Source organism: Burkholderia sp. Z1, assembly GCF_014893795.1.
Classification (GTDB): Bacteria; Pseudomonadota; Gammaproteobacteria; order Burkholderiales; family Burkholderiaceae; genus Burkholderia; species Burkholderia theae.
Window position 1 is genome coordinate 3,322,512 of sequence record NZ_JACFYL010000002.1, and the last position, 55,244, is coordinate 3,377,755.

56 protein-coding genes (1 of these 56 only partly in view) are annotated in these 55,244 nt (G+C 67.2%); 37 read left to right on the forward strand and 19 right to left on the reverse strand.

Going from position 1 to position 55,244, the window contains the following annotated elements; all coding sequences use genetic code 11:
- The first annotated feature begins 182 nt into the window (after positions 1–182).
- The 4 genes from H3H55_RS31725 to H3H55_RS31740 all read left to right on the forward strand — a co-directional run bounded on the left by H3H55_RS31725 (position 183) and on the right by H3H55_RS31740 (position 6,693).
- On the forward strand, positions 183–1,403 hold the full coding sequence (locus H3H55_RS31725) for a pyridoxal-phosphate-dependent aminotransferase family protein (RefSeq protein WP_129516226.1): 1,221 nt from the start codon (positions 183–185) through the stop codon (positions 1,401–1,403).
- A gap of 142 nt (positions 1,404–1,545) precedes the next feature.
- Positions 1,546–2,820, forward strand: a complete 1,275-nt coding sequence (locus tag H3H55_RS31730) for an MFS transporter (RefSeq protein ID WP_193101836.1) — start codon at positions 1,546–1,548, stop codon at positions 2,818–2,820.
- Positions 2,821–2,868: 48 nt separating this feature from the next.
- Positions 2,869–3,630 carry a 2-keto-4-pentenoate hydratase gene (locus H3H55_RS31735; protein ID WP_193101838.1) on the forward strand — a complete coding sequence of 254 codons (762 nt, stop codon included), beginning with the start codon at positions 2,869–2,871 and terminating at the stop codon, positions 3,628–3,630.
- A 33-nt stretch (positions 3,631–3,663) separates the two neighbouring features.
- Positions 3,664–6,693 (forward strand): FAD-binding and (Fe-S)-binding domain-containing protein, encoded by a 3,030-nt coding sequence (locus H3H55_RS31740; protein ID WP_193101840.1) that lies wholly within the window; start codon positions 3,664–3,666, stop codon positions 6,691–6,693.
- A gap of 30 nt (positions 6,694–6,723) precedes the next feature.
- On the opposite strand, the gene punR is transcribed toward H3H55_RS31740, so the two are convergent.
- Complete coding sequence (gene punR, locus H3H55_RS31745) at positions 6,724–7,626, reverse strand: DNA-binding transcriptional activator PunR (RefSeq protein ID WP_193101842.1); 903 nt, start codon at positions 7,624–7,626, stop codon at positions 6,724–6,726.
- A 122-nt stretch (positions 7,627–7,748) separates the two neighbouring features.
- On the opposite strand from punR, the gene H3H55_RS31750 reads away from it, so the two are divergent.
- Positions 7,749–8,189: a DMT family transporter gene (locus H3H55_RS31750; protein WP_193101844.1), complete on the forward strand. Its 441-nt coding sequence runs from the start codon at positions 7,749–7,751 to the stop codon at positions 8,187–8,189.
- A gap of 21 nt (positions 8,190–8,210) precedes the next feature.
- Here the strand turns inward: H3H55_RS31750 and H3H55_RS31755 are convergent, their stop codons facing one another.
- The 7 genes from H3H55_RS31755 to H3H55_RS31785 form a co-directional block, all read right to left on the reverse strand.
- Positions 8,211–9,116, reverse strand: a complete 906-nt coding sequence (locus H3H55_RS31755) for a LysR family transcriptional regulator (protein WP_193101846.1) — start codon at positions 9,114–9,116, stop codon at positions 8,211–8,213.
- A 100-nt stretch (positions 9,117–9,216) separates the two neighbouring features.
- The gene (locus H3H55_RS31760; RefSeq protein WP_193101848.1) at positions 9,217–10,461 is read right to left on the reverse strand and encodes an acyl-CoA dehydrogenase family protein; all 1,245 of its coding nucleotides are present in this window, start codon (positions 10,459–10,461) and stop codon (positions 9,217–9,219) included.
- A 34-nt stretch (positions 10,462–10,495) separates the two neighbouring features.
- Positions 10,496–11,254, reverse strand: a complete 759-nt coding sequence (locus H3H55_RS31765; protein ID WP_193101850.1) for an SDR family NAD(P)-dependent oxidoreductase — start codon at positions 11,252–11,254, stop codon at positions 10,496–10,498.
- A gap of 7 nt (positions 11,255–11,261) precedes the next feature.
- A complete protein-coding gene (locus H3H55_RS31770; RefSeq protein ID WP_034181113.1) occupies positions 11,262–12,026 on the reverse strand; it encodes an SDR family oxidoreductase in 765 nt (254 codons plus the stop codon).
- A gap of 65 nt (positions 12,027–12,091) precedes the next feature.
- The gene (locus H3H55_RS31775) at positions 12,092–13,123 is read right to left on the reverse strand and encodes a phosphotransferase (protein ID WP_193101852.1); all 1,032 of its coding nucleotides are present in this window, start codon (positions 13,121–13,123) and stop codon (positions 12,092–12,094) included.
- Positions 13,124–13,142: 19 nt separating this feature from the next.
- Positions 13,143–13,817, reverse strand: a complete 675-nt coding sequence (locus H3H55_RS31780) for a histidine phosphatase family protein (RefSeq protein ID WP_193101854.1) — start codon at positions 13,815–13,817, stop codon at positions 13,143–13,145.
- Between the two features lie 151 nt (positions 13,818–13,968).
- Positions 13,969–15,006 carry an NAD(P)H-quinone oxidoreductase gene (locus H3H55_RS31785; protein ID WP_193102271.1) on the reverse strand — a complete coding sequence of 346 codons (1,038 nt, stop codon included), beginning with the start codon at positions 15,004–15,006 and terminating at the stop codon, positions 13,969–13,971.
- Positions 15,007–15,200: 194 nt separating this feature from the next.
- Here H3H55_RS31785 and H3H55_RS31790 point away from each other — a divergent pair, with 194 nt between their 5' ends.
- From H3H55_RS31790 to H3H55_RS31800, 3 genes are all read left to right on the forward strand, one after another.
- Positions 15,201–16,073 (forward strand): LysR family transcriptional regulator, encoded by an 873-nt coding sequence (locus H3H55_RS31790; RefSeq protein ID WP_226800434.1) that lies wholly within the window; start codon positions 15,201–15,203, stop codon positions 16,071–16,073.
- Between the two features lie 204 nt (positions 16,074–16,277).
- On the forward strand, positions 16,278–17,015 hold the full coding sequence (locus tag H3H55_RS31795; RefSeq protein ID WP_193101858.1) for a response regulator: 738 nt from the start codon (positions 16,278–16,280) through the stop codon (positions 17,013–17,015).
- Entirely contained in the window at positions 17,012–18,097 is a 1,086-nt protein-coding gene (locus tag H3H55_RS31800; protein WP_193101860.1) for an ATP-binding protein, read from the forward strand. The genes H3H55_RS31795 and H3H55_RS31800 overlap by 4 nt, the downstream gene beginning before the upstream one ends.
- Before the next feature lie 18 nt (positions 18,098–18,115).
- Here the strand turns inward: H3H55_RS31800 and H3H55_RS31805 are convergent, their stop codons facing one another.
- Entirely contained in the window at positions 18,116–18,802 is a 687-nt protein-coding gene (locus tag H3H55_RS31805) for a hypothetical protein (protein ID WP_193101862.1), read from the reverse strand.
- A gap of 193 nt (positions 18,803–18,995) precedes the next feature.
- Between H3H55_RS31805 and H3H55_RS31810 the strand changes: the two genes are divergently transcribed.
- Positions 18,996–20,270, forward strand: a complete 1,275-nt coding sequence (locus tag H3H55_RS31810; RefSeq protein ID WP_193101864.1) for an MFS transporter — start codon at positions 18,996–18,998, stop codon at positions 20,268–20,270.
- Between the two features lie 66 nt (positions 20,271–20,336).
- Here the strand turns inward: H3H55_RS31810 and H3H55_RS31815 are convergent, their stop codons facing one another.
- The gene (locus tag H3H55_RS31815) at positions 20,337–21,284 is read right to left on the reverse strand and encodes a LysR family transcriptional regulator (RefSeq protein WP_193101865.1); all 948 of its coding nucleotides are present in this window, start codon (positions 21,282–21,284) and stop codon (positions 20,337–20,339) included.
- Positions 21,285–21,399: 115 nt separating this feature from the next.
- On the opposite strand from H3H55_RS31815, the gene H3H55_RS31820 reads away from it, so the two are divergent.
- The 14 genes from H3H55_RS31820 to H3H55_RS31885 all read left to right on the forward strand — a co-directional run bounded on the left by H3H55_RS31820 (position 21,400) and on the right by H3H55_RS31885 (position 37,285).
- Positions 21,400–22,455, forward strand: a complete 1,056-nt coding sequence (locus H3H55_RS31820) for a 4-hydroxythreonine-4-phosphate dehydrogenase PdxA (protein ID WP_193101867.1) — start codon at positions 21,400–21,402, stop codon at positions 22,453–22,455.
- Positions 22,456–22,514: 59 nt separating this feature from the next.
- Positions 22,515–23,687, forward strand: a complete 1,173-nt coding sequence (locus tag H3H55_RS31825; RefSeq protein ID WP_193101869.1) for an L-rhamnonate dehydratase — start codon at positions 22,515–22,517, stop codon at positions 23,685–23,687.
- A gap of 8 nt (positions 23,688–23,695) precedes the next feature.
- Positions 23,696–24,613 (forward strand): dihydrodipicolinate synthase family protein, encoded by a 918-nt coding sequence (locus tag H3H55_RS31830; protein WP_193101871.1) that lies wholly within the window; start codon positions 23,696–23,698, stop codon positions 24,611–24,613.
- 125 nt (positions 24,614–24,738) lie between these two features.
- On the forward strand, positions 24,739–26,031 hold the full coding sequence (locus H3H55_RS31835) for an MFS transporter (RefSeq protein WP_048242971.1): 1,293 nt from the start codon (positions 24,739–24,741) through the stop codon (positions 26,029–26,031).
- A gap of 25 nt (positions 26,032–26,056) precedes the next feature.
- Positions 26,057–27,004 (forward strand): YncE family protein, encoded by a 948-nt coding sequence (locus H3H55_RS31840; protein WP_193101873.1) that lies wholly within the window; start codon positions 26,057–26,059, stop codon positions 27,002–27,004.
- Position 27,005: 1 nt separating this feature from the next.
- Positions 27,006–27,980, forward strand: coding sequence for an amidohydrolase family protein (locus H3H55_RS31845; protein WP_193101875.1), 975 nt, complete (start codon positions 27,006–27,008; stop codon positions 27,978–27,980).
- A gap of 211 nt (positions 27,981–28,191) precedes the next feature.
- A complete protein-coding gene (locus H3H55_RS31850; protein ID WP_226800646.1) occupies positions 28,192–29,457 on the forward strand; it encodes an ABC transporter substrate-binding protein in 1,266 nt (421 codons plus the stop codon).
- Entirely contained in the window at positions 29,441–30,391 is a 951-nt protein-coding gene (locus H3H55_RS31855; protein WP_226800435.1) for a carbohydrate ABC transporter permease, read from the forward strand. Before H3H55_RS31850 ends, H3H55_RS31855 begins: the two co-directional genes overlap by 17 nt.
- Positions 30,379–31,209, forward strand: a complete 831-nt coding sequence (locus H3H55_RS31860) for a carbohydrate ABC transporter permease (RefSeq protein ID WP_193101879.1) — start codon at positions 30,379–30,381, stop codon at positions 31,207–31,209. The genes H3H55_RS31855 and H3H55_RS31860 overlap by 13 nt, the downstream gene beginning before the upstream one ends.
- Before the next feature lie 10 nt (positions 31,210–31,219).
- Entirely contained in the window at positions 31,220–32,254 is a 1,035-nt protein-coding gene (locus H3H55_RS31865) for an NAD(P)-dependent alcohol dehydrogenase (protein ID WP_193101881.1), read from the forward strand.
- A 292-nt stretch (positions 32,255–32,546) separates the two neighbouring features.
- On the forward strand, positions 32,547–33,740 hold the full coding sequence (locus tag H3H55_RS31870; RefSeq protein WP_193101883.1) for an ABC transporter ATP-binding protein: 1,194 nt from the start codon (positions 32,547–32,549) through the stop codon (positions 33,738–33,740).
- Between the two features lie 29 nt (positions 33,741–33,769).
- Complete coding sequence (locus tag H3H55_RS31875) at positions 33,770–34,705, forward strand: AraC family transcriptional regulator (protein ID WP_193101885.1); 936 nt, start codon at positions 33,770–33,772, stop codon at positions 34,703–34,705.
- Positions 34,702–36,168 carry a xylulokinase gene (xylB, locus tag H3H55_RS31880; RefSeq protein ID WP_193101887.1) on the forward strand — a complete coding sequence of 489 codons (1,467 nt, stop codon included), beginning with the start codon at positions 34,702–34,704 and terminating at the stop codon, positions 36,166–36,168. The genes H3H55_RS31875 and xylB overlap by 4 nt, the downstream gene beginning before the upstream one ends.
- A gap of 94 nt (positions 36,169–36,262) precedes the next feature.
- Positions 36,263–37,285, forward strand: coding sequence for a MerR family transcriptional regulator (locus H3H55_RS31885; RefSeq protein WP_193101889.1), 1,023 nt, complete (start codon positions 36,263–36,265; stop codon positions 37,283–37,285).
- Positions 37,286–37,292: 7 nt separating this feature from the next.
- Here H3H55_RS31885 and H3H55_RS31890 read toward each other — a convergent pair whose 3' ends face one another.
- Together H3H55_RS31890 and H3H55_RS31895 are read right to left on the reverse strand one after the other, a co-directional pair.
- A complete protein-coding gene (locus H3H55_RS31890; protein WP_129516203.1) occupies positions 37,293–38,108 on the reverse strand; it encodes an alpha/beta hydrolase in 816 nt (271 codons plus the stop codon).
- Between the two features lie 13 nt (positions 38,109–38,121).
- Positions 38,122–39,414, reverse strand: a complete 1,293-nt coding sequence (locus H3H55_RS31895; RefSeq protein ID WP_193101891.1) for an MASE1 domain-containing protein — start codon at positions 39,412–39,414, stop codon at positions 38,122–38,124.
- Positions 39,415–39,662: 248 nt separating this feature from the next.
- On the opposite strand from H3H55_RS31895, the gene H3H55_RS31900 reads away from it, so the two are divergent.
- Together H3H55_RS31900 and H3H55_RS31905 are read left to right on the forward strand one after the other, a co-directional pair.
- On the forward strand, positions 39,663–40,619 hold the full coding sequence (locus tag H3H55_RS31900) for a hypothetical protein (protein WP_193101893.1): 957 nt from the start codon (positions 39,663–39,665) through the stop codon (positions 40,617–40,619).
- A 43-nt stretch (positions 40,620–40,662) separates the two neighbouring features.
- The gene (locus tag H3H55_RS31905) at positions 40,663–41,100 is read left to right on the forward strand and encodes a GNAT family N-acetyltransferase (protein WP_193101895.1); all 438 of its coding nucleotides are present in this window, start codon (positions 40,663–40,665) and stop codon (positions 41,098–41,100) included.
- A gap of 31 nt (positions 41,101–41,131) precedes the next feature.
- Here H3H55_RS31905 and H3H55_RS31910 read toward each other — a convergent pair whose 3' ends face one another.
- The 3 genes from H3H55_RS31910 to H3H55_RS31920 form a co-directional block, all read right to left on the reverse strand.
- Positions 41,132–41,962, reverse strand: coding sequence for a peptidyl-prolyl cis-trans isomerase (locus H3H55_RS31910; RefSeq protein WP_193101897.1), 831 nt, complete (start codon positions 41,960–41,962; stop codon positions 41,132–41,134).
- A 318-nt stretch (positions 41,963–42,280) separates the two neighbouring features.
- Positions 42,281–44,215 (reverse strand): SMP-30/gluconolactonase/LRE family protein, encoded by a 1,935-nt coding sequence (locus tag H3H55_RS31915; protein ID WP_193101899.1) that lies wholly within the window; start codon positions 44,213–44,215, stop codon positions 42,281–42,283.
- 478 nt (positions 44,216–44,693) lie between these two features.
- Positions 44,694–45,995 (reverse strand): dicarboxylate/amino acid:cation symporter, encoded by a 1,302-nt coding sequence (locus H3H55_RS31920; protein WP_193101901.1) that lies wholly within the window; start codon positions 45,993–45,995, stop codon positions 44,694–44,696.
- Positions 45,996–46,548: 553 nt separating this feature from the next.
- Between H3H55_RS31920 and H3H55_RS31925 the strand changes: the two genes are divergently transcribed.
- Genes H3H55_RS31925 through H3H55_RS31935 form a run of 3 tightly spaced genes read left to right on the forward strand, consistent with a single transcriptional unit; the run spans position 46,549 to position 49,018 of the window.
- Positions 46,549–47,694, forward strand: a complete 1,146-nt coding sequence (locus H3H55_RS31925; protein ID WP_193101903.1) for a glycosyltransferase — start codon at positions 46,549–46,551, stop codon at positions 47,692–47,694.
- Positions 47,694–48,260, forward strand: a complete 567-nt coding sequence (locus tag H3H55_RS31930) for a hypothetical protein (RefSeq protein WP_226800437.1) — start codon at positions 47,694–47,696, stop codon at positions 48,258–48,260. Before H3H55_RS31925 ends, H3H55_RS31930 begins: the two co-directional genes overlap by 1 nt.
- A 23-nt stretch (positions 48,261–48,283) precedes the next feature.
- A complete protein-coding gene (locus tag H3H55_RS31935) occupies positions 48,284–49,018 on the forward strand; it encodes a polysaccharide deacetylase family protein (protein WP_226800438.1) in 735 nt (244 codons plus the stop codon).
- Between the two features lie 88 nt (positions 49,019–49,106).
- On the opposite strand, the gene H3H55_RS31940 is transcribed toward H3H55_RS31935, so the two are convergent.
- The 4 genes from H3H55_RS31940 to H3H55_RS31955 form a co-directional block, all read right to left on the reverse strand.
- Positions 49,107–49,292, reverse strand: coding sequence for a DUF1289 domain-containing protein (locus H3H55_RS31940; RefSeq protein WP_193101906.1), 186 nt, complete (start codon positions 49,290–49,292; stop codon positions 49,107–49,109).
- 2 nt (positions 49,293–49,294) lie between these two features.
- Positions 49,295–50,569, reverse strand: a complete 1,275-nt coding sequence (dmeF, locus tag H3H55_RS31945) for a CDF family Co(II)/Ni(II) efflux transporter DmeF (protein ID WP_193101913.1) — start codon at positions 50,567–50,569, stop codon at positions 49,295–49,297.
- Positions 50,570–50,581: 12 nt separating this feature from the next.
- Positions 50,582–50,854, reverse strand: coding sequence for a metal/formaldehyde-sensitive transcriptional repressor (locus H3H55_RS31950; protein WP_072438025.1), 273 nt, complete (start codon positions 50,852–50,854; stop codon positions 50,582–50,584).
- Positions 50,855–51,067: 213 nt separating this feature from the next.
- Positions 51,068–51,283 (reverse strand): hypothetical protein, encoded by a 216-nt coding sequence (locus tag H3H55_RS31955; protein ID WP_129516193.1) that lies wholly within the window; start codon positions 51,281–51,283, stop codon positions 51,068–51,070.
- Between the two features lie 758 nt (positions 51,284–52,041).
- On the opposite strand from H3H55_RS31955, the gene H3H55_RS31960 reads away from it, so the two are divergent.
- The 9 genes from H3H55_RS31960 to H3H55_RS32000 form a co-directional block, all read left to right on the forward strand.
- Positions 52,042–52,326: a hypothetical protein gene (locus H3H55_RS31960; RefSeq protein ID WP_129516192.1), complete on the forward strand. Its 285-nt coding sequence runs from the start codon at positions 52,042–52,044 to the stop codon at positions 52,324–52,326.
- A gap of 341 nt (positions 52,327–52,667) precedes the next feature.
- Positions 52,668–52,871: a cold-shock protein gene (locus tag H3H55_RS31965; RefSeq protein ID WP_129516191.1), complete on the forward strand. Its 204-nt coding sequence runs from the start codon at positions 52,668–52,670 to the stop codon at positions 52,869–52,871.
- A gap of 254 nt (positions 52,872–53,125) precedes the next feature.
- Complete coding sequence (locus H3H55_RS31970) at positions 53,126–53,278, forward strand: hypothetical protein (protein WP_164992071.1); 153 nt, start codon at positions 53,126–53,128, stop codon at positions 53,276–53,278.
- A gap of 135 nt (positions 53,279–53,413) precedes the next feature.
- On the forward strand, positions 53,414–53,680 hold the full coding sequence (gene infA, locus H3H55_RS31975; RefSeq protein ID WP_129516190.1) for a translation initiation factor IF-1: 267 nt from the start codon (positions 53,414–53,416) through the stop codon (positions 53,678–53,680).
- A 335-nt stretch (positions 53,681–54,015) separates the two neighbouring features.
- Positions 54,016–54,300 carry a hypothetical protein gene (locus tag H3H55_RS31980; RefSeq protein ID WP_129517352.1) on the forward strand — a complete coding sequence of 95 codons (285 nt, stop codon included), beginning with the start codon at positions 54,016–54,018 and terminating at the stop codon, positions 54,298–54,300.
- 47 nt (positions 54,301–54,347) lie between these two features.
- Positions 54,348–54,557, forward strand: coding sequence for a hypothetical protein (locus tag H3H55_RS31985; RefSeq protein WP_129516189.1), 210 nt, complete (start codon positions 54,348–54,350; stop codon positions 54,555–54,557).
- 33 nt (positions 54,558–54,590) lie between these two features.
- Positions 54,591–54,803 carry a 30S ribosomal protein S21 gene (gene rpsU / locus H3H55_RS31990; RefSeq protein WP_129516188.1) on the forward strand — a complete coding sequence of 71 codons (213 nt, stop codon included), beginning with the start codon at positions 54,591–54,593 and terminating at the stop codon, positions 54,801–54,803.
- A gap of 9 nt (positions 54,804–54,812) precedes the next feature.
- Positions 54,813–55,019 carry a hypothetical protein gene (locus tag H3H55_RS31995; RefSeq protein ID WP_105391362.1) on the forward strand — a complete coding sequence of 69 codons (207 nt, stop codon included), beginning with the start codon at positions 54,813–54,815 and terminating at the stop codon, positions 55,017–55,019.
- A 47-nt stretch (positions 55,020–55,066) separates the two neighbouring features.
- On the forward strand, positions 55,067–55,244 hold the 5' portion of the coding sequence (locus H3H55_RS32000; RefSeq protein WP_129516187.1) for a hypothetical protein. It continues 164 nt past the right edge of the window; the window shows 178 of its 342 coding nt (coding positions 1–178); the start codon lies at positions 55,067–55,069; its stop codon lies beyond the right edge, outside the window.

A 55,244-nucleotide genomic window follows, 5' to 3' on the forward strand; every position in this document is an offset into this window, starting at 1 on the left:
CAAAGTCCTTCCCTCTTGCTTCACGCGATTCTACTGCAACTCGCCCGACCCGAATATCACCCCGCCAACGCCGGGTAAACACCGGCATTTTCGGCGAAATCAGCGCTTGGTTTCTCGGCGATCGCTCTGCTAAAGTATTTTGCATGCAAAATTCAAAATGCAACCAAGGAGACAGAACGACCATGCTGCACCTCGACTTTCATCCGTCCGGCCGCCACTTCCTGCAGATTCCGGGGCCGAGCCCGGTGCCCGACCGCATCCTGCGGGCGATGAGCTATCCGACCATCGACCACCGTGGCCCCGAATTCGGCGCGCTCGGCCTCAAGGTGCTCGCCGACATCAAGAAGATCTTCAAGACCACGCAGCCGGTGATCATCTATCCGGCGTCGGGCACCGGCGCGTGGGAAGCCGCGCTGACCAACACGCTGAGCGCCGGCGACACCGTGCTGATGTTCGAGACGGGCCACTTCGCGACGCTGTGGAAGAAGATGGCCGAGGCGCTCGGCCTGAAGCCCGAATTCCTCGGCCTGCCCGGCATCGAAGGCTGGCGCCGTGGCGTGCAGCCCGACATGATCGAAGCGCGCCTGCGCGCCGACACCGCGCACGACATCAAGGCCGTGTGCGTGGTGCACAACGAGACGTCCACCGGCGTCACGTCCGATATCGCTGCGGTGCGCCGCGCGATCGACGCGGCCGGGCACCCGGCGCTGCTGATGGTCGACACGATCTCGGGGCTCGCGTCCGCCGACTACCGCCATGACGAATGGGGCGTCGACGTGACGGTATCGGGTTCGCAGAAAGGGCTGATGCTGCCGCCGGGCATCAGCTTCAACGCGGTGTCGCCGAAGGCGCTCGCGGCGAGCGAGCACGCGAAGCTGCCGCGCGCGTTCTGGGGCTGGCACGAGATCATCGAAGCGAACAAGACCGGTTACTGGCCGTACACGCCGAACACCAACCTGCTGTACGGGCTGGCCGAAGCGCTCGACATGATCCTCGGCGAAGGGCTCGACGCCGTGTTCGCGCGCCACCAGCGGCTCGCGGAAGCGACGCGCCGCGCGGTGCGCGCATGGGGCCTCGAGATCCAGTGCGCGGACCCGGCCGTCTACAGCCCCGTGCTGACCGGCGTGATGATGCCCGACGGCGTCGACGCGGACGCCGTGCGCAAGCTCATCTACGAACGCTTCGACATGTCGCTCGGGCAGGCGCTCGGCAAGCTGCGCGGCAAGATGTTCCGGATCGGCCATCTCGGGGACTGCAACGACCTCACGCTGATGGCCACGCTCGCCGGCTGCGAGATGGGGCTGAAGCTCGCCGGCGTGCCGGTCGCCGCGAGCGGGGTCGTCGCGGCGATGGACACCCTCGCGTCGAACACGCACACGCCCGCCCTGCGCGCGGCGGCCTGATCGCATGTCCCGGCGGCACGCCGCCGGCCTCTCGCCCGTACCCCCTGCGGCCTGCGCACGACGCGCGGCCGCGCTGCATCGGCACGAAGCCGGACCCAGAACCGGCGCGGCTGCAAGCCAGACAACATCCAGGAGACACAACATGAAGCTGTTCCGAGCGACCGGCATCGTGCTGGTGATGCTGTGCGTGATGTACTTCATCACGTACCTCGATCGTGTGAACGTGAGCACGGCCGCCGCCGGGTTCGGCAAGGAATTCGGGCTGAACAAGACGGAGATCGGTCTCGTGTTCTCCGCGTTCGCGTATCCGTACCTCGTATTCCAGATCATCGGCGGCTGGGTCAGCGACCGCTTCGGCGCGCGCCGCACGCTGCTCGCGTGCGGGCTGCTGTGGGCTATCGCGACGCTGCTCACCGGGATGGCCGGCGGCCTCGCGTCGCTGCTCGCCGCGCGCCTGCTGCTCGGGCTCGGCGAAGGCGCGACGTTCCCGGCGGCCACGTCGGCGATGTCGCGCTGGGTGCCGCGCGAGAAACGCGGCTTCGCGCAGGGCATCACGCACGCGTTCTCGCGGGTCGGCAACGCGGTCGCGCCGGCCGCCGTCGTCGCGGTGATGGCCGTGTACGGCTGGCGCGAATCGTTCTACATCTGCGGCGTGATCAGCATCGTATGGGTCGTGGTCTGGGCGCTCGTCTATACCGAACACCCGAAGGACCACCCGCGCATCACGCAGGCCGAACTCGACGCGCTGCCGCCCCCGAAGCAGAAACCCGCGACCGTGCCGTGGGGCCCGCTGTTCCGCCGGATGATGCCCGTCACGATCGTGTACTTCTGCTACGGCTGGACGCTGTGGCTGTTCCTGAGCTGGATTCCGCAGTACTTCCTGCACAGCTACGACCTCGACCTGAAAAAGTCCGCCGTGTTCGCGTCCGCGGTGTTCTTCGCGGGCGTGATCGGCGACACGCTCGGCGGCCTCGTCACCGACCGCATCTACGCACGCACCGGCAGCCTCAAGCGCGCGCGCAGCTGGATGGTGTCGATCTGCATGTTGTTCACGCTGCTGTCGCTGTTGCCGCTGCTGTTCACGCACCACCTGTACGTGTCGATGGCGTGCCTCGCGGCCGGCTTCTTCTTCGCCGAGATGACGATCGGCCCGATGTGGGCCGTGCCGATGGACATCGCGCCGGAATACTCGGGCACCGCGAGCGGGATGATGAATTCCGGCTCCGCGCTCGCGGCGATCCTGTCGCCCGTGATCTCCGGCTACGTGATCGACCGCTTCGGCAGCTGGGAGCTGCCGTTCATCGGCAGCATGGTGCTGATGGGCGTGGGCGTGCTGCTCGCGTTCCGCATGCAGCCGGAAAGCCGCTTCGCCGACACGCCCGCCGAACAGCGCGCCGCCAATCGCTCGCCGGCCTGATGCCCACGGGGCGCTGTCGCCGCCCCGCTTTTTTCTCGACTCGTCACCATGACCCAAGCTATCCATGACCTCGCCGCCCGGCTCGCCGCCGGCTGGCAACACGGCATCGCGTTCGCCGCGCTGCCGCCCGAACTCGTTCCCGCCAGCGCCGACGCGGCGTATGCGGTGCAGGCGCAAGTGCTCGCCGAACGCAGCGCCACGATCGGCGCGTGGAAGGTCGGCGCGAAACAGCCCGACGGGCCGATCCAGGGCGCACCGCTGCCCGACGACTGCCGGCACGCGAGCGGCGTCACGCTGCCGCGCGGCGCGTTCCGGCCGCTCGGCCTCGAACTGGAGATCGCGTTCCGCTTCGGCCGCGACTTCACGCCGCGTGCCGACGCGTATGCCGACGACGAAGTGTTCGACGGCATCGCGCAGATGGGTGCCGCGATCGAGATCGTCGCGAGCCGCTTCCGCGAATGGCCGGACGTCGCGCCCGCCGCGCAACTCGCCGACCTGCAGAACCACGGCGCGCTCGTGCTCGGCGAGATGACCGGTTATCGCGCCGATTTCCCGTTCCTTGCGCCCGCCCCCGCGTTCGCGTTCGACGGGCAGGACATCGCAAGCGCCACGCCCGGTACCAACCCCGCCGGCGACCCGCGCCGCCTGCTGCCGTGGCTCGTCAATCACGCATCGCGGCGCGGCATCGCGCTGCCGGCCGGCACCGTCGCCACGACCGGCTCGTACACGGGCATGTTTTTCCCGCAGGCCGCGGGCACGGCCATCGGCCGCATGCCGGGGTTGCCGCCCGTCAGCGTCACGCTCGCCTGATCCGTTCGTCTTCTCTCGCTACCGACCGCCGCCATGAAATCCGCCGTCTCGCCTTCGCTGGTCCGCCCCGTCCATCTCGTGCCGTCGCAAGGCGCCGCGCTGTCGCCGCTGTTCGAGCGGCTGCGCACGGAAATGCGCGGCGACGTCCATGCCGACCGCGCGAGCCGCGGCCGCTACGCGACCGATGCGTCGATCTACCAGATCATGCCGCTCGGCGTGGTCGTGCCGCGCGACCAGGACGACCTGCGGATCGCGCTCGACATCGCGCGCGACCGCAAGATCCCCGTGCTCGCGCGCGGCGCCGGCACGAGCCAGTGCGGGCAGACGGTCGGCGAGGCGCTCGTCGTCGACAACAGCAAATGGCTGAACCGGATCGTCGAATTCGACGCGCAAGCACGCACCGTCACCGTCGAGCCCGGCATCGTGCTCGATCACCTGAACGCATGGCTGAAGCCGCACGGGCTGTGGTTCCCGGTCGACGTGTCGACCGGCGCGCAATGCACGATCGGCGGGATGGCCGGCAACAACTCGTGCGGGTCGCGCTCGATCGAGTACGGCAACATGGTGCACAACGTGCTCGCGATCGACGCGATCCTCGCCGACGGCAGCGAATGCCGGTTCGGCTCGCTCGCGCAGCCGGTCACCGACCGCCGCACGCTCGACCTGCTGCACGGGGTCGAACGGATCGCGCAGCGCGAGCGCGACGAGATCGTCGAACGCGTGCCGAAGGTGCTGCGCCGCGTGGCCGGCTACAACCTCGACCTGTTCGACTGCCAGAACCCGCGCGCGTACACCGACGACGGCCACGCGAATCTCGCGCACCTGCTCGTCGGCTCGGAAGGCACGCTGGCCTACAGCTGGCAGATCACGCTGAAGCTCGCGCCGCTACCCGCGCACAAGGCGCTCGGCGTCGTGAACTTCCCGACCTTCTATCAGGCGATGGATACCGCGCAGCACATCGTGAAGCTGAAGCCGGTGGCCGTCGAGCTCGTCGATCGCACGATGATCGACCTGTCGAGGGAGAACCCGGCGTTCCGGCCCGTGATCGAACAGGCGCTGGTCGGACAGCCGCAGGCGATCCTGCTCGTCGAGTTCGCGGGCGAATCGCGCGATGCACAGCTGACGCAGCTCGACCGGCTCGCCGAACTGATGGCCGATCTCGGCCTGCCCGACAGCGTCGTGAAGATGACCGATGCCGGCGCGCAAAAGGCGCTGTGGGACGTGCGCAAGGCCGGGCTGAACATCATGATGAGCATGAAGGGCGACGGCAAGCCCGTGTCGTTCATCGAGGATTGCGCGGTGCCGCTCGAACATCTGGCCGAGTACACGCGCCGCCTGACCGACGTGTTCCACAAGCACGAAACCGAAGGCACGTGGTACGCACACGCAAGCGTCGGCACGCTGCACGTGCGGCCGATCCTCGACATGCGGCGCGACGGCGCGACGCGCATGCGCGAGATTGCCGACGAAGCCGCGGCGCTCGTGCGCGAATACAAGGGCGCGTATTCGGGCGAACACGGCGACGGCCTGTGCCGCGGCGAATGGGTTGCGTGGCAGTACGGCCCGCGCCTCAATGCGGCGTTCGCGGAAATCAAGACGCTGTTCGATCCCGACAACCGCTTCAACCCCGACAAGATCGTCAATCCGCCGCGCATGGATGCGCGCGAAAATTTCCGTTTCGCGCCCGGCTATGCGGCACTGCCGCTGCGGCCCGCACTCGACTGGTCGGCCTGGAACGTCACGCGCAACCCGCTGACCGGCGCAGAGACCGAACCCGGCACGGGCGCCGACGTCACGCACGGGCTCGCGTCGGCCGTCGAGATGTGCAACAACAACGGCCACTGCCGCAAGTTCGACGCGGGCACGATGTGCCCGAGCTACCGCGTGACGCGCGACGAGCAGCATGTGACGCGCGGCCGCGCGAACACGCTGCGGCTCGCGGTGACCGGCCAGCTCGGCGCGGACGGCCTCGCCGGCGACGACGTGAAGGCCGCGCTCGACCTGTGCGTGTCATGCAAGGGCTGCAAGCGCGATTGCCCCACGGGGGTCGACATGGCGCGTTTCAAGATCGAGGCGCGGCACGCGTGGAACCGCAAGCACGGCACGACGCTGCGCGAACGGCTCGTCGCGTATCTGCCGCGTTATGCGCCGTGGGCGGCCCGGATGCGCGGCGCGATCGCGTTCGCGAATGGCGTGCCGGTCGTCGCGTCGTTGGTGAAGCGCTGGATCGGCCTTGCACCGCTGCGTGCGCTGCCTGCGTTTGCGCGGCCGTTTCTGGGGGATGTGGATACCAGTGCCGGTACAACGTCGGCCGGCTCGACAACCCGCGACGTGCTGCTCTTCGTCGATACGTTCAGCAACTACCAGGAACCGGACAACGCGCGCGCCGCACAAGCCGTGCTCGAAGCGGCCGGTTATACCGTGCACTTCAACGTGCGCGCCGGTGAGCGGCCGCTGTGCTGCGGCCGCACGTTCCTCGCGGCCGGCCTCGTCGACGAGGCGAAGGCCGAGGCGAAGCGCACGCTCGACACGCTGCGGCCCTACCTCGAACGCGGTGTCGCGATCGTCGGGCTGGAGCCGTCCTGCCTGCTGTCGATGCGCGACGAGTTTCTTGCGTATGGCTATGGCGAAGAAGCGGCACGGCTCGCCCGTCACGCGTTCCTGTTCGAGGAATTCCTGGTCCGCGAACAGGCGGCCGGCCGGCTGTCGCTGCCGCTCGATGCGATCGACGCGGCCGAGGCACTGGTGCACGGCCACTGCCATCAGAAGGCCTTCGGCGCGTTCACGCCGGTGCAGACCGTGCTGCGCTGGATTCCGGGGTTGAAGGTGTCGCCGGTCGAATCGTCGTGCTGCGGGATGGCCGGCAGCTTCGGCTATGAAGCGGAACACTACGATGCGTCGCAGGCGATGGCCGAGCTGTCGCTGCTGCCGGCCGTGCGCGCGCGGGCCGAAGGCACGATCGTCGTCGCGGACGGCACGAGTTGCCGGCATCAGATTCACGACGGCGCGCAGACGCAGGCCGTGCACGTGGCGCGCGTGCTCGCGCAGGCATTGCGAAAGTGACGGCCGGTGCGGTCGAACGCATCGGGAAACTCAGGAAATCCACTCCGCGTGCAGTTGCTCGCTGTCGCCGAGATAGTCGAGCACCCAGCGCATCACCGGCGCCGTCTTCTGCGCATGCCACGCGACGCAGCACGGGCTCGGCGCCTTCGGATCGCGCAGCGCCTTCTCGACCAGCCGGCCCGTTTCGATGAACGGCCGAGCGAGATGCCGCGGCATGTAGCCGATGCCGAGCCCTTCGACGAAGCAGTTGATCGCGCGCTGCCAGTCCGGCACCACGAGCCGCCGCTGGCTCGGCAGCAGCCACGTATCGCGCCGCGGAATGTCGCGCGACGTGTCTTCGAGGCAGATCGCCGGGAACGCGGTGAGTTCGTCGGGCGATAGCGGTGCGGTGGCGCCAGCCAGCGGATGATCGGGGCTCGCGAGGAACGCCCATTCGATCGCGCCCATGTCGCGGAAGCGGAATTCGCCGCCGACGGGCACCGCCGTCGTCGCGCCGATCGCGATGTCCGCGCGCCCGGTGGCGAGCGCTTCCCACACGCCGTTGAACACCTCGATCCGCACGATCAGCTCGACGTTGTCGAAGCGGCGGTAGAAGTCGGCCATCAGCGCATCGATGCGGCGGCTCGACACGATGTTGTCGAGCGCGATCGACAGGCTCGGCTGCCAGCCATTCGCGACCCGCAGCGTGTCGCGGCGAATCTCGTCCATCCGCTTCAGGATGTCGCGCGCCTCGCTCACGAAATGCTCGCCGGCCTCGGTCGGCACGACGTGCCGGTGCAGGCGCCGGAACAGCACGACGCCCAGCTCGTCCTCGATGTTCCGGACCGCATAGCTGACGGCCGACGGCACGCGGTGCAGCGCGTTCGCGGCGGCCGTGAAGCTGCGCGTGCGCGCGATCAGCTCGATGAGTTGAAGCGACTCGATGGACAGCACTTCGCGTCTCCTTGCCGTGAATTCTTTTGATTGCGCGCGTGAAAATATACCGTTTCACGCCCTCTCGTCATACCTCGATACTGTTACCCGCAGTATTCGTGATTCGACACTTCAGAGGGGATATGGCAAACAACATCATCGGGCTGGCCGCGATCGCGGCGATCGGCGGCTGCGCGGTCGCGCTGCAGGGGCAGTTCATGGGTCTCATGTCGAAGAGCATCGGCACGACCGGCGGAATCTTCGTGAACTACATCAGCGGCGCGCTGCTCGCGACCGTGCTGCTGGCCGCGCAGCAGGGCGGCGAACTCAGGGCGTGGACGTCGGTGCCGTGGTATGCGCTGTCGGCCGGCGTGCTCGGCCTCGTGATCGCGGGGTCGATCGGCTATACGGCATCGCAGCTCGGCCTGACGACGGCGTTCACGATCATCGTCGCGACGCAGTTCGTCGTGTCGGCGATGCTCGATCATTTCGGCTGGCTCGGCGCGATGACACGGCCGCTCGACGTCACGCGCTTCGCCGGCATCGGTGCGATCGTCGCGGGGGTCTGGCTCACGTCGAAGTAACGCCCGGCCGCCGCGTAAGTGTCACTGCGGCTCGCCCATTCCGCCCATCAGCGTCATCAGCTGTTCGCGCAGCCATTGGCTGCCCTGGTCCTGATCGGCGCTGCGATGCCAGTAGCAGAAGTAGTCGAGGCCCGGCATCTCGAACGGCAGTTCGAGGATGCGCGCCGGATAGCGCTGCAGCAGCCGCAGCGGCGCCGTCAGCGCGAGATCGCCGCGCATCGCGATCAGCGGCGCGACCATGTAGTGCTGCACGCGCATCTGGATGTTGCGGCGCAGCCCGAGGCGCGTCAGTTCCGCGTCGACGTGCCCGCTGCCCTTGCGGCGGCTCGATACGTGGATATGCCCCATCGACAGGTAGTCGTCCATGGTCAGCGTATTGCCGTTGAACGGGTGATCGTCGCGGATCATGCACGCGTAACGATCGCGCACGAGCAGCGCCTGGTGCAGATGCGGATCGCCGATCAGCGGCGCGTCGATCGCGATGTCGACCGAGCCGTTCGCGAGCGCCGTGGCCACTTCGCGGCGGTCCATCGTATAGCTGCGCACGTGCATGCCGGGCGCATGCGTCTGCAGCAGTTCGCCGAGCGCGGGCAGCAGCAGCGCTTCGGTCAGGTCGCTCATGCTGAGCCGGAACACGCGCTCGGAAGAAGCCGGATCGAACACGTCGCCTTCGTGCGCGCTCGAATCGAGCAGCTGCAGCGCCTCGCGCACGCGGCCGACGATGTTCTCGGCCATCGGCGTCGGCATCATCCCGGCCGGCGTGCTGACGAACAGCGGATCGTTCAGCGTCTTGCGCAGCCGCGCCAGCGCATTGCTGACGGCCGGCTGCGTGAGGTTCAGCACCTCGGCCGCCCGCGTCAGGTTGCGCTTGTTGTAGATCGCCTCGAATACGACGAACAGGTTCAGATCAATCTTCGAAAGGCGCATCGCCGGATCTCCTTGCCGGCATCTTACGGCGCGCGCCGTTCGTTCGTCCATGCCGACGCCGCGGGCTGCACCCGATGCGTTGCGCATGCGTGCGCGCCGCTCAACCGCGCGGCGGCGGCGTCAGGTAGGCCGCCGTCGAACCCGGCACGCCGTCCTTGATCTCCATCCGCGCGATCGCCTGCAGGTGCACCTCGTCCGGGCCGTCGGCGAAGCGCAGCGCGCGCCCCCAGGTCCACAGATCCGCGAGCGGCGTATCGGGGCTCAACCCCGCCGCGCCGAACACCTGCATCGCGCGGTCGCAGACGTCCGTATAGACGCTCGGCACCAGCGCCTTGATCATCGAGATTTCCTTGCGCGCGGCCTTCGCGCCGACCTTGTCGATCATCCACGCGGCCTTCAGCACCAGCAGGCGCGCCTGGTCGATCTCGATGCGCGAGCGTGCGATCCATTCGCCGATCGTGCCGTGCCGGTTCAGCGGCTTGCCGAACGCCTCGCGCGACTGCGCGCGGTCGACCATCAGCTCCAGCGCAAGCTCGGCCGCACCGATCGAGCGCATGCAGTGATGGATGCGGCCCGGCCCGAGGCGGGCCTGCGCGAGCGCGAAACCGCTGCCTTCCTCGCCGAGCAGGTTGCGCGCCGGCACGCGCACGTTGTCGAACGTGATCTCGCAGTGCCCCTCCGGCGCGTGGTGATTGACCACCGTGATGTTGCGCACGATCGTCACGCCCGGCGTGTCGCGCGGCACGAGAATCATGCTTTGCTGCTGGTGCGACGCGGCCTCGGGATCGGTCTTGCCCATCACGATGAAGATCTTGCAGTTTGGATGCGCGGCGTTCGTGATGAACCACTTGCGGCCGTTGATCACGTACTCGTCGCCCACGCGCTCGATGCGCGTCGTGATGTTCGTCGCATCCGACGACGCCACGTCGGGCTCCGTCATCGCGAACGCCGAGCGGATCTCGCCGCGCAGCAGCGGCAGCAGCCACTGTTCGCGCTGCTCGGGCGTCGCGAACATGTGCAGCAGCTCCATGTTGCCGGTGTCCGGCGCGTTGCAGTTGAACACCTCCGACGCCCAGCTCACGCGCCCCATGATCTCGGCGAGCGGCGCGTATTCGAGGTTCGTCAGGCCCATGCCGGGCTCGTCGTCCTTCAGGTGCGGCAGGAACAGATTCCACAGCCCTTCCGCCTTCGCGCGTTCCTTCAGCTCTTCCATGAACGACACGGGATACTGGCCCGCATGCACTTCATCGTTCCACTGGCGGATGCGCGGCACGATGTGCGCATCCATGAACGCCCGCACGCGCTCGCGCAGTTCTTCCACTTTCGGGGTGTAGCCAAAGTCCATGATCGACTCCTCGGGATTTTCGTGTTCCGTTCGTTCAGAAGGCCGAGACACCGCCGTCGACGGCGACGGTCTGCCCGGTCAGATAAGTGTTTTCCTTCGCGCACAGCATCAGCATCGTCGCGACGATTTCGTCGGGCCGGCCGAGCCGCTTCATCGGCGAGCCCTGCGCGAGAAAGTCCTGGCGGTCGCTGATATCGCCGTCGGTGACCATCGGCGTCGTGCTGTAGAACGGGCACACCGCGTTCACGCGGATGCCGTGGCGCGCGTATTCGAGCGCGGCCGTCTTCGTGAGCCCGACCACCGCATGCTTCGACGCCGCGTACGCGGCCAGCTTCGGCGCGCCGCCGAGCCCGGCCATCGACGCGACATTCAGGATCACGCCTTCGTGCTGCGCGAGCATCTGGCGGATCTGGTGCTTCATCCCGAAGAACACGCCCTTCGCGTTCACCGCGAAGCTCAGGTCGAGATCGGCTTCGTCGGTGTCGATCAGCGCCTTCATCGGCGGTGCGATGCCCGCGTTGTTGATGCCGACGTCGAGCCGCCCGAAGCGCGCGGCGGCCGCGTGCACCAGCGATGCGACATCCGCTTCGACCCGCACGTCGCAGTGCTGCGCGATCACGTCGGCGCCGGCCGCGCGCAATGGCGCGGCCACGCGTTCGAGCGCTGCGTCGTTCAGGTCGCCGAGCGCGAGCCGCGCGCCCATCGCGGCCAGCTCGCTCGCGAGCAACGCGCCGAAGCCGCTTGCGGCGCCGGTGATCATCACGGCCTGTCCGGCGTAGCTGTCGAGTTTCATCGCACGCTCAGATCGTCAGGCCGCCGTCGACGACGATGCATTCGCCGTTCGTGTAGCTCGCCGCGTCCGACACCAGATACAGCACGGTGCCGGCCATTTCGCGCGGCTCCGCGTGGCGGCGCAGCGGGATCTTCGCCATCCAGTTCTCGTAGATGTCCTTGTCGGCGAACAGCGCGCCCGCGAACTTCGTCTTGGTCAGCCCCGGCAGCAGCGCATTCACGCGGATGCCCAGCGGCCCGCATTCCTTCGCGAACGCCTTCGTCATGTTGACGACGGCCGCCTTCGTGATCGAGTAGATGCCTTGCCGGTCGCCCGGCTGCAGCGCGTTCACCGACGCCGTGTTGACGATCGCGCCGCCGCCGTGCGCCTTCATCAGCTTGCCGGCCTCGACCGACATGAAGAAGTAGCCGCGGATGTTCACGTCGACGGTCTTCTCGTACGCGGCGAGATCCGTATCGAGGATGTGCCCGAAATACGGGTTCGCGGCCGCGTTGTTCACGAGGATGTCGAGCCGCCCGTGCTTGCCGCGGATATGCTCGAACGTCGCGGCGATATCTTCCAGCCGCCCGACGTGGCAGGCCAGCGCCTCGGCGCGGCCGCCCGCCGCGACGATCGCGTCGGCCACGGCCTGGCAGTCGTCGAGCTTGCGGCTCGACACGATCACGTGCGCGCCCTGCTCCGCGAGCAGTTTCGCGATTTCCTCGCCGATGCCGCGGCTCGCGCCCGTCACCAGCGCGATCTTGCCGGTCAGGTCGAACAGATTCGTTGCCATGTTGTCTCGCTCCTCCATTGATGGGTGTGTCGTTGTCGTGTCGACGCGTGACGATCGCGGCGTGTTCAGCGATGCGCGTCGATCACGCTCACGGCCAGTTCGGCCAGCCGCCCGGCCATCGCGCCGACGCGCAGCGCCTGCTCGCTCGACGCGTTGCCCTGCAGCGCGCGCGCCTTCACGCCCTGCGCGATCGACGCGAGCCGGAAGAAACTGAACGCGAGATAAAAGTGCCAGTCGCGGATCGGCTCGATCCCGCGCAGTTCGCAATAACGCGCGACGATCGCCGCTTCGTCCGGGATGCCGAGTTCGGCGCGATCCTGGCCCGCGAGCCCGCGCACCTGCCCGCCGGACGGCAGCCGCAGGCACATGCAGAAATACGCGAGATCGGCGAGCGGATTGCCGAGCGTCGACAGTTCCCAGTCGAGCACGGCCTGCACGCGATAACCGTCACGCGCGAACATCAGGTTGTCGATCCGGAAATCGCCGTGCACCAGCGCCGGCCGGCCCGTATCTTCGGGGCACGCTTTCGGCAGCCAGTCGATCAGCGTCTCCATCGCGTCGAGGCGCTCGGTTTCGGCCGCGCGATACTGCTTCGTCCACACGCCGATCTGGCGCTCGAAGTAGTTGCCGGGGCGGCCGTAGTCGGCCAGGCCCACCGCGTCGACATCGACGTCGTGCAGCGCGGCCATCGTCTGCAGCAGCGCGTCGTAGCACGCCGCACGATCGGCCTTCGGCAGTTCCGGCAGCGCGGGATCCCAGAAGATCCGGCCATCCTCGAAACTCATCACGTAGAACAGGCTGCCGATCACGTCGCGGTCCTCGCAGAGGTGATACGGCCGCGCGACCGGCACCGCGGTGCCCGACAGCGCGGTCAGCACGCGGAATTCGCGGTCGACTGCATGAGCGGATTTCAGCAGTTCGCCCGGCGGCTGGCGGCGCAGCACGTAGCGGCCGCTCTTCGCGTGCAGCAGGAAAGTCGGATTCGACTGGCCGCCGGCAAACTTCTCCAGGTCGACCGGGCCTTCGAAGCCCGGCACGTGCGCTTCCAGATAGTCGGTGAGGCGGGCTACGTCGAGTTGCTGGGAAGGGTTCGTCATCGTCGCGATCGTTCGTGGGTCAGCCGTAGGTTCGCAGCGCGTGTCGTTCGGGATCCTCCAGATGCGGGATGCCGTTGAACGACGCGAGGTGGAATGCATCGGCGTTGAAGAAAAACTGCGAAAGACTGCTGTTGCGGATCTGCAGGTTCAGCGCGATCGCGCTCGACGACGGCGCGGCGAGCACCTGCTGCACGGTGACCGCGATCGAGCCGCCGGAGCTCACCGCGAGCACACGCTGGCCGCCGCCGTGGCGGATCGCGGCGCGCGCGTCGGCGACGCGCTGCTGGAAGTGCGCCCAGGTCTCGGGCGCCGCGTCGCCGAGCTGGTCCTCGGACCACAGCTGCAGCACCTGCCGGAGCGCGCGGAAATGCTCCTTCATCGATCCGGCCGCGAGCCGCGCGATCTCCGGATAGTCGCCGGCCGCCGCCGCGAACAGCCCGTGGAAGTCGTATTCGTTCAGGCCCGGATGGCGGTCGACCGGCGCGCCTTCGCGGCCCATCCCGCGCAGGATCGCGTCGACCGTCTGCGCATGCCGGTTCAGCGTGCCGCAGATCACGCGGTCGAACGTCAGGCCCTGCTGCGCAAAGTATTCGCCGAGCCAGACGCCCTGCTGCTCGCCGGCCGCGGAGAGCCGGTCGTAGTCGTCCGTGCCGAACGACGCCTGCCCGTGCCGTACCAGAAAGAGTTCAGCCATCGCATGCCCGCCAGATCAGAAGGATTCAGCATAGCCAGCGGGTGTACATTTTTAAACTTTATTTCTTGAATCTTCGGGTATTCACCCTGTGAATTCCCTCCCCGGGCGCTTGCGCCCGGGGATATGGCAAGCGCTGGCCGTTACCGGCCGGTCACGCGGAATGCGTGGCGCTTCCGTCGACGGCCGCCTGCAGCGATCGTTCCGCCGCGGGCGTCACCAGTACGATCTTGCCGATGTGGCGGCCCGAATCCATCAGCTCGTGTGCGCTGCGCGCGTCGCGAAAATCGAACAGCCGGTAAACCTGCGGCTTGACGGCCCCTTGCCGGATCAACGGCCACACGGCCTCTTCGAGTTCGCGAATGAGCTGCGCCTTCTCCGCGTAGGTGCGCGAGCGCAGCGTCGAGCCGATGTGCGTGAGCCGCTTCGTCAGCATCGGAAACAGGTCGAGCTCCTTCGCGGGGCCTTTGATCACGCCGATCTGCACGATGCGGCCGTTGATCGCGGCCGCCGCGAAATTGCGCGCGACGTAGTCGCCGGCAATGATGTCGACGATCACGTCGACGCCCTTGCCGCCCGTGAAGCGCGCGACCTCCTCGACGAAATCCTCGCTGCGGTAGTCGATCGCGAGATCCGCGCCGAGCCGCATGCTCGCGTCGCGCTGCGCGTCCGAGCCGACGGTGGTGATGATCGTCGACGCGCCGAACGCCTTCGCCAGCATCGTCGCCGTCGTGCCGATCCCCGACGCGCCGCCGTGGATCAGCACGCTTTCGCCAGCTTTGAACCCACCGCGCTGGAACAGGTTCAGCCAGACCGTCATGAAGGTCTCCGGCAGCGCCGCCGCTTCGGCCATGCCGAGGCCGTCGGGAATCGCGAGCGTGTTGCTCTCGTTCGCCACCGCGTATTCCGCGTAGCCGCCGCCGGGAATCAGCGCGCATACACGATCGCCGACAACGAACCGCGTGACGTCGCGCCCGACCGCGACGACGTCGCCGGCGATCTCGAGGCCAGGAATATCGGACGCGCCGGGCGGCGGATCGTACAGCCCCTTGCGCTGGAAAACGTCGGGGCCGTTTACGCCGGCCGCGTGAATCCGGATCAGCACTTCGCCGGGGCCCGGCGACGGCACGGCGCGCGTGGCCGGTACGAGCACTTCGGGGCCGCCGGGACGCACGATCTCGATCGCGGTCATGTCGGCGGGGAGGGTTTGGGCATCGTCACTCACGATATGATCCTCAACGTTCGTCGATGCACTGTCGATTCGTGGGCCATCCCCGAATCGCCGCATCGCAATGTGTGTGAGGCCAGTCTATGGGCGATGCCGCTCGCGGGCACGCAGCGAATTGCCGATCGGGGAATGCAAAAATGCATCAGTCGGGACAAACGATGAATTGGGACGACGCGCGCGTATTCCTCGCGATTCATCGCGAACGCACGCTGCGCCGCGCGGCACAGACGCTCGGCGTCGATCAGGCAACGGTCGGGCGACGGCTCGCGACGCTCGAGCACATGCTCGGCGCGACGCTGTTCCTGCGCTCGTCGAAGGGCTATCTGCCCACGCCGGTCGGCGAACTGGCGCTGCGTGCCGCCGAGGCGATGGAGCAGCATGCGCACGAGCTGGTCCGGCTGACGCAGGGTGTCGACCGGCGGCTCGCCGGCGAGGTAAAGATCACGACGACCGATGCGCTCGCGATCGAGTTCGTGATGCCGTCGATCGCGCGGCTGCATGCGAAGCATCCCGACGTCTCCTTCGCGCTGAACACGTCGTCGCAAATCCTGAATCTCGCGAAGCGCGAAGCCGACATTGCGATCCGCACGGTGCGGCCCGACAACCCCGATCTGGTCGCGCGCCGCCTCGCGCACTGGGACATGGGCCTGTTCGCGTCGCACGACTATCTGCACCGGTACGGCGAGCCCGAGCGCGGCCGCGCATTCGCGGGCCACGACCTGGTCGTCTACCAGCCGTACATCGACGCCAGCCGCAAGCCGACCCTCGCCGGCGAGCCGATCGACGGCGGGCGCATCGTCGCGCGCATGAACTCGAACCTGATGGCGCGCGCCGCGGTGCGCTCGGGCCTCGGCATCGGCGAGATTCCCGTCTACATGGGCGAGCGCGACGGGCTCGTCCGCCTGTGGCCGGAGCGCGTGAGGCAGGCGCCTTACGAGGTCTGGCTCGTCACGCACCGCGACCTGCGCCACACCGCGCGCATCCGCGCGGCAATCGACGAGATCGTGGCGTCGTTTGCCGCGCCACGATGATGCGGGCCAAGCGCGAGCGCCTGCCAGCGCCGCCCGCCGCCGGTCATGCGTCGTCGCCGCGTCGCACCTGTGACGGATCGAGTGCCGACCCGTCACGTACCGCCTGCCCGCAGGTCCAGGCGGCCATCCGTCTGCGTTCGATGGCGCGGCCCGTGCGGTAGTATGGCGACTCGATGGAACCCCGATGGATCTGAACGCGTGGCCATGCCCGAACTTTCTTCCTCTTCCGGCGCCGGCCAGGGCGCCCAGGCGCTCGTCCTCATCGCCGAGGACGAACCCGAGATCGCCGAGATCCTGATCGCCTATTTCGCGCGCAGCGGCCTGCGCACCGTGCACGCCGCCGACGGCCGCCGCGCGCTGGAGCTGCACCTGTCGCTCAAGCCCGACCTCGTGCTGCTCGACGTGCAGATGCCGCACGTCGACGGCTGGAAGGTGCTCGCCGAGATCCGCCATCGCGGCGACACGCCCGTCATCATGCTGACCGCGCTCGACCAGGACATCGACAAGCTGACCGGGCTGCGCATCGGCGCCGACGACTACGTGGTCAAGCCGTTCAACCCCGCCGAAGTCGTTGCGCGCGCACAGGCCGTGCTGCGCCGCTCGATGGCAGGTTCCCGCCCGGAAGAACAGCGCGTGCTGCGCGCCGCGCCGTTCGAGATCGATCTCGAACGCCACGAGGCGACGGTCGAGGTCGGCAGCACCCGGCACACGCTCGCGCTGACGCTCACCGAATTCAAGCTGCTCGCGCAACTCGCGCGCGCGCCGCGCCGCGTGTTCAGTCGCGGCGAGCTGATGGCCACCTGTTTGCCGGAAGGCGATGCGCTGGAGCGCACGGTCGACAGCCACGTCAGCAAGCTGCGCAAGAAACTCGACGATCTCGGCGTCGCGGGCGTGCCGGTCAGCGTCCGCGGGGTCGGCTACAAGCTGTGGGGCGGCGAATGAAGCTCGACGGGCTGAGCCGCCAGATCGCGCTGACGATGGGCGCGATGGTGTTTGCCGTGACGCTGCTGATCGTCGTGACGGCCTACACGTTCTACTACTTCGCATTCAAGTACTGGCCCACGGAATTCAACCAGTCCGAGTGGCTGCCGACCGGGCCGGAATGGGTGTGGCTGATCTCGACCACGCTGGTCGGCCTCGCGCTCGCGGTGTTCGTCGCGATCCATCTGTCGCGCCGCATCCTCGTCCCGCTCAACTCGGTGACGGACAGCATCCGCCGCGTCGCGCGCGGCGATCTCGGCGCGCGCGCCGTCGCCGGCGACCGTTCGCTGCACGAGGCCGCGCTGCTCGCCGACAACTTCAACGCGCTCGCGAGCGAACTGCAGCGCGTGACCGACGAACAGACGTTCTGGAACGCGGCGATCGCGCACGAACTGCGCACGCCCGTCACGGTGCTGCGCGGGCGGCTGCAGGGGCTCGCCGAAGGCGTGTTCACGCCCAGCGAAGCGCTGTACCGCAGCCTGCTCGCGCAGGTCGAAGGCTTGACGCGACTGATCGAGGACCTGCGCGTGGTCAGCCTCGCCGATAGCGGCCACCTGAGCATCGAGATCCGCGACACCGATCTCGCCGCCGACGTGCGCGCCGTGGTCGACCTGTTCGCGCACGCGCTGCAGGCCGCCGGCCAGCATCCGGTGCTCGATCTCGACGCGCGGCCCATGCGCTGCGACCCGGTCCGTATCCGCCAGGCGTTGCTTGCGCTGCTGGAGAATGCGCGCCGCCATGCGGTGCCGGGTGCGATCCGGATCCAGACGCGCATCGAAGACGGGATGTGCCGGCTGCGCGTCGAGGACGATGGCCCCGGCATCCCGGCCGATTTCGCGCCGCATGTGTTCCAGGCGTTCAGGCGCGTCGACGAGTCGCAGCCCGGCGGCAGCGGCCTCGGGCTCGCCGTCGTCGCGGCGATCGCGCATGCGCACCACGGCGAAGCCGTCTGCGTGCCGACGGGCGCTGGCGGAACACGGTTCGAGGTGCAGTGGCCCGATCACCTCGTGCCGGCGCGAGAGGACGAGCGCTTCCCGGCCTGAACCGCCGCCTTCACGCCGTCACGCGTGCGGCTCGCGCCCGACCTGTTCGAGCGGCGGGCTGAACCCGAGTACCGTGTATTGCGTCACGGACACTGTCCCTTTCCCCGCCGCACCTCGCACGACGACCGCACGCACGGCACCGGCCCGGTCGAACTTCAGTTTCGTGCCGACGGTCGCGTTGCGCAGCGCCTCGAGTTCCTCGATCCGCGCGATCGCCAGCTTGCGGAACGCGCCGGACACGTACACCGGCAGGAACACCAGCGCGATGAACATCGACACCGCGTCCTTCGACACGCTGTCCAGCATCGGCTGGCCCGACATCACGAGCGACAGCGACGTCGCGGCGACGAAGATCGCCAGCACGGTTGCGCCCACGCCGAGCGACGAGAACCGCTCGGACGCCTTCTTCATGCGTGCCTTCACGAGCGCACGCGTGGTCGCGGACGTCACCAGCCATTCGCGCTGCGCGCCGTAATACCCGGCGATGCCGAGGAACAGCGTCGCGACCGCGCTGACGATGATGCCGCTGTACAGCGCATCGAACATCACGCAGACGAATTCGAGCCCGCACACGATGACCAACGGCACCAGCAGCAGACGGAACGAATAACCGTCGCGCCCGTGCCCCTGGATCCACCATTTCACCAGCGACAGCTGCCAGAAGCGGCTGTCCCGATGGAGCGAAAGTTCTTCGAAGTCCGTCAATTTCCCACCCGTGGAATCCCGTTGCGCCACCCGCGCCGCGTTGCCCGCGCCCGCCCGAAATGAAAATGAATACCTCAGGTTATCGATTGATCCCAAAGATTCATTAGACAGTGTCTCCGCCGCCGCGCGATGCTGGCCCCGCCACTGAACGCGGTGTCATTGCAACGCCGCACACGAGAACGGAGTGAGACACATGCCTAACGACCACCGTCAACGGCGCCGCACGTTATGGCTGCTGTGCGCGCTTTCGTTCATCCTCTACATCGATCGCGTCAACCTCGCGACCGCGGCCGGCGCGATCAAGGCCGAGCTCGGCCTGTCGAACACCGAGCTCGGCGTCGCATTCTCCGCGTTCGCGTATTCGTATGCAATCTGCCAGATCGGCGGCGGCTGGATCGCCGACCGGTTCGGCGCCCGCATCACGCTGATCGGCTGCGGGCTGATCTGGGTCGTCTCGACCTTCGCGACGGGGCTCGTGCACAGTCTCACGCTGCTGTTCGCCGCGCGCCTGCTGCTCGGCATCGGCGAAGGCGCGACGCTGCCCGCCCAGTCCCGCGCGATCACGCACTGGTTCCCGCGCGAGCGGCGCGGCGTCGTGCAGGGCTTCACGCATTCGTTCTCGCGGCTCGGCAACGCGGTCGCGCCACCGATCGTCGCCGCCTTGATGACGTGGCTGTCGTGGCGCGCCGCGTTCTTCGTGATCGGCGCGGTGACGCTGGTGTGGCTCGCCTGGTGGATCGTCGGCTTCCGCGAGCACCCGCTCGGCGACGACGACGGCCGCAGCACGCGCGCCGCGCGCCCCGCACCGCCGTCCGGCCCGACGCCGTGGGGACCGCTGTTCCGCCGGATGGCGCCGACGATCTTCGTCTACTTCTGCTACGGCTGGACCGCGTGGCTGTTCTTCACGTGGCTGCCGACGTTCTTCCTGAACGGCCAGGGCCTGAACCTGAAATCGACCGCGCTGTTCGCATCCGGCGTGTTCTTCGCGGGCGTGGTCGGCGACACGCTCGGCGGCTGGCTCTGCGACCGGATCTACCGGAAGACCGGCAATCTCGCGCTGTCGCGCCAGAGCGTGATCGTCACGAGCTTCGCCGGCGCACTCGTGTGCCTGCTGCCGCTCGCGTTCGTGCACTCGACGGCCGGCGTCGCGCTGTGCCTGTCGGGGTCGTTCCTGTGCCTGGAGCTGACGATCGGGCCGATCTGGGCCGTGCCGAGCGACATCGCGCCGACGCACGCCGGCATCGCGAGCGGGATGATGAACGCCGGTTCCGCGATCTCGGGGATCCTGTCGCCGATCCTGTTCGGTTATCTCGTCGACCGCACCGGCAGCTGGACGGTGCCGTTCATCGGCTCGGTCGCGATGCTGCTGATCGGCATCGTCGCCGCGCTGCGGATTCGCCCGGACCGCACGCTGTCGGAAGCGATGCCGGCGCTCGTCGAGGCCCCCGTCGCGCCGTCGGCGCGCTGACCCGGCTCGCCCCCGTGCCGGCATCACGCCGCGACGCGTGATCGGCCCGGCCGGCGCACCGCGCCGTCAGGCGCTGCCCTCCTCCTCGGCACCCTCGCGGTGAAACAGCGCGAGAAACTGCTGCGCGGGGATGCTCAGCGGCCGGTCGCGCCGCACGATGCTGCCGTACGACGGCAGCTTCTGTTCGAGCGCGTAATCGATGATCGAGACGAGCCCGTGCTCCGCGTTGCGCTGCGCGACCGTCAGCGGAATCACGCCGAGCATCGTCGAACGGTCGACGAGGTTCATCGTGGTCAGGATCGACCCCGTTTCGACCAGCCCGCGCGGCATCGGCTGGTGACGCGCATGAAACTCGCGCTCGACGACCTCGCGCGCCGGGCTGCCGGCCGGCTGCAGGATCCACGCGTAATCGAGCAGCGCGTCGAACCCGACCGGCCCGGCGTCCGCGAGCGGATGGTCGCGGCCCGCGATGATCGCGAGCGCCTCGTCGTCGACCACGCGGAAGTCGCAATCGGCCCCGACGTTGCGCCCGATCACCACTTCGAGCACGCCTTCGCGAAGCTGCGGCATCAGCCGGTCGCTCGTGTCCACCGCAATGTCGATCGCGAGCAGCGGATAACGCGCCTTCAGCTGCACCAGCGCCTCGGTGAGCCGCCCCGGCGACGCCGCCATGATGCTGCCGATCGCCAGCCGCCCCGCGCTGCCGAGCTGCAGTTCGCCGAGCTCGCGGTTCAGCGCCTCCATGCTGCCGCGGATCCCGCGGAAATAGCCGAGCACGCGCTCGCCGGCCGGATTCAGCACCAGCCCGCGTCCGATGCGATCGAACAGCCGCTGGCCGAGCGCGCTCTCCAGTTCGGCCAGCATTTTCGTCGCGGCCGGCTGCGTGAGGCCCATCTGCTCGGCCGCCGCGCGCAGCGTCAGGCATTCGTCGACGGCAAGCAACAGCGCGATCTGCCGCATGCGCAGCCGGTTCAGCAGCTGCGGGGTCGAGTCTCGTCGGTCGATCGAGCCCATCTTTGATTACTCCAGGTTATCGATTCATCAAGAGTTTTCAATTTACCGACTCATTCCGTCTACCTAGCATCAACCCCATACACGAACGGCCATGCGCCGCCACCGGAGACACAGCATGCACACCCCATCGACCGCCGCCCCCCTGCCCGTCGTCGCCCTGACGCTCGGCGACCCCGCCGGCATCGGCGCCGAACTGATCGCGAAACTGCTCGCGCGGCCCGACGCGACGGCTCACGCGAATCTCGTGCTGATCGGCGATCGCTGGCTGTGGGAAGCCGGCCAGCGCGTCGCCGGCGTGCAGGTCGACGTCGAACCCGTCGCGTCGCTCGCCGCGGCACGCGGCCGGCCGTCGACCGCGCGCGCCGCGTTCGTCGACGTCGAGACGGTCGATCCCGCGCAGGTCACGGTCGGCCAGGCCGGCGCGCCCGGCGGCCGCTCGACGCTCGTCGTGCTCGACCAGTGCCTCGACGCCGCGCTCGCCGGCGAGATCGACGCGATCTGCTTCGCGCCGCTGAACAAGTACGCGATGAAGCTCGGCGGGCTCCGCCACGACGACGAACTGCACCACTTCGCCGAAGCGCTCGGCGTGACCGACTATTTCTGCGAATTCAACACGCTCGGCGAACTGTGGACGGCACGCATCTCGTCGCATATTCCGCTGAAGGATGCGGCGGGCTGCCTGAGCATCGAGCGGATCGAACAGGCATCCGAACTGATCTACCGGTCGCTGCTCGCGAACGGCGTCGCCGCGCCGAAGGTCGCGATCGCCGCCTTCAACCCGCACGGCGGCGACGGCGGCAGCTGCGGCCGCGAGGAAGTCGACATCATCGAGCCCGCGGTGCGCCGGCTGCAGTCGCGCGACTGGCCGACCGACGCGCCGTTCCACGGGCCGTTCCCCGCCGACACGATCTTCCTGAAGGCACTGGCCGGCGACTACCAGGCGATCGTCACGATGTACCACGACCAGGGGCAGATCGCGATCAAGCTGCTCGGCTTCTCGCGCGGCGTGACCGTGCAGGGCGGGCTGCCCGTGCCGATCACGACGCCCGCGCACGGCACCGCGTACGACATCGCGGGCCGCGGCACCGCCGACGTCGGCGCCACCTGGCAGGCGCTGCAGATCGCGTGCCGGATGGGCGCCGCGCGCCGCACCCCCGCAGTTTCGGCGTGACGGCCCCATCGGCCGCCCGCCTTTCACACACGACAACATCGATTCTCGGAGACACCACCATGAAAATCCGGTCCGTGCGCGCTCGCGTATTCCAGTGGAAAGGAAAGACCGTCCCGCCGCAGGGCAACTTCTGCTCGAACGCGATGGATTTGCTGTATGCGCCGCAGGAAACGATGAGCACGTTCCGCTTCCATGCGTGGACGGTCGTCGAAGTCGAGACCGACGACGGCATCGTCGGCCTCGGCAACGTCGCGCTCGCGCCGCACGTCGCGAAGGTCATCATCGACCAGTACCTCGCGCCGCTCGTGATCGGCCAGGACCCGTGGGACTACGAATACCTGAACCAGCGGATGTATCGCGCCACCCACGCGTGGGGCCGCAAGGGCGTCGGCATGGCCGCGATCTCGGCGGTCGACATCGCGATCTGGGACATCCTCGGCAAGAGCGTCGGCAAGCCGGTGTTCAAGCTGCTCGGCGGCCGCACCAAGGAAAAGATCCCCTGCTACTACTCGAAGCTCTACCGCACCGACCTGAAGGCGATGCAGGACGAGGCGCAGCAGTATCTGAAGGAAGGCTTCCGCGCGTTCAAGATGCGCTTCGGCTACGGGCCCGCGCACGGGCAGCAGGGGGTGGTCGAGAACCTGAAGTCGGTCGCGGCGATCCGCGAGGTGATCGGCTACGACAACGACCTGATGCTCGAGTGCTACATGGGCTGGAACCTCGAGTACGCGAAGCGCATCCTGCCGAAGCTCGAGAAATACCAGCCGCGCTGGCTCGAGGAACCGGTGATCGCCGACGACATCGACGGTTACGCGGAGCTGAACCAGCTGACCCGCATTCCGATCTCCGGCGGCGAGCACGAGTTCTCGCTGTACGGCTTCAAGCAGCTGCTCGACCGCAAGGCCGTGTCGGTCGTGCAGTACGACACGAACCGCGTCGGCGGGATCACGATGGCGCACAAGATCAACGCGCTGTGCGAGGCGTACAGCGTGCCGGTGATTCCGCATGCAGGCCAGATGCACAACTATCACCTGACGATGAGCACGCTCGCGTCGCCCATGAGCGAATACTTCCCGATGTTCGACGTCGAGGTCGGCAACGAGCTGTTCTATTACATCTTCGACGGCGAGCCGGTGGCCGAAAACGGCTTCGTGCAACTGCGCGACGACGTGCCGGGCCTCGGTCTCACGCTGAAGACCGAATTTCTCGACCAGTTCGACATCGTCGAGTGAGGCCGGCCATGAACGCACGCTACCAGGGCGTCTTTCCGGTCGCGCCGACGATCTTCGACGCGCACGGCGCGCTCGATCTCGACGGCCAGCGCCGCTGCCTCGACTTCATGATCGACGCCGGTTCGCAGGGCCTCTGCATCCACGCGAACTACTCCGAGCAATTCGCGCTCGGCGACGACGAACGCGACCTGATCACGCGCACCACGCTCGAGCATGTCGCGGGCCGCGTGCCGGTGATCGTCACGACGTCGCACTTCAGCGCGCGGATCTGCGCGGAGCGCAACCGGCACGCCCAGGCGCTCGGCGCGGCGATGGTGATGGTGATGCCGCCGTACCACGGCGCGACGTTCCGCGTGCCCGAAGCGCAGGTTCGCGCGTTCTTCGCCGAAGCGGCCGACGGGCTCCACATTCCGCTGATGATCCAGGACGCGCCCGCGAGCGGCGTCGCGCTGTCCGCGTCGTTGCTCGCGACGCTCGCGCGCGAGATCGATGCCGTGTCGTACTTCAAAATCGAGACGGCCGGCGCCGCGTCGAAGCTGCGCGAGCTGATCGCGCTCGGCGGCGACGCGATCGAAGGGCCGTGGGACGGCGAGGAAGGCATCACGCTGCTCGCCGATCTCGATGCGGGCGCAACCGGCGCGATGACGGGCGGCGGTTATCCGGACGGGATTCGCCGGATCACCGATGCGTATTTCGCCGGGCGCCGCGATGAAGCGTGCGAGCAGTACGCGCGCTGGCTGCCGCTGATCAACTACGAGAACCGCCAGTCGGGCTTCCTGACCGCGAAGGCACTGATGCGCGAAGGCGGCGTGATCGCGTGCGACCAGCCGCGCGCGCCGTGGCCCGAGCTGCATCCGCAGGTGCGCGCGGGGCTGCTCGATACGGCGCGGCGGCTCGACCCGCTCGTGCTGCGCTGGGGACGCTAGAGATCGAAAGCACGCGCGACGCACACGCGTTGCGCATCGGCGGCCGGCACCTGCCGGCCCGCCACGGCGAGACAGCGGCCCATCCGAAGGCCGCCGCGGCCAACCACCCGAACGATGGAGACACCATGACCCTGTTGACCCCGGCCACCCCGGCCTACGAAGCCGGCGACGCCGTTCCGCGCCGCCGCTGGCTGCGCGTGATTCCGCCGCTGCTGCTCGCCTGCATCATTTCCTACATGGACCGCGTGAACATCGCGTTCGCGATGCCCGGCGGGATGAACGCCGAGCTCGGCATGGACGCGACGATGGCCGGCCTCGCCGGCGGCATCTTCTTCTTCGGCTACCTGTTCCTGCAGATTCCCGGCGGCCGGCGCGCGGCGCTCGGCAGCGGCAAGACATTCATCGCGTGGTCGCTCGTGAGCTGGGCCGTGCTGTCGGTGCTGACCGGGCTCGTCACGCATACGTGGCAGTTGCTGACGCTGCGCTTCCTGCTCGGGGTGGCCGAGGGCGGCATGCTGCCCGTCGTGCTCACGATGGTCAGCCGCTGGTTCCCCGACCGCGAGCGTGGCCGCGCGAATGCGATGGTCATCATGTTCGTGCCGCTCGCCGGCATGATCACCGCGCCGCTGTCCGGCTTCATCCTCGCCGCGTACGACTGGCGTCATCTGTTCTTCAGCGCGGGCGCGCTGTCGCTGCTGTGCCTGGTCGCGTGGCTGCTGTTCGCCGACGACGGCCCGGAGACCGCGCGATGGGTGTCGCCGCGCGAGAAGGCGTACATCCTCGACGCGCTGCGCGACGAGCAGGAACGCAAGCGCGCGGCCGGCACGCCGGCTGCCGCATCGTTCGGCGAGATGCTGCGCAACCCGACGATCTGGCTGCTCATCGCGATCAACTTCTGCTATCAGGTCGGCATCTACGGCTATACGATGTGGTTGCCGACACTGCTGAAAAACCTCACGCACAGCGGGATGGGCAAGGTCGGCCTGCTCGCGATGCTGCCGTATGTCGCGATGGTGATCGGGATGTTCGTCACGTCGTATTTGTCTGACCGAACCGGCAAGCGCCGCCTGTTCGTGCTGCTGCCGCTCGTCGGATTCGCCGCGTGCCTCGCGCTGTCGGTGCTCACGCACGCGTCGATGGCCGTGTCGTTCACGTTCCTGATCGGCTGCGGCTTCTTCCTGCAGGCGGCCGCCGGCGTGTTCTGGGCGATTCCGCCGAAGCTCTGCAGCGTCGAGACGGCCGGCAGCGCGCGCGGCCTGATCAATGCACTCGGCAATCTCGGCGGCTTCTGCGGCCCGTACGCGGTCGGCGTGCTGACCCAGCACGTGAGCGCGGCGGCCGGCGTGCTCAGCCTCGCGGTTACGCTCGCGGTGGCCGGCCTGCTCGCGCTGACGCTGCCGAAGCGCTGCGAGGACTGATACCCGATAACAACGGAGACACACCATGAACGACATCCTGCTGCTGGTGCAGAAATGCGCCCATACCTTCAGTTTCTACGACCTCGACACGAAAACCGCGCTCAAGCACGTCGTGCTGCCGAACTACCCGCACGAGTTCACCGTCGACGTGAACCACCGCTACGCGTACGTCGGCATCTTCGGGATCGAGACCGCATGGTCGCGCGGCCATGAAGGCGACCACCGGATCGCCGAGATCGACCTCGTCGCGCGCACGCACACGCGCATGCTCGACCTGTGGCCGTACTACCGGCCGCACGGCATGGCGAGCGACCGCGACGGCCGGTTGTACGCGATGAGCGAGGCGCACGACATGCTGCTCGTGTTCGACGAGCCGACCAAGCAACCCGTGCCGAACATGGCCGTGCCGTCCGGCGGCGTGAAGACGCACCTCGTGACGCTCACGCGCGACGCGAGTCGCGCATACGGCGTGCACCTGCTGTCGAACACGGTCACGCAGTTCCATCCGCGCGACGCGACGGTCGCGCCGCGCGCGGTGATGCCCGGCCCGCGCCCCGAAGGCAATGCGCTGTCGGCCGACGAACGCACGCTGTTCGTCGCGAATCGCGGCGACGACACGCTGGTCGAGATCGACACGGAAACGATGACCTGTGGCCGCCGCGTGAAGACGCGCAGCGATCCGAACCGCATCTACCGGACCAGCGCGCCGGACGGCCGCGACCTGCTGCTGCTGACCAATTCGGGCGAACGGTCGATCTCCGTGTTCGATGCACGCCAGCTCGAAGAGATCGAACGCATCGCGCTGCCCGCGAACCCGACCGCGCTGTCGTTCCATCCGTCGCGGCGCGTCGCCTACGTATCGTTCCAGGACGACTACGTGCGCGAACTCGATCTCGATACCTGGCGTTTCGTCGGTGCGCTGGCAACGTTGCGCGAACCCGATGCGTCGTTCGTGCTCGCGGGAGCACGCTGACATGCGCGACGGAGCGCCGCCCGACGAATCGTCGCCCGACGGCATGCCGGACGCACTCGTCGATGCGCATCACCACCTGTGGCGGCTCGATGCGGGCGCGCACTATCCGTGGCTGCAGACGCAATACGATCCGGCGCGCTTCATGTTCGGCGATTACGCGACGCTGTGCCGCGATTTCGGCGTCGACGAGTTCCGGCACGCGGCGCAACGCGCGCCGATCGTCGCCAGCGTGCACGTCGAGGCCGAACGCGCGCGCGACGAAGCGCTGGCGGAAACGCGCTGGCTGCACGAGGTCGCGGCGGCGCACGGGCTGCCGTCGGCGGTCGTCGCGTGGGTCGACCTGCTGGCCGGCAATGCGGACGAGCGGCTCGCCGAACAGGCCGCGTGGCCGCGCGTGCGCGGCGTGCGCTTCAAGCCGCGCACCGCATCGTCGCCGGATGCGCCCGTCGACGGGCCCGGCACGCTGCGCGATCCGCGCTGGCCGGCCGCGCTGCAACGCGTCGCCGCGCACGGCCTGTGCTGGGATCTGCGCGTGCCGTTCTGGCATCTCGGCGACGCCGCCGCGCTGCTCGCCGACGCACCCGATGTCGACGTCGTGCTCGAGCACGCCGGGCTGCCGTGGGATCGCTCGGACGCCGGGCTCGCGCGCTGGCGCCGCGGCATGGAAGCGCTCGCGGCATCGCCGCGCGTGGCCGTGAAGATTTCCGAACTCGGCTTGCGCGACGCCGTGTGGAACGACGCGGACAACGCGCGGATCATCCGCGACACGATCGCGATATTCGGCTGGGAACGCTGCCTGTTCGCGAGCAACTTCCCGGTGGCCGGCCTGCGCGTGTCCTATCCCGCGCTGCTGCGCACGTTCGCCCGCGCGATGGCGGACCTCGACGACGCGGCACGCCGCGCGATCTGGCATGACAACGCGATCCGCGTTTACCGGATTGCGCTCGACGCGCCGTCCCGGCCGGCTCGCGGATAACCCGCGTTTGCGCACCTTCCGCCCCGTTCGGCCGGGCAGCGCGCGCCGCCCGACCGACACATTTTGTGCATCGCACGACTCATCCTGAGCAAAAAGTATCGGTTCGCGTTTTCTTTTGATGTGGTGTCCGCATCGCCCCCGTCACACCATTGTTCCTGCCGTCATCGACGGCATTCGAACAAGCAGAATCAAGGAGACACGGGTGAACAAGATGCGAATCGTCGCAGCCGGCCTGCTGCTCGGCGCCTGTCTGCCGGGCGTCGCGGCCGCGCAGGTCTGCAAGGTGCCGACCCTTCGGGTGCTCGCGCAAAAGAGTCTCGGCCTGTCGGTGATGGAGAAATCGCTGGCAGACTACGAGAAGAAAAGCGGCACGAAGGTCGAGATCAGCTACTTCGGCGAAAACGACCGCCGCGCGAAATCGCGGCTCGATGCGTCGACCGGCGCCGGCTCGTACCAGATCTACTACGTCGACGAGGCGAACGTCGCCGAATTCGCGTCGGCCAACTGGATCGTGCCGCTGCTCAAGTACTACCCGAAGGAATACGACTACGACGACTTCCTGCCCGGCCGCCGCGCGGTCGCGAGCTACAACGGCGTCGCGTACTTCGCGCCGCTGATCGGCGGCGGCGACTTCCTGTTCTACCGCCGCGACCTCCTCGACGCCGCGCACATCCCGGTGCCGAAGACGCTCGACCAGCTCGTCGCCGCGATCAAGAAACTCAACGCGCCGCCGAAGCTGTACGGCTGGGTCGCGCGCGGCCAGCGCGGCTCGGGGATGAACGTGTGGCGCTGGTCGCCGTTCATGCTCGGGATGGGCGGTGCATGGACCGACAAGGGCGGCCAGCCGGCATTCAATTCGCCGGCCGCCGTGAAGGCGACGCAGCTCTACAGCGACCTGTTCAAGTACGCGCCGCCGGGCGCCGCGACCTACGACTGGAGCAACGCGCTCGAAGCCTTCCGCTCGGGCAAGGTCGCCTTCATGATCGAATCGACGCCGTTCGCGGACTGGATGGAGGATACGAGCAAGTCGAGCGTGGCCGGCAAGGTCGGCTACACGCGTCCGCCCGCGCCGCTGCCGTCGGCCGCGTACGGCCACGGCTTCGCGATCTCGGCGGTCGGCGCGAAGGACGACTGCACGCGGATGGCCGCCGGCCGCTTCATCGCGTGGGCGACCAGCAAGGACCAGGAACAGGCGCGGCTGCGCAACGGCGTGTTCAGCGACTACAACCGCGCCAGCACGATCGGCAGCCCGTACTTCAAGCAGCACGTCGCGCCGCAGATCCAGGCCGGGCTGAACGACACCAACCCGGTCACGCAGGTGACGATCTGGCGCACGCCGCAGTGGCCGGATATCGGCGACAACCTCGGCATCGCGCTCGAACAGGTGTTCACCGGCACGCAGACGGACGCGCGCGGCACGCTCGACGACGCGGCCCAGTACGCGAAGGATGCGCTCGAACATGGCGCTCGCAAATGACGGTGCCGGCGGCCGCGCGCTCGGCGTCCGCCCGGCCCTTCCCGCCCGGCGCGGCCGCGCGCGCCGCGACCGCACGAGCCTGCCGTGGGTGTTCCTCGCGCCGACGCTCGCGCTGCTCGCGGTCCTGAGCCTCGTCCCGACGGTCGCTGCGATCAATCTCGCGCTGCGCAACCGCGTGCTGCGCTACCCGGACAGCGAATACGTCGGCCTGCGCAACTTCGTGCGGCTCGCGTCGGACCGGCGCTTCCTGAACGCGATCGAGGTATCGGTGCTGTGGGAAATCGTCACGGTCGCCGGCGCGGTGATCGTCGGGATCGCGCTCGCCGTGTTCCTGTTCGAGCGCGTGCACGGCCGCTGGCGCCGCTTCGCGTCGCTGGTGCTGATCATGCCGGTGCTGCTGCCGCGCGTGTCGGCCGCGTTCATCTGGAAGTTCATGTACGCGCCGCTCACCGGCATCCTGAGCTGGCTGCTCGGCACGCTCGGCGTCGAGAACACCGCGTTCCTCGCCGATCCGCATCTCGCGCTGTACGCGGTCGCACTGGTCGACGTGTGGCAATGGGGGCTGTTCTTCGCGGTCGTGATCCTGAAGCTGCTGGAGACGCTGCCGCCCGAGCCGCTCGAAGCCGCGCGGCTCGACTACGCGACGACGTGGCAGGTGCACGCGTACATCGCGCTGCCGATGCTGAAGGCGCCGCTCGTGAGCCTGGTGTTCATCAAGATGGTCGAGTCGCTGCGCTCGTTCGACCTGATCTACGTGATGACCAAGGGCGGCCCCGGCATCGCGACCGAGACGCTCGACCTGTACGCGTACCAGCAGGGCATCGGCCTCGCCGGCAAGGTGTCGTACGCGTCGAGCATGGCCGTGCTGATGATGGTCGCGACCACGCTCGTCTTCACGCTCATCTGGAAGAGGGTCAACAAATGGGACGACTGATGGCCCGCCGCGGCACCGCCGCCACCGTTTCCACCGTCGCGATCGCCGGCGCGATCCTGCTCGTCGCCGCGTTCCCGCTGTTCTGGGCCGTGCTCAATTCGCTCAAGCACCTGCTCGACATCGTCACGCCGACGCCGCGCTTCTTCTTCACGCCGACGCCCGCGAACTACGAGCAGGTGCTGTCGAGCCCGGAAGTGATGATCGGGCTCGGCAACAGCATCGCGATCGTCGGCGCGGCCGTGGTGCTCGGCGCGCTGCTCGGCGTGCCGGCCGCGTATGCGATCGCGCGCTACCCGGTGCGCGGCAAGCGCGACATCCAGTTCTTCCTGCTGTCGCTGCGCTTCCTGCCGCCGGTCGCGGTCGCGCTGCCGCTGATCGCGATCTGGGTCGACCTCGGGCTGTACGACACGAAGCTGTCGATGATCGTCACGTACCTGCTCGTCACGCTGTCGACCATCACGTGGCTGTCGATCCCCGTGTTCCGCCGGCTGCCGCGCGAGATCGAGGAAGCCGCCGCGCTCGACGGCTACGGCCCGTACGCGGTGTTCTGGCATATCGCGCTGCCGGTGTGCGCGAGCACGCTGCTCGGCGGCATCGTGTTCAGCTTCGTGCTGGTCTGGAACGAACTGATGATCGCGCTCGCGCTGACGTCGTCGCGCAGCGCGACGCTGCCGGTGGTCGCGTCCGCGTTCACGTCGCTCGGCCAGGAAGTGCCGTGGGGCGTGATCAACGCGTCGACGGTATTGCTCGCGCTGCCGCCGCTCGTGTTCGTCGGCATGCTGAGCCGCCTGCTCAATTCGATGGTCAAGGGAAAATAAGGAGGATGTGTTGAAAGCGCTCGTACTCGAACGCACGCGCGAGCTCGCGCTGCGCGATATCGACCTGCCGCAAGAGGTCGGCCCCGGCGACGTCCGGATCAAGGTTCATACGGTCGGCGTCTGCGGCAGCGACGTGCATTACTACGTGCATGGCGGAATCGGCCCGTTCCGCGTCGACGCGCCGATGGTGCTCGGCCACGAGGCGTCCGGCACCGTCGTCGAAACCGGCGCCGGCGTCACGCACCTGCGCGTCGGTGACCGCGTCTGCATGGAGCCCGGCGTGCCGCGCCTCGATTCGCCCGCGACGCTGCGAGGCCTCTACAACCTCGACCCCGACGTGCGCTTCTGGGCGACGCCGCCGGTGCACGGCTGCCTGACGCCGTTCGTCGTGCATCCGGCCGCGTTCACGTACCGGCTGCCCGACAACGTGTCGTTCGCCGAAGGCGCGATCGTCGAGCCGCTGTCGATCGGCCTGCAGGCCGCGAAAAAGGCGGCGATGAAGCCCGGCGACATCGCGGTCGTGATCGGCGCCGGCACGATCGGCGCGATGACCGCGCTCGCCGCGCTCGCGGGCGGCGCCGCGCGCGTGATCCTCGCCGATGTCGTGCCGGACAAGCTCGCGCTCTTCGCCGGCAACCCGGCGGTCACGACCGTCGACGTGCGCACGCAGCCGCTCGCCGACGCGGTGGCCGACGTCACCGGCGACTGGGGCGCGGACGTCGTGTTCGAGGCGAGCGGCAGCGCGCAAGCGTATGCGGGCCTCGTCGACCTGATGTGCCCGGGCGGCTGCGCGGTGCTGATCGGCATGCCGGTCGACCCGGTGCCGCTCGACGTGGTTGCGCTGCAGGCGAAGGAAGGCCGCATCGAATCGGTGTTCCGCTACGCGAACATCTTTCCGCGCGCGCTCGCGCTGATCGCATCCGGCGCGATCGACGTGAAGCCGTTCATCTCGCGCACGTTCCCGTTTTCCGAAGGCGTGCGCGCGTTCGAGGAAGCGGCGAGCGGCCAGCCGCGCGACGTCAAGATTCAGATCGAAATGGATTAGGGCGTGTTCACGCTAATAACGGGCTTGCGAACGTGCCTTTCCGCCCGCAGTGCAAGGAGTAAGGAGCGCCGTTTGGCCGTGCCAAACAAGCGACGCACGACGCCGCAATGTGGGCGGAAAGGCACGTTCCCCTGTTTGGAAAAATTCATGCGTGGGGCTGGCCCCCAGAAGGGCCGATCGCCGCGTCATGCTCCTCGCGAATACGTCGAGTATTCGCTTCGTCGCAATCCTCGCGCTCGGCCCTTCTGGGGGCCAGCGCAAGCCCGTTATTAGCGTGGACACGCCCTAAACCATGGCCCAGATCACCTGCAAGGCTTTGTCGAAACACTACGACGGCGGCCCCGCCGTGCTGCACCCGCTCGACCTCGAGATCGCCGACGGCGAATTCATCGTGCTGCTCGGCCCGTCCGGCTGCGGCAAGTCGACGATGCTGCGGATGATCGCGGGCCTGGAAGCGATCACCGGCGGCGAGCTCGTGATCGGCGACAGCGTCGTCAACGACCTGCCGTCGCGCGAGCGCAATGTCGCGATGGTGTTCCAGAACTATGCGCTGTACCCGCACATGACGGTGTACGACAACATTGCGTTCGGCCTGCGGCGCCTGAAAGTGCCGGCCGACGAGATCGACCGCCGCGTGCGCGACGTCGCGCGCATCCTGAGCCTCGACGCACTGCTCGACCGCCGGCCGCGCGCGATGTCGGGCGGCCAGCAGCAGCGCGCGGCGATCGCGCGCGCGATGATCAAGACACCCGCCGTGTTCCTGTTCGACGAGCCGCTGTCGAATCTCGACGCGAAGCTGCGCACGCAGTTGCGCGGCGACATCAAGCGGCTGCACCGGCGGCTGAAGACGACCACGCTGTACGTCACGCACGACCAGCTCGAGGCGATGACGCTCGCGGACCGCGTCGTGCTGATGCGCGGCGGCCACATCGAGCAGATCGGCACGCCGGCCGAGCTGTACGGCCAGCCGCACACCGTGTTCGCCGCCGGGTTCGTCGGCACGCCCGCGATGAATTTTGCGGACGGCGCGATCGAGCGCATCGGCGCGAACCTGCTGCTCGACTGCAACGGCGCACGCTGGCCGCTCGCGTCGCCGCGCTTCGCACGGCTGCAGGACGGCCAGCACGTGAAGGCCGCGATCCGCCCGAACCACCTGCGGCTCGTCGCCGAAACCGATCCGACCCCGGGTTCGCTCACGCTGACCGGCACCGTCGAGCTCGTCGAGCTGCTCGGCGCCGAGGCGCTCGTCACGCTGGACTGGCGCGGCCAGCCGTGCGCGGCCCTCGTACCGGCCCCGATGGCACCGGCGCCGGGCGCCGTGGTAGCGTTCCGCTTCGACGAAGAAGCCCTGCATCTGTTCGACGCCGGCACCGAGCGCAACGTCGCGCTACCGGATGCGAACCCGATCGCGCACGCGGCGGCGCCGGCGGCCGCGACGCGCGCCACGCCGCCTGCCGCGACGGGCTGGTCGATGTCCCGTTCGTAGCACGCCGGCACGCCCCGACGGAGCACACGATGAACCCGGATCTCGAGATCGTTCCCACCCACCGCGACGAATCGTTCCGCGCGTGGATCCACGACTATCCGCATTCGGTCGCGAAGTGGCACTTCCATCCCGAGTACGAGATTCATCTGATCCAGGCGTCGCACGGCAAGGTGTTCGTCGGCGACCACATCGGCGATTTCGGCCCCGGCAACCTGATCGTCACCGGGCCGAACCTGCCGCACAACTGGGTCAGCGAACTCGCCGACGGCGAGCGCGTGCCGTCGCGCGACGTCGTGCTGCAGTTCTCGCGCGACGCGATCGAGAAGATGGTCGGCGCGTTCAGCGAACTGCAGCCGGTGATCGACCTGATCGACGACGCGGCACGCGGCGTGCAGTTTCCCGACCGGGTCGGCGCCGAGGTCGCGCCGCTGATGCTCGAACTCGCGAACGCGCACGGCTGCCGGCGCGTCGAGATCCTGATGTCGCTGTTCGACCGGCTGTCGTCGTGCCGCGAACGGCGCGTGCTCGCGGGCCCCGGCTACCGCAGCGATGCGCAGCACTACATGTCGTCGACCATCAATCAGGTGCTGTCGTATCTGCAGCAGAACCTGCCCGGCATGCTGCGCGAAACCGACGTCGCCGCGTTCGCCGGCATGAGCGTCAGCACCTTCACGCGTTTTTTCCGCCGTCATACCGGCTCGTCGTTCGTGCGCTACCTGAACCGGCTGCGCATCAACGAGGCATGCGAGCTGCTGATGTTTTCCGACCTGACGGTGACCGACATCTGCTACCGGGTTGGCTTCAACAACCTGTCGAACTTCAACCGTCAGTTTCTCGCGATGAAGCAGGTGCCGCCGTCGAGGTTCCGCGCGCTGCACCGGCTCAACGAACCGCACAGCCGCGACGACGCGCCGCCCCTGCGGCGCGCGCCGCCGCGCGCCCCAGACAGGATGCTTCATACTTGACATTTCTCGGCATCGATCTCGGCACGTCCGAGGTCAAGGTTCTCCTCACCGATTCCCGTTCGGTCCCCCTTGCAACCGGCTCGGCCACGCTGTCGATCAGCCGGCCTCATCCGCACTGGTCCGAACAAAGCCCGCAGGCGTGGTGGCACGCGATGCTCGACGCGATCGCGTCGGTGCGCGCCGCGCATCCGGCCGGCTTCGCCGCGCTGCGCGGCATCGCGTTATCCGGGCAGATGCACGGCGCGACGCTGATCGATCGTGCGGACCAGGTGCTGCGCCCCGCGATCCTGTGGAACGACACGCGCGCCGGCACCGAATGCGTCGAGCTCGAAGCGCTGGTGCCGGAATCGCGCGCGATCACCGGCAACATGGCGATGCCGGGCTTTACCGCGCCGAAGCTGCTGTGGCTCGCGAAATACGAGCCCGCGGTGTTCCGCGCGGTGCACAAGGTGCTGCTGCCGAAGGACTACCTGATCTGGCGCCTGTCCGGCGAATTCGTGTCCGACCTGTCCGACGCGTCGGGCACGCTGTGGCTCGACTGCGCGCGCCGCGACTGGTCCGACCGGATGCTCGCCGCGACCGAGCTGTCGCGCGCGCAGATGCCGCGCCTCGTCGAAGGCAACGCGGCCGCCGCGCAGCTGCGCGACACGCTGCGGCGCGAATGGGGCATCGCGGGGCCCGTGACGATCGCCGGCGGCGCCGGCGACAACGCGGCGTCCGCGATCGGCATGGGCGTCACGGGCGCCGGCAGCGGTTTCCTGTCGCTCGGCACGTCCGGCGTGCTGTTCGCCGGCAACGACCGCTTCGCGCCGAACCCGGACGCCGCCGTGCATGCGTTCTGCCACTGCGTCGAAGGGCGCTGGCACCAGATGAGCGTGATCCTGTCCGCCGCCGCGAGCCTCGACTGGCTCGCACGCGCGCACGGCACGACCGCCGGCGTGCTGGCCGCGCGCGCCGAACGCGCCGATCCGGCCCGCGCGCCGCTGTTCCTGCCGTATCTCGGCGGCGAGCGCACGCCGCACAACGACGCACATGCGCGCGGCGTCTTCTTCGGGCTGTCCAACGAGCACGATGCGTACGACCTCGAGTACGCGGTGATGGAAGGCGTCGCGTTCGCGATGGCCGACGGCTACGACGCGCTGCGCGCGGCCGGCACGACGCTCGACGCGGTGTCGTTCATCGGCGGCGGCTCGAAAAGCGCGTTCTGGGCACGGCTGTGCGCGAATGCGACCGGGCTCGCGATGCGGCGCCATGCGGACGGCGCGGTCGGCGCGGCACTCGGCGCCGCGCGTCTCGCGCGCCTCGCCGCGACCGGCGACACGCTCGCGGAAGTCTGTGTCGCGCCGCCCGTCACCGAAACCGTCACGCCCGATTCCGCCGCGGTCGATCTGCTGGCCGGGCGGCTCGTGCGATATCGGCGGCTGTACCGTGCGTTGCGAGACGAGTTTGCGTACGGCGACTGAGCGGCAGCGCATGCACGCGTGATCGTGCTTGACCCGGCCCTTGGGATCGCCTTTATGCTGAGCGCAACCCATCGACAGCAGAGAGAGGTGACGGATGCGCACATCCACGCCCCGTTTGAACGCATCGGCGGCCGCCGCGCGGCTCGGCGTATCGATCAAGGCACTGCGGCTGTATGAACGGCACGGCCTCGTCACGCCGGAACGGACGCCGGCCGGATATCGCGCGTATGGCCCGGACGACCTCGCACGCGCGGCCGACATCGCGGCGCTGCGCGCGCTCGGCCTGAGCCTAGCGCAGGTGGCGAGCGTGCTGGACGGCGACGCGCGCAGCCTCGACGACGCGCTGGCGGCGCACGAAGCCACGCTCGACCACGGCATTCGGGATCTCGTGCGCAAGGTCGACCGGGTGCGTGCGATCCGCGCGGGCCTGGCACGCGGCCGGATGCCGGCCGACGGCGAACTGACGCGGCTGCTCGACGATACCGGCACCGGCGTTGCGTTCAGCCTGCCGTGGCCGTGGGGCGGCGAGTGGTTCGAGTGTCGCGATATCCGGCCGTTGAACTACATCATCGGCTCGCTGGGAAGCGGCAAGACGCGGCTGGCGCTGCGGCTGGCCGACGCACTGCCCGGCGGCGGGTTCGTGGGCCTCGATCGGCTGGACGACGATGGCGCTGCCGCTTGCGATGCGTTGCGCGCCGATCCGGAATTGAAGTCGCGCGTCGACCGCGCCTCGGCCGCGCTTGCCGGCAACGGCGCGACGCCGTCGGCGGCGCTGACCGCGCTGCTCGCCCGTCTCGAAGCGGAAGGCCCGCGCGCGCTGGTTGTCGACATGATCGAACAGGATCTCGACCGGCCCACGCAGCAGGCACTGATCGCCCACCTGCGCGAACGCGCAACCGGCGGCATGCGGCCGCTGTTCCTGCTGACACGCTCGTCGGCCATCCTCGATCTGTCGGCGGTCGGCCCCGATGAAACCATCATCCTGTGCCCGGCCAATCACAGCCCGCCGTCGCGCGTGGCGCCTTACCCGGGCGCGCCCGGTTACGAAGCCGTCGCCACATGCCTGGCATCGCCGGAGATCCGCGAGCGGCTCGCCCGCCGGCCGGCGGCAGCGTAATCCGGCGTCAGGACTCCGGCCGCCCCATCCTGCGCGCCATCGCCGGGCTCACCGCATGCGCCGGATCGAAGCCGAAGAATTCCAGCACGTGCCGCGCGACGTCGTCGCGATCGTTGTCCGCGCAGATCATGTGATAGCTGTTCTCCAGCACGATCCCGTGCGCATCGGGCATCTTCTCCAGCAGGAAATCGGCCGAGCGCAGGCTCGTCAGTTCGTCCTCGCGCGCATGCAGCACGAGCGTGCGGCAATGCGTGCCGGCCGCGGCGTCGAGCGCCCAGTCGCGCATCCGGTCGACCTGCCGCACGCAGGCGAGCGGCACCCACGCATAGTGGAAACGGTCCTGCCGCTCGAACTTCTTCTTCACGATCGCGCGGATCGTCGCGTTCTTGATACCGAACGGATCGCCTTCCTCGACGCGCATCCGTTCGGCGACACCCGGCACGCGGTACAGCAGGTGCCGCAGCGACCGGTACCACGGCGTCGACCAGCCGTCGATGAACACCGGCGTGGCCAGCAACGCGAGCCGGCCGCGCGCATGCTGCACGCGGTGGCACAGCAGCAGCGCGACCAGCGCGCCCATGCACATGCCCGCCACATGCAGCGTGTCGTACTCGCGTTCCAGCGCGCGATATTGCTCGGTCACCGCGTCGAGCCACGCCTCCGCGCGCACGCCGACCAGATCCTCGGGGCGCGTGCCGTGCCCCGGCAGCGTGATCATGTGCGTCTCGCCGCCCGCGCGCCGCATCGCCTTGTGCAGCGAACCGAGATCGTATTGCGTGCCGCCGAGCCCGTGGATCAGCATGACGCCCGTGCGACCCGTCATGATGCGGACCCGCTCATTCGTCCGCCGGCCACACGCGCTCGATCTGCCAGACGCCCGCGACCACCGTCACGTCGACGTTCGAATCGAGCAGCGGCGCGCCATGATCGGTGATCGTCTGCGTGCCGCCGTCGCGCTGCACGATGCGCAGCGACAGCGACGCGCGATCCTCGCCGGCGATTTCCGCATTCCAGTAGTCGTTCAGCGCATCGCGGTCTCCCGGCTGCACGCGTTCGAGCACGAGCGGCACGCTCGCGATCTGCGCGGCATCAACGCCGACGCCGAACACGCGCTCGACGTCGCCGCTCCACTCGATCCGCCCCGACTCCGGATCGAGCACGTACGCGATCTGGCCGGCGCTCGCCAGCGCGAGCTCCATGTTGTTCTGCAGCACCGCCGCATGCTCGTGCACGCGCTCACGTGTCGTTTTCAGCGTGCTCACCGTCAGCACCAGCAGCGACGCGACCGCCAGATAAAGCTGCGCCTCGAGCAGCGCGCTGCCGTAGTGTTCGTGAAACGACGCGAACGGGCCATCGCCCTGCGCGGTCTGCTCGATCACGATCAACGCGAGCACCAGCACCGACGACGAGCCCGCGCGGCCGCCGAGCAGCAGCGTCACCGCGACGGTCAGGAACAGCGGGATGTAGGTCAGCGCGAAGCCGGCACCCGTGCCGAATTTCTGCGACGTGTCGCCGTCGAAGATCACGAGCGCGGCGATCGCGAGCAGCACGAACGCGACGACGCCGAGCATCAGGTCGAAGCGCTCGTGATCGCCCGAACGGTGCGCGCGAAAGCGCGACCACGACGCGAGCACCGGCGTGACCAGCAGCACGCCGACGAAATCGGATGCGGCCCACACGGACCACACGTCGAAGAACGGCGCGCCCTTGACCACCGTGTACCACGCCGCGCCGCCGATCGCGCCGACCACGCCCGCGATCAGCCCGGCGAGGATCACCGAGCGCAGGAAATACAACCCTTCGAGCGAGAAGCGCACGCGCTGCACGAGCCATACCGCGAGCGCGGCCGCGCCGACCTCGTCGACCGTGAACAGCACCGCGTTGACCAGGCTGCCGTGTTCGATGCCGGTCAGCGCGAGCTGCGCGACGAGGAATGCGCCGGCCAGCGTCAGCCATTCGCGCGGCGGCCGCAGCATGAACGCGCCGACCGTCACGCCGGCCGGCAGCCAGATATAGCCCGTCAGCCGGACGGGGCCGTTGAATTGGTGCGAGATGTAGCCGGTCGCCAGATACAGCGCGGCCCAGAGCAGCGCGGCGACGAGTCCCGGGCGGGAACGTTTGGTGTCCATCGAGAATTCCTGTGTATTGCGCCGGGCGGGCAAGCGCGTTCAGGGCGCCGGCGCGCCCGCAAGCTGGCGATTGTGACCGGGAAAGTATCGGAAAAGTTCGTTGTTTGCCAGGCGCTATCAGGACACGTCCGCGTGTCGTCTTGGCCGGACGGCCAAAATCGCGCGCAGCCGGTCGATCACACCTAATATGAAAGGCATCCGAAAACATTCGTTTCAGGTATCGTCCCCGTCACCAGCCAACATTCCGTATGACCACCCGCCATGGAAACCGTACCGGCCCAGCCGATGTCGGCCCCTTTGATGCCATGAGCCAATTTCGCGTCACGTACGACGGGCCCGCGCTCGAATCGTCCGAGATGGACGTGCGCGAACTTGCACCCGCGCTGCTGGCAATCGGCGATTTGCTCGACGCGTCGACCCGCGCGCTATGCGGCGATCAGGTCCGGCCGCAGGTGAACGTGCGCGGCAGCTTCAAGACCGGCAGCTTCGGCATCGACTTCACGCTCGCGACATCGCTGCTCGCCCGCATGCGCGACATGCTGAGCGGCAACGAAGGCACGGCGCTCGCCAATGCGGTCACGATCCTGACCGCGCTCGGCATCGCCGCGCCCCGCGCAAGGAAAGGGCTCTTCGCCGTCCTCAAGTGGCTGCGCGGGCGCGAGATCCAGCAAGTGCGGATGCAGGACCACACCGCGGTGCTGCACGTCGACGGCGACGAACTCGAGATCGACCTGCCCGTCCTCGCCTTGCTGCGCGACATCCGCGTTCGCAACGCAACCGCACAGGTCCTTGCACCGCTCGCGCGTGAAGGCATCGTGATGTTCGCGGCCGGCACCGATACGGAAGTCATCGAGACGGTCACCCGCAACGAAATCGCGTGGTTTCTCGCGCCCGAACAAACCGATGCGCTCCTTCTGGACGAGCATCGAAAGATGGCGTTCTCGATCGTGTCGCTCGTGTTCAAGGACGACAACAAGTGGCGGCTGTACGACGGCTCGTCCACGATTCACGCGGCGATCACGGATACCCGCTTCCTGTCGCGCGTGAACAACAGCCAGATCAGCTTCAGCAAGGGGGACGTGCTCGTCTGCAATGTCCGAATGCAGCAGTGGCAAACCTCGGACGGCGCAAAAACCGAATACGAGGTCACGGATGTCCTCGAACATCGCCCGGCCGGCCTGCAGATTCAGTTGCCCGGCCTTTGATCCGCGTCGAAAGCCAGGCGCCCAACGCAACCCGTCATCCATCATGAAACCGGCAATCGATCTGCGTCCTGCCTCCCCGGCCGATCTCCCCTTCCTGCTGACGCTCCGTCAACTGACGATGACCGAGCACCTGCAGCGGGTCGGCGCGCCGACCGACGATGAAGCGCACGACCGGCGCATTCGCGCGCACTTCGAAGACGCGATGATCGTCTGCGAAGGCACCGACGCAATCGGATTGCTGAAGGTGACGCGCGCCGCCAGCGAATGGCACGTCCATCAGATCCAGATCCTCCCTGCGTGGCAGGGCCGGGGCATCGGCGAGGCCGTGCTGCACGCATTGCTGAGCGACGCGACTCGCGAGAACGCGTGCGTGTCGCTCAGCGTGCTGCACGGCAACCCGGCGCGGCGGCTCTATGAACGGCTCGGCTTCCGGGTCGCGTCGGAAACGGAAACGAGCGCGAGCATGATCTGGCGCGCGTGACGCGCGCCGTTGCGACGCCGTCGCATGACGATTACTGCGTGATCTTCGCGTCCTTCAGCAAATTGCCGATCATCTGCGCACTCGCCTTTTCGACCGCGATCGCCTGCAGCTGCTGCTGAAGCCCCGGCTTGGCGGTCTCGAAGCCCGGCACCTGCGTCGGCCGCTTCGCATCCAGCTTCACGATGGCCCGCACGCCGTCGACCGGAATCGAATCCTTCGTCGCCGCGCCGACCGTCAGTTTCTCGAGCGCCTGCGCGATCGGCAACGGCAGTCCGGCCGTCTTGCCTTCCACCGCCGGCGTGTTGAAACTCACCCACTGCAGCTCGCCGCCGGTATCGCGGCTCGGCGCCATGCTGTACTGGCGCGCCAGCCCGTCGAACGACTTGCCCGACTTCAGCTCGCTCAGCACGGTCGCGGCCGTCGCCGGATCCTTGACGACGATCAGGCGCGGCTTGTACTCGTTCTTGCCGAGCGCCGCGACCAGTTCGTCGTAACGCGCCTTGACCTGCGCGTCGGTCACCGGCTCGGGTTTCAGGTTGTCGCGTACGTACAGTTGCACCTCGGCACTCGCCTTCGCCTGCTGCATCGCCGCCTTGACCTCGGGTTTGTCTGCGTAATTCGCCTTCTCGGCGGCCTGCTGAATCAGCACGCGCGTGATCAGTTGCTGCTTGATCGCGTCGCGGATCTGCGGCGAGTCGGGCTGCCCGGACGCGCGCAGCATCGCATCGACGTCGGCCTGCGTGATCGGCGCGCCGTTGACCGTCGCGACGGTTGCCGCCGTCTGTGCGTGAGCAGCACCGCTCAACGCGCCGGCCAGTGCGGCAATCAGCAACAGGCGGCTCGGTGTCGTTTTCATCTTCATCGTAGTGTCGCTTCGGGCTCAAAAAACGCGGCATGAACTGCCGCGCAGGTTCGCCGGTGCTGCAACCCGCCGGCGCAACCGTTCAATCATTCCGGTTCATCATCACGGGCACGGGCAGCGTCTGCCGGTGCCGCTGTCATTGTGCACGGAACCGCGTTTGTGCGTCGGGAGGTTGGGGAAGGCCGCCCAAGGCGGCGACGCGCGCACGGTTCGTCACGCGCCCGGGCACGCTTGCGACGCGTGGACATCCCGCGACGTGCTTCGAGTATCGCGATGGCGACGCGGGCGCGGCCGCCAGTCAAAGCGGCCGCGCCGTCATCAGGGCGTCCAGCGATACACGGTGATGCTGTTGCCCTTCACGTTGTTCTTCATCACCACATACTCGCCGGTCGATCGGCGGTACGCGCGAATGCTGTACATCGCGTCGATCGCGCTGCTGGTATCCACGGTCGCGGGGCTCGTGTTGACCAGCGTCGTGTCGAGATTGCCGGTGGTGAGGTTGAACGCGTCGACGTTCGGCCACAGCGGCCCGTTGCTGCTGAACCAGTAACCGACGAACAGATGGTTGCCGACCGCGTCGATCGATTTCGCGCCGCTGTGCGGCAGCGTGATCACCGGGTCCGGCTTCGTCGTGTTGCCCGCGCTCCAGCCGTGATACACCTCGATGCGCGTGCCGATCGACGTCCAGTCGTTGCTCCCGAGCGCGCCCTGCGCGAGCACCATCGTGTCGCTGTCCGCGAGGTAGACGATGCGCGTCAGCGGCTGGATGCTGGCGGGCACGCGGGTCGCGACGCCCGGCCCCCACGACGGCTTGCCGCTCGCGTCGAAGCCGGTCAGCGGGTAGTGGGTGATCGCGCCGGTCTTGTCGAGGCCGGCCCACACGCCGCCCTTGCTGTCGATGCTGAAGCCGCTCGTCACGCGCTGCGTCGTGTTGAACGCGGGGCCCGGGATCGATCCGTCCGGAATCGCGATGTAGCCGTTCGCCGTGTTGAAATGGAAGAAGTAGAAGACCGGCGGGTTCTGGCCGGCCGCGACGAGGATCCGGTTCGCGCCGACGGACGTGAGCAGCGCGAAGTGCTCGTCGCGCTGCGGGTCGCTCATGTTGATGCGCGGATCCGACGGGTACGTGAACGGGTCGACGGTGTTCGCGACGAAGGTGCCGCCCGCGCTGCCGCCGTACACGTGCGTGCCGCCATAGAACAGCGCGCCGTCCGTGACCGGGTCCGGCGCGGCGATGCCTTCGAAGTTCAGCGACTGCAGCGTCCAGCGCAGGCTGCCGGTGCTGCTGTACGCATGAATGTCGGTGGCGCCGTTGCGGCCGAGATCCCAGCTGCCGCCCCACGGGTTGTTGAGCACATAGAGGTTGCCGCCGGTGTCCTTGCCGATGCCGGCGATGCGCGTGAAGCGCTGCGCGCCGACCTGCCCCTTGATGCCCGTCGTCGTGTCGAGATAACCGCCGCGCACGCCGAACGTGCCGGCCAGCGCCGGCCGGCCCGACACCGTATAGCGCTTGATGTTCTGGTCGGGGCCTTCGTCGCCCGCCAGGAGCTGTCCGGCCGCCGCATCGAAATAGAGCGCCGACGGCTGCGACCCGGCCGGCATCCGGATCGTGTTCAGCAGCGCGCCGGCCGGGCTGAAGCCGACGATCGAGCCCGCGCGCTTCTGCGCGACCCACACGTTGCCCGCGCCATCCACCGCGAGCGCGCCCGGGCCCGACACGTTGAGGTCCCGCTGCCACACGCCGTCGGTGGTGAACACGCGCACGCGATTGCCGTAGAAGTCGCTCGCATAGAGCAGCGAGCCGGCCGTGGCGAGCCCGGTGACGACGTCGATGCGCGGCTGGTTGGTCGCCGCGCTGACCTGGATGAGCCGGTCGCGATACCGGGTGGCACGGTTGTACCGCCCGACCGCGCCGCTGCCGTAGGTCTTGCCCGGCTGCAGCGCGACGAACAGCGACGTCGCGTTGCCCGTGATCGCGCTGCCCTGGAATTCGGAATGCGTGCCGATCGAGCCGACGCTCTTGCCGTTCTGGTAGATCGCGACACCGCCTTCATCTTCGTCCCACATCGACGCCGTGTAGATCACGCCTTCGGGCGCGACCCACATCGACCGAGCGACGTTGCCGACGTGGGCCGCGAGCGTGCCGTACGTGTTCGCGAGCCAGTCGGTGGTGTTGCCGGCTTGAGCGGCCGGTGCCATCGCGGCGATCGCCGCGGCGAGCAGCACAGCGTGTAGACGTTTTCCAGCGACCATGACGGATGCGCTCCTGAACGGTGCGAACATTCACATGAGGGGGCAGCCGGCCGGATGGTTTGAAATCCGCGACGCGTAAATTCTTCCGCTGAATCATCCGGCGCAATCGGTATTACATGCGGCCTGCCTTCGATAATGAGCAGCGCGAGAATAGCGTTATATAAATCGAAAAAAATTGCGGACCGCTCGCGATAACCACACACCCCAATGGCGGGCGCGACTGCGCGACAGTGAATGTTCACTCACGCGCCGGATCGGGAATGGGGAGAATCAGGCTTTCGCCTGCGGGAATATCGCCGCTTTTTCAACGACGACCTATTGAAACCGCGAACGCCTGTTCCGAAGAATCGGAAAAGGCCGCCGCATGCCATGCGGCGTCACTGCACCAAACAAATCGCCGGCCTGAATCCGTTGCGAATCCAGGCCGGCGAAAGTCATTTACCGCGGCGCATCTAACGCGCCGCCGCGTTGCCGCGCTTCATGCCGATGCCGAGGTTTCCGGCACCTTCACCTGCGTGACGCGCCCTGCATCCGAATCGTCGTCGCGCGGCTCGTCGAGCTGCCCTTCCCACTTCGCGACCACGGCGGCCGCGATCGAGTTGCCGACGGCGTTGGTGGCCGAGCGCCCCATGTCGAGGAACATGTCGACGCCCATGATCAGCAGCAAGCCCGCTTCGGGCATGTTGAACTGGTTGAGCGTCGCCGCGATCACGACCAGCGACGCGCGCGGCACGCCCGCCATCCCCTTCGACGTCACCATCAACAGCAGCAGCATCGTGATCTGCGTGCCCAGCGGCAGATGGATGCCGTACACCTGCGCGATGAACAGCACCGCGAACGTGCAGTACATCATCGAGCCGTCGAGGTTGAACGAATACCCGATGGGCAGCACGAAGCTCGAAATCTTGCGGTTCACGCCGAAACGGTCGAGCGCATCCAGCAGCTTCGGATACGCGGCCTCGGAACTCGCCGTCGCGAACGACAGCAGGAACGGCTCGCGGATCAGCCGAAGCAACGTGAACGCGCGCTTGCCGAGGAACGTCACGCCGGCGAGCGTCAGCACGCCCCACAGCAGCGCCAGCGCCAGATAGAAGCTCGCCATGAACTTCGCGAACGTGAGCAGGATGCCGAGCCCTTCGGTCGTGATCGTCGACGCCAGCGCCGCGAACACCGCGACCGGCGCGAACCACATCACCGCGCCCGTCACCTTCAGCATCACCTGCGCGAGATCCTCGATCACGCCGGTCAGGCGCTTGCCCGATTCGCCGAGCGCGGACAGCGCGGTGCCGAAGAAGATCGAGAACACGACGATCTGCAGGATTTCGTTGTTCGCCATCGCCTCGGCGATCGACTTCGGTACCAGGTGGACCACGAAATCCTTCAGCGTGAATGCGCCCGTCTTCAGGTTGAGCGCCGCATCGGCGGGCGGCAGCGGCAGGCTCAGGTGGCTGCCCGGCTGCAGGATCGTCGCGGTCAGCAGGCCGAGCAGCAACGACGTGAACGACGCGATGAAGAACCAGCCGAACGCCTTGACACCCACGCGGCCCACCGCGCTGCCGTCACCCATCTGCGCGATGCCGACGGTCAGCGTCGCGAATACCAGCGGCGCGATGATCATCTTAATCAGGCGCAGGAACACGTCGGACAGCAACGACACGTAGCCGGCGACTTCCTTGGCCATCTTCGGGTCGGGAAACGCGCTGTGGCACGCGTAACCCACGGCGATACCAAGAATCATCGCGATGACGATGTACTTCGTGATGTTGTGTCTCTTCTTCATTAGTAATCCAAATTACAAAGCGTGTGCTTCTAACGGCGGGAACATCATTCGCGTCCGGCTGCGAATCGGAACTCACGTCGCAATGCATGCGACAGGCCCGCTTCCGGCGGTCGCCGGGGCTGGCAGGGGGGGCATTCTAACGCAAATGGCGCGCCGGCTTTCAAATCTGAAAGCCGCACCGGTTGATCTGCGTCCATTCGGCGCCGGAAAGGCGGGTTTTGTCGCGATCCGGCCGACCGGCGCTAGCGGCCATCCAGCGCCGCGACCTAGACCGGCAGGCCGCCCGTGCCGCCCGTGCCGGCCGACGGCGACCGGCGACGACATAGAAAGACGATCGCGACACAACCTCACAAAGATGCTCACACCTCGACACACCCGCGCGTAACCGGTATGTAATATTTCGAAATATTTCGATTGCCGCAATGCCCAGCGTCATTGCGCAATCGCGCGTCGGAAACGCGGAACCGCGGTCGAGTCGTTGCTCCGGACAAAGCGAGTCGTTCGCTTCATCAGCAGTCCTCGCAATGAATGAACGGGAAGGATCGGCATCGTGATGAACATTCTGTACACCAACTTCCATGGCGACTACGGCGGCGGTCAGGATACTTACGTCCGCGATCTCGCCGCCGCGATGAGCCGGCATCACCGCGTGACCGTCGCGTCGCCGCAGGGAAGCCGCCTGTCGCGGCTGTTGAAGGACAGCCCCGACGTGGCCATCTTCGACATGGAATTCAAGCCGCGCTGGAACCGGCTATGCCAGGAGCTTGTCCGGCTGCGCCAGCTGATCGCCTCCGAGCGCTTCGACGTCATTCACGTCAACGGGTCCGCCGATCACCGCCAGGTGATGCTGGCCCTGCTCGGGTGCCGGTACCGGCCCGCGGTCGTGCTGACCAAGCACAACACGTATCGCGCCGACAGCTTCGGCAACCTGCTGCGCGCGCGGCTTGCGACCAACCACACCATCGCGGTCAGCGACTATGTGGCGAGCATGCTCGCGCTCCGGTCGCCGTACGGCGAAGTCACGGTCGTCAAGCACGGCGTGCGCCGAACGGCCGCGGAGCGACTGGCGGGCGACGAGATCCGCCGCCGCAAGATCGCGCTGTTCGGGTCGTCCGGCGCGGACGCGATCGTGCTGGGCAGCAGCGCCGGCACCGCGCCGGAAAAAGGCTGGATGGACCTGATCGCGGCGCTGGGCCGCCTGCCCGAACGCGAACGCGAGCGGTTTCGCGTGCTGCTGGTCGGCGCGGAGCCGTCCGGCGAGCAGCGCGAGCAGATCGCGCGGCACGGCATGGCGTCGCGCACCGCGTTCACCGGACGGCTCGACGACGTCAGGGCACCGTTCTCGATCATCGACGTGTCGTTCGTCCTGTCGTACCACGAGAGCCTGTCGTACGCGTGCCGCGAAGCGATGTCGCTGGGCTGCCCCGCGATCGTGACGCGCGTGGGCGGGCTGCCGGAGAACGTCGAACCGGGCGTGGACGGATGGGTCGTCCCGCCGCGCGAGCCCAGAGCGATCGAAGAGATCCTGCGCGCGATCGTACGCGAGCCCGGGTGCGTCCGCGCGATGGGGCGCAGCGCGCAGCTGAAAGGCAAGCGCGAGTTCTCGTTCGACAAATTCGTCGATGCGACCTTGTCCGTCTATCAGAAATCGATTCGACACAACCCCTATCGTTGGGGGACACCCTTGAGATCCCTGTAATGCCGATGAATATCTGGAAGAAGTATTGGGACCTGCGGACACAGGAATGTCCGTGCGACGTGCATTTCATCGAATGGCTGGAATCCGTTCGCCTCAAGGGCGTCCGCATCTATCACTTCGGCACCGGCGGCCACCACCATGTCGGCGTGGAATGCGCGCGCCCGCACCTGAACAACACCGTCTTCGGCGTGACGGCCTCGCCGAAGGAATACAAGTCGTATGTCGATCTCGTCACGCGGCAACCGGAGATCAGCAAGACCTATCTCGCGTATTTCGGCGACATCTATACGAGCAACTCGTACCTGCTGCCGTCGTTCGACGTCGTCACGCTGTTCCATCTGTGCGAGTTCCGCGACGAGGCGAACAGCCGTTACGGCGCGATGACCGACGAAGAGGTGCTCGACCTGTTCGCGGCCCATACCGCTCGCGACGGGCACCTACTGTTCTACAAGGGCTCGTCCGCCTACCGGAAGGCCGAGCCGATCATCGCGCGATGGGCCGCACATGCCGATTTCGTCGAGGTCGGCGACTTCAAGACCCTGCGGATTTTCCGCAAGGACGCGTAATCCTCCGCTCTCGCGATCCGCCGATGCTGCTGTCCGCCACCCGCTATCCGATCCTGATGTATCACCAGATACGCCCGCTTCCGCCGCCGTCCGATCGGCTGCGCGGCCTGAGCGTCGCGCCCGACGCGTTCCGCCGCCAGATGACGCTGTTCCGGCGGCTCGGCTACCGCGGCCTGAGCGTGCGCGAACTGCAGCCGTATCTTCGCGGCGAGCGCAGCGGGAAAGTGTTCGGCATTTCGTTCGACGACGGTTTCGTCAACGTACTCACGCATGCGATGCCCGTGCTGGACGAGCTCGGGTTCACCGCGACCTGCTATTTCGTCGCCGGCCGGTTCGGCGGCGAGAACGATTGGGATGCGGGCGCCGATACCGCGCGCTCGCCGCTCATGACGTGCGACGACATGCTCGCGTGGCGCGATCACGGCCATGAAATCGGCTCGCATACGCTCGATCACATCGCGCTGCCGCGCGTGCCGACGTATGTGTCGGACTTTCAGCTGACCGAATCGAAGCGGCAGCTCGAGGTGTTGAGCGGCCAGCGCGTCGAATCGTTCTGCTATCCGTACGGCAATCAGGACGCGCGTGTCCGCGACCAGGTCGCCGCCGCCGGCTACGGCAATGCGACGACGACCCGGCGCGGTTGCGCCGATGCATCCAACGATCCGTTTCTGCTGCCGCGGATTCCAGTGGCGGGTGGTGTCGGTGCGCTTCGATTGTTGTTCAAATGTGCACGGTGGCAGGTTCGGGGGCGCGGGTAGGGTCGGGAATGGCGCCGGTGGCCTGATGAAAGGCCGCAGCGCCGCATGCGATCCGGCCGACGCCGCCGGAATCGCAGCGCGTGCGTGATCAGTCCGACGTTTCCCTGGCCAGTTTCGCCTGTCGGCGGGCCCGGTCGTTCACGACCTGATGACGGCGATGATCCGTCATCTTCTTCCACCCGCGCGCTTCGTCCCGCGTGCGCAGGCACGCCACGCAGTAGCCCGTCCTGCCATCGAACGAGCATACGTCGATGCAAGGCGATTTGACCGCCATGCTTATTGCCCCCGCGCCGTCGGCACGACTTCGACGGTCACGTGCGACAGATCCTTGAAGCGCTGAAGCAGGCCGTGATAGAAGCGCGAATCCCGCTTCGGGTTGTCCGTCGTCACCGACACGACCGCGCTCATGTGGCCCGGCCCGAGACGCCAGACGTGCAGGTCGTTGATTGTGTCGCCACTGCCTTCGATTGCGTTGCGCACGTTGTCCGTCAGCCGGCGATCCGAACGCATGTCGAGCAGGATTCCGCCGGTGTCGCGCATCAACCCGTATGACCAGTTCGCGATCACGAGCGCACCGATGATGCCGGCCAGCGGGTCCATCCACAGCCAGCCGAACGCGCGTGCGAGCAACAGCCCGACGATCGTCAGCACGGAGACCGCCGCATCGGCGATCACGTGGATGTAAGTGGAGCGGATGTTGTGATCGCGCGCCGCCGCCGCGGACACGCCATGGTCGTGCTCCTCGAACGCCAGCTCGTGCTCGCGCCCATTCAACTGGACAATGGCCTTGAATTCGTGCGGCTCGGGAATGTTCTCGACCGACTCCAGGCACGCGCCGCGCATGCTCAGCGCGAACGCCTGCCGCGTGCCGTCCGGGCGAATCGTCGTGATCGATGCCGTCGTGACGTCGCCGAGCGTCGCACCGGCAAGCGCCGGCGCGATCCGGAACACCGGCGGCACGCCGTCTTCGAAGATCGACACGGCGAACGCGCCGCTTTGATCGAAGACCTTGTGCACCTCCTCCTCGTGGCCATGGCCATGATCGTCATGCCCGTGCCCGTGGTGATGCCCGTGACTGTGCCCGTGATGGTCGCCGCTCAGCAACCAGACGCTCGCGATGTTGACGAGCAGGCCGGCAACCGCAATCGGAATCGCCTCGCCGAAATGGATCGGAACGGGCGCGAGCAAACGCGTGACCGCTTCATAACCGATCAGCAGCGCGATCATCGCGAGCACGATGGCGCTCGTGAAGCCTGCCAGGTCGCCGAGCTTGCCCGTGCCGAACACGAATCGCGGGTCGCTCGCATGCCGGCGCGCGTAGGTGTACGCGAGCGCGGCGATCAGCATCGCGCCCGCGTGCGTCGACATGTGCAACCCGTCCGCGATCAGCGCCAGCGAGCCGAAAATCGACCCGCCGACGATCTCGGCCACCATCATTGCCGCGCACAGCCCGATGACCATCCAGGTCCTGCGCTCGTTCTGTTCGTGTGCGGCACCGAGAAAGATGTGGTCGTGCCCTGCGCCGAAGGCGTCGTTTCTGAAGTCGCTCATCCCCGCCCCCGATTATTTGAAGTAGCTGTGAACGACTTCGATCAGCTGCTCGGTCGCGCTGCCCTCGTCCTCGTGCCCTTCGGCATCGACGAGATGGCTGCGGATGTGATCCTCGAGCACGACCGCGAGCAGGCCGTTCATCGCGCCGCGGCCGCTCGTGATGAGCTGGAGAATTTCGTTGCAACCGCGCTCTTCTTCCAGCGCGCGTTCGATGGCTTCGACCTGCCCCTTGATTCGGCGGACACGGTTCAGCAGCTTCTGCTTTTCCTTGACGGTGTGGCTCATGGCGATCCTTTCCTATACCCGGGGGGAGTATATTCGGAAAGGATCATCCATATAGGGGGTAGGGGTATGTTCAGCGAGATGAAAGGTCACGCTTGAAAGGCGAGCCGCCGGTGCTCGAACGTCGTCGCACTTGCTCACGACGCAGCACCCCGCCGCTTGCGCATGGCGGTTCGATCCCGGCGGCGAACACGTCGGACGAAGTGCCCGTCGTCTTCAACCAAATTGGGCGGTCAGCCATCCTTCCGCCCACTGTTTCGCGTATGCCACCGCGTCATCACGCGCATCGAAGCCGGCCAGATCGCCGCTGGCATGGACTTCTCGTTCACCTCCATCCAGAAGAGTCGTGGTGATCCTCACATGCGCGATGAACTCTCCATCAGCCCTGCGTGGTGTCGGATCGATTCGGAATCGTGTCGAATTGAAGAGCATGTTCTCCTCCCCGTTTGGTTGCCGCGAATCGGGCTGTCGCGGGAGCAGCATAAGAACGTGTCGGACTTGAAGGCGTGCCATCACGTGGCCGGCTTCCTGACTGGATTCAGCACTCGCCATCCCGCCCTGGCGCGACGGCGCGCAAGGTGATACGAATCTCGGGAAAGCGTCGGCATCGACTTCGCAGCGATGGTCACGGATGGACCCGCGAGCGAAATGCTGCCCCTGGGTAGAGATGGAAGCCCGTTGCTCCGGCCTATCGGCGGAACCGCTCCCAAGACGGTGGGACAAGAGAGGCGTGTCGAACACTATTCGCGGGTGCCCTCGCGATCAGTCGCCTTTCACCAGACACGATGAAAGGCCCGGTCGCATCAAGAGGTGCACGCCGAGCGATGCGTTGGAACCGGTCAGCGGTCATCCAACGATTCGATGGTACGCCGATCCATAAATTTGCATAGCGAAATTTCCTGCGAGCACCCGCCGCCAAAGCATGCCGTCGCACGACGGCGCGGCCCGAATCACGGCGGCTGCGCGTATAGTGGAGCCAGCCTTCCTCGACATTTCCCGGCCTGTGCCAGCCGGGGATATCAACAGGTGGATTCGCGCGACGTCGTGCGAATCGGGCAGCGTCAACGCATGAACGAGAAGCACGTCACCGACGGTCTTCCGCGTTCACATCGAACGCGCTGCCCGCGGAACTGCATTGACACGAGTTGGATCGGCTAACGTAAGTCCCCCGGGAACAGACAGCGCCACCCATGAACATCGACCGCAGTTCCATTCCCCACTACCTCGTCCTTCGTGACGGCTGGCCACCCTACGTGTTGAACGCAGACCGGCTGGTGCTCCGCCGCGAAGCGAGCCCGCTGCTGCGCGCGTTCGCGCGAGCGCGCGGAAAGTTCGCGCATGTCGATGACGTCGCATGGAACATCTTCTCCGACGCCGAAGGCCTTTCCGTGACCGAGCGTCGGGAAACCTGGTCCTTTGCGTTGATCACCGGAACCGAGACCGAGCATCAGTTGCGTTTGCTGACGACGCTGTGACGTTGCCGCGGGGCCAGCATGAAGGTCAGCGGATTTCAGTCGACCTTAGCAAGCATGGCCTCATCCTTTCGAGCGCTGAAGTTCCACCCAACGCGACGCGGTTCAATCAGATCCGCGATCGGTGACGACCGAACGACGGTCGCTTGTTCTGCCCCTCGGCCGAAAGCGCTTGACACACCTCTTGACGAGGCGTACTGTCGGTCGCTGAAGTATTCAAGAAGCGCGATTGCTGCCCATCATTGACCGCGGCCTGCGGTATTCGTTGTCCTCTCCCTCCTTGATTATTTTTCCCCCGCGTCCATTCGTGGCGCATATGCACGTCCATTTTCAGGAGATCTAACATGGATACCGGTACCGTCAAGTGGTTCAACGACAGCAAGGGCTTCGGCTTCATCACGCCGGACGCTGGTGGCGACGATCTGTTCGCGCACTTCTCCGAGATTCGCGGTGATGGCTTCAAGACCCTCGCCGAAGGCCAGAAGGTCAGCTACGAAACGAAGAGCGGCCCCAAGGGCCTGCAGGCGTCGAACATCACCCCCGTTTAAGCGCCCAAAGCCGTCAGCCCTGTTCATGGAGCGGCATGTAACTGCCGCTTCCTGAACATACGCATCGCTATTGCGGACGCTACACGCCTCGATGCAGGCCCGACCGGGCCAGCCGTTTCGCATCGAGGCGTCGAACCTGCGCGCAGCAGGCAGATGCTCCATTACCCCTCGCAGCGCGCGTGTCCAGCCGCGCGTGCGTGATCGAACGGGCTCCGCTCATCCGATCGCGCAAGCGGCGCAGCAGGAGAACCCGCATGACCAGCAGTCCATCTCGCAGTAACAAGGTTCCGCCGCGCGCCAAGCCTGCCGTGACGCTGCCGAAGTTCGGCACGGCATTGAACTGGGTGCCGCCCAAGTCTCCCACCGTCACGAAATCGCGCCCGAAAAAGCGCCCGCTTGCTCCGTAATAGCGCATCGAGCCAACCGCTGCGTTTCGAACAGACAGCCACCGCTGTCGTGCAATGCACCGAAGCCAGCATGGTCCGGTAGTCACAACGGCCTTGCCTCCGAATGCAGGCAATCGCCTTGATGGGAGAACTGGCTTGGCAAAAGAAGCGCTATTGGAACTGGACGGCGTCGTCGACGAAGTCCTGCCGGACAGCAGGTTCCGCGTGACACTGGAAAACGGTGCGATCGTCGCCGCGTACGCCTCTGGGCGCATGCGCCGCCACCGTATCAGGATCCTCGCGGGCGACCGGGTAAGGCTTGAGTTGTCGGTCTACGATCTCACCAAGGGCCGCATCAATTTCCGGCACAAGGACGAGCACGTATCGACCGCTTCGCCGGCAAGGCGATTCGTGCGACGCTAGCTGGATCGCGGGCATCGTCGCGCAAGCAAAGCGACGGTGCCACCGCCCAACCCGACGCAACCCGATACCGTGTGTCCGTGGGCCGCAGCCGTGTGCGTTGCGGCGCGCAATCCGGAATAAGTCGGGCGTCCAACAAGCGATGCGCGTATGATGGGTTAATCCGAGTGATCACCAGCCCTCCGAGCGCTCGCCCTCCATCTACCCTCTTGCTGCATCGCCCCGCCTCCGCGCTGCAACGTTGTTCCTTTCACCCCACCGGCACGCCCTGCAACGGCGATTCGGGCCGGATGTGTTCGCCCATGCAATTCGCCGTGGCCGAACGCCAGGAGTTTGCCATGAGCATGCACGTCTACCGTGGATTCGAGATTTATCCACTGATCTACCCTCACACACAGGCACCGAACGGCAGTCCGCATAACTACGACGCCGGTTTCGACGCCGCAGTCAAGATTTGCCTTCGCGGCACCACCGACACGCTGACGCAGAGCCAGACTTTCAGATTGCGCGACAACTCGCCGTTCGACAATGCCGGTGACGCACGTCGTGCTTCGCTGCTCTATGCAGAGAACATCATCGACGACAACCGCGACAAACAGGGCTTCTTTTCCAACGGGCTCTGACGCGACTCGTCAACGCAGCGCAATGTGTCGGCATTCTGGAGGACGAAATGATCATCGACGAACTACTCGGTCTGGTCACGCGGCGCGAGGTCACCTGGACCGACGCCGACTTGCCCGCCGGAACGGCCGACTCGGCGCAGTGCCATCAACAAGAATTGCAGATGTTCGTGGCGGTACGCGCGCTTTCGATCGGCGCCGGATATTCGGAGTTCGAGTCCGACGAGATCGCGAGTGCCGTCATGACACGACTCGGCTAATTTTCCGTTCAAACGCTCCCAAACAGGATCCACATGACAACAGTCACACTCAAGGTCAACGAACCGATCGACGTCGCACTGCGGCGATTCCGGCGCAGCATCGAGAAAACCGGGCTGATCCGGGAGTTGCGCAGTCGCACCGGCTATGAGAAACCCACGACGGAACGCAAGCGGAAGAAGGCCAGCGCCGTTGCCCGGCAACGCCTGCGCGCGAAGCGCATGTTGCCGCCTCGCAAAATGTACTAGGAGCGCATCGTGTACAACATGCCGGGCGAAGCGCCGCCGTTTTTCCCGCTGACGAAATGCGAAGTCGATTTCGATCAGCAGAAAGACATGGTGACACTGTTGCCGAGCTTCTACGCCTTCGGATGTGAGTACACCAGCCGCGGTTTTCTGATCGGGCGGGACGATGCGTTCAAACTGATTGCCGCGATCGAGAAGGCGCTCAGCATTCAGGGATGATGCCCACGCCGGCACACTCGCGAGCATCGACAACCAGAAGATGGACTATGCGCGTCCCGACCAAGTACGTAGATTTGCTCTGTTTTCTCGTTGTCCTGCAACTCGCCACCGAAAGGAAGACGCGCGAGTGGCTGTCGCCGTTTCAGCTCGTCGAATCGCTGCAAGCATGGCTTATCGTCCATCGCGCCAAATGTGAGTGGCGCGATCGTGTCTGGATAGGCCATG

Excerpts from the sequence above, each read along its gene's own strand:
- H3H55_RS31725 (WP_129516226.1), top strand. The coding sequence starts at position 183 with ATGCTGCACCTCGACTTTCATCCGTCCGGCCGCCACTTCCTGCAGATT.
- H3H55_RS31730 (WP_193101836.1), top strand. The coding sequence starts at position 1,546 with ATGAAGCTGTTCCGAGCGACCGGCATCGTGCTGGTGATGCTGTGCGTG.
- H3H55_RS31735 (WP_193101838.1), top strand. The coding sequence starts at position 2,869 with ATGACCCAAGCTATCCATGACCTCGCCGCCCGGCTCGCCGCCGGCTGG.
- H3H55_RS31740 (WP_193101840.1), top strand. The coding sequence starts at position 3,664 with ATGAAATCCGCCGTCTCGCCTTCGCTGGTCCGCCCCGTCCATCTCGTG.
- H3H55_RS31750 (WP_193101844.1), top strand. The coding sequence starts at position 7,749 with ATGGCAAACAACATCATCGGGCTGGCCGCGATCGCGGCGATCGGCGGC.
- H3H55_RS31755 (WP_193101846.1), bottom strand. The coding sequence starts at position 9,116 with ATGCGCCTTTCGAAGATTGATCTGAACCTGTTCGTCGTATTCGAGGCG.
- H3H55_RS31760 (WP_193101848.1), bottom strand. The coding sequence starts at position 10,461 with ATGGACTTTGGCTACACCCCGAAAGTGGAAGAACTGCGCGAGCGCGTG.
- H3H55_RS31765 (WP_193101850.1), bottom strand. The coding sequence starts at position 11,254 with ATGAAACTCGACAGCTACGCCGGACAGGCCGTGATGATCACCGGCGCC.
- H3H55_RS31770 (WP_034181113.1), bottom strand. The coding sequence starts at position 12,026 with ATGGCAACGAATCTGTTCGACCTGACCGGCAAGATCGCGCTGGTGACG.
- H3H55_RS31775 (WP_193101852.1), bottom strand. The coding sequence starts at position 13,123 with ATGACGAACCCTTCCCAGCAACTCGACGTAGCCCGCCTCACCGACTAT.
- H3H55_RS31780 (WP_193101854.1), bottom strand. The coding sequence starts at position 13,817 with ATGGCTGAACTCTTTCTGGTACGGCACGGGCAGGCGTCGTTCGGCACG.
- H3H55_RS31785 (WP_193102271.1), bottom strand. The coding sequence starts at position 15,006 with ATGACCGCGATCGAGATCGTGCGTCCCGGCGGCCCCGAAGTGCTCGTA.
- H3H55_RS31790 (WP_226800434.1), top strand. The coding sequence starts at position 15,201 with ATGAATTGGGACGACGCGCGCGTATTCCTCGCGATTCATCGCGAACGC.
- H3H55_RS31795 (WP_193101858.1), top strand. The coding sequence starts at position 16,278 with ATGCCCGAACTTTCTTCCTCTTCCGGCGCCGGCCAGGGCGCCCAGGCG.
- H3H55_RS31800 (WP_193101860.1), top strand. The coding sequence starts at position 17,012 with ATGAAGCTCGACGGGCTGAGCCGCCAGATCGCGCTGACGATGGGCGCG.
- H3H55_RS31810 (WP_193101864.1), top strand. The coding sequence starts at position 18,996 with ATGCCTAACGACCACCGTCAACGGCGCCGCACGTTATGGCTGCTGTGC.
- H3H55_RS31815 (WP_193101865.1), bottom strand. The coding sequence starts at position 21,284 with ATGGGCTCGATCGACCGACGAGACTCGACCCCGCAGCTGCTGAACCGG.
- H3H55_RS31820 (WP_193101867.1), top strand. The coding sequence starts at position 21,400 with ATGCACACCCCATCGACCGCCGCCCCCCTGCCCGTCGTCGCCCTGACG.
- H3H55_RS31825 (WP_193101869.1), top strand. The coding sequence starts at position 22,515 with ATGAAAATCCGGTCCGTGCGCGCTCGCGTATTCCAGTGGAAAGGAAAG.
- H3H55_RS31830 (WP_193101871.1), top strand. The coding sequence starts at position 23,696 with ATGAACGCACGCTACCAGGGCGTCTTTCCGGTCGCGCCGACGATCTTC.
- H3H55_RS31835 (WP_048242971.1), top strand. The coding sequence starts at position 24,739 with ATGACCCTGTTGACCCCGGCCACCCCGGCCTACGAAGCCGGCGACGCC.
- H3H55_RS31840 (WP_193101873.1), top strand. The coding sequence starts at position 26,057 with ATGAACGACATCCTGCTGCTGGTGCAGAAATGCGCCCATACCTTCAGT.
- H3H55_RS31845 (WP_193101875.1), top strand. The coding sequence starts at position 27,006 with ATGCGCGACGGAGCGCCGCCCGACGAATCGTCGCCCGACGGCATGCCG.
- H3H55_RS31850 (WP_226800646.1), top strand. The coding sequence starts at position 28,192 with ATGCGAATCGTCGCAGCCGGCCTGCTGCTCGGCGCCTGTCTGCCGGGC.
- H3H55_RS31855 (WP_226800435.1), top strand. The coding sequence starts at position 29,441 with ATGGCGCTCGCAAATGACGGTGCCGGCGGCCGCGCGCTCGGCGTCCGC.
- H3H55_RS31860 (WP_193101879.1), top strand. The coding sequence starts at position 30,379 with ATGGGACGACTGATGGCCCGCCGCGGCACCGCCGCCACCGTTTCCACC.
- H3H55_RS31870 (WP_193101883.1), top strand. The coding sequence starts at position 32,547 with ATGGCCCAGATCACCTGCAAGGCTTTGTCGAAACACTACGACGGCGGC.
- H3H55_RS31875 (WP_193101885.1), top strand. The coding sequence starts at position 33,770 with ATGAACCCGGATCTCGAGATCGTTCCCACCCACCGCGACGAATCGTTC.
- H3H55_RS31885 (WP_193101889.1), top strand. The coding sequence starts at position 36,263 with ATGCGCACATCCACGCCCCGTTTGAACGCATCGGCGGCCGCCGCGCGG.
- H3H55_RS31890 (WP_129516203.1), bottom strand. The coding sequence starts at position 38,108 with ATGACGGGTCGCACGGGCGTCATGCTGATCCACGGGCTCGGCGGCACG.
- H3H55_RS31895 (WP_193101891.1), bottom strand. The coding sequence starts at position 39,414 with ATGGACACCAAACGTTCCCGCCCGGGACTCGTCGCCGCGCTGCTCTGG.
- H3H55_RS31900 (WP_193101893.1), top strand. The coding sequence starts at position 39,663 with ATGACCACCCGCCATGGAAACCGTACCGGCCCAGCCGATGTCGGCCCC.
- H3H55_RS31905 (WP_193101895.1), top strand. The coding sequence starts at position 40,663 with ATGAAACCGGCAATCGATCTGCGTCCTGCCTCCCCGGCCGATCTCCCC.
- H3H55_RS31910 (WP_193101897.1), bottom strand. The coding sequence starts at position 41,962 with ATGAAGATGAAAACGACACCGAGCCGCCTGTTGCTGATTGCCGCACTG.
- H3H55_RS31915 (WP_193101899.1), bottom strand. The coding sequence starts at position 44,215 with ATGGTCGCTGGAAAACGTCTACACGCTGTGCTGCTCGCCGCGGCGATC.
- H3H55_RS31920 (WP_193101901.1), bottom strand. The coding sequence starts at position 45,995 with ATGAAGAAGAGACACAACATCACGAAGTACATCGTCATCGCGATGATT.
- H3H55_RS31925 (WP_193101903.1), top strand. The coding sequence starts at position 46,549 with ATGAACATTCTGTACACCAACTTCCATGGCGACTACGGCGGCGGTCAG.
- H3H55_RS31930 (WP_226800437.1), top strand. The coding sequence starts at position 47,694 with ATGCCGATGAATATCTGGAAGAAGTATTGGGACCTGCGGACACAGGAA.
- H3H55_RS31935 (WP_226800438.1), top strand. The coding sequence starts at position 48,284 with ATGCTGCTGTCCGCCACCCGCTATCCGATCCTGATGTATCACCAGATA.
- H3H55_RS31940 (WP_193101906.1), bottom strand. The coding sequence starts at position 49,292 with ATGGCGGTCAAATCGCCTTGCATCGACGTATGCTCGTTCGATGGCAGG.
- dmeF (WP_193101913.1), bottom strand. The coding sequence starts at position 50,569 with ATGAGCGACTTCAGAAACGACGCCTTCGGCGCAGGGCACGACCACATC.
- H3H55_RS31950 (WP_072438025.1), bottom strand. The coding sequence starts at position 50,854 with ATGAGCCACACCGTCAAGGAAAAGCAGAAGCTGCTGAACCGTGTCCGC.
- H3H55_RS31955 (WP_129516193.1), bottom strand. The coding sequence starts at position 51,283 with ATGCTCTTCAATTCGACACGATTCCGAATCGATCCGACACCACGCAGG.
- H3H55_RS31960 (WP_129516192.1), top strand. The coding sequence starts at position 52,042 with ATGAACATCGACCGCAGTTCCATTCCCCACTACCTCGTCCTTCGTGAC.
- H3H55_RS31965 (WP_129516191.1), top strand. The coding sequence starts at position 52,668 with ATGGATACCGGTACCGTCAAGTGGTTCAACGACAGCAAGGGCTTCGGC.
- H3H55_RS31970 (WP_164992071.1), top strand. The coding sequence starts at position 53,126 with ATGACCAGCAGTCCATCTCGCAGTAACAAGGTTCCGCCGCGCGCCAAG.
- H3H55_RS31980 (WP_129517352.1), top strand. The coding sequence starts at position 54,016 with ATGAGCATGCACGTCTACCGTGGATTCGAGATTTATCCACTGATCTAC.
- H3H55_RS31985 (WP_129516189.1), top strand. The coding sequence starts at position 54,348 with ATGATCATCGACGAACTACTCGGTCTGGTCACGCGGCGCGAGGTCACC.
- rpsU (WP_129516188.1), top strand. The coding sequence starts at position 54,591 with ATGACAACAGTCACACTCAAGGTCAACGAACCGATCGACGTCGCACTG.